The sequence below is a fragment of the Flavobacterium sufflavum genome, from assembly GCF_004016525.1.
Lineage (GTDB): Bacteria > Bacteroidota > Bacteroidia > Flavobacteriales > Flavobacteriaceae > Flavobacterium > Flavobacterium sufflavum.
This window is the reverse complement of sequence record NZ_SACJ01000011.1, coordinates 57,672-115,342: the sequence shown is the minus strand read 5'-3', so window position 1 is coordinate 115,342 and position 57,671 is coordinate 57,672. Positions and strand designations below refer to the sequence as shown.

At 33.5% G+C, this 57,671-nt stretch carries 48 protein-coding genes and 1 riboswitch (2 of these 49 cut by a window edge); of the genes, 7 read left to right on the top strand and 41 right to left on the bottom strand.

Annotated elements, in window-relative coordinates; genetic code table 11:
• The 19 genes from kynU to EOD40_RS14910 form a co-directional block, all read right to left on the bottom strand.
• Window positions 1–70, bottom strand: partial view of a kynureninase gene (gene kynU, locus EOD40_RS15000; protein WP_128196901.1) — the beginning only. Its footprint begins 1,208 nt before the window's first position; the window shows 70 of its 1,278 coding nt (coding positions 1–70); it begins with the start codon at window positions 68–70; its stop codon lies beyond the left edge, outside the window.
• Between the two features lie 200 nt (window positions 71–270).
• Entirely contained in the window at window positions 271–1,320 is a 1,050-nt protein-coding gene (gene queA, locus EOD40_RS14995; RefSeq protein ID WP_128196899.1) for a tRNA preQ1(34) S-adenosylmethionine ribosyltransferase-isomerase QueA, read from the bottom strand.
• A 172-nt stretch (window positions 1,321–1,492) separates the two neighbouring features.
• On the bottom strand, window positions 1,493–2,722 hold the full coding sequence (gene aroA / locus EOD40_RS14990) for a 3-phosphoshikimate 1-carboxyvinyltransferase (RefSeq protein ID WP_128196897.1): 1,230 nt from the start codon (window positions 2,720–2,722) through the stop codon (window positions 1,493–1,495).
• Between the two features lie 113 nt (window positions 2,723–2,835).
• Window positions 2,836–3,162, bottom strand: coding sequence for a nucleotide pyrophosphohydrolase (locus tag EOD40_RS14985; RefSeq protein ID WP_035661076.1), 327 nt, complete (start codon window positions 3,160–3,162; stop codon window positions 2,836–2,838).
• 2 nt (window positions 3,163–3,164) lie between these two features.
• Window positions 3,165–5,165, bottom strand: coding sequence for a DUF3857 domain-containing protein (locus EOD40_RS14980; protein ID WP_128196896.1), 2,001 nt, complete (start codon window positions 5,163–5,165; stop codon window positions 3,165–3,167).
• Between the two features lie 5 nt (window positions 5,166–5,170).
• Window positions 5,171–7,189, bottom strand: a complete 2,019-nt coding sequence (locus EOD40_RS14975) for a DUF3857 domain-containing protein (RefSeq protein WP_128196895.1) — start codon at window positions 7,187–7,189, stop codon at window positions 5,171–5,173.
• Window positions 7,190–7,194: 5 nt separating this feature from the next.
• A complete protein-coding gene (locus EOD40_RS14970; RefSeq protein WP_128196894.1) occupies window positions 7,195–9,105 on the bottom strand; it encodes a DUF3857 domain-containing protein in 1,911 nt (636 codons plus the stop codon).
• Window positions 9,106–9,403: 298 nt separating this feature from the next.
• Window positions 9,404–10,915, bottom strand: coding sequence for an ATP-binding protein (locus EOD40_RS14965; RefSeq protein ID WP_128196893.1), 1,512 nt, complete (start codon window positions 10,913–10,915; stop codon window positions 9,404–9,406).
• A 151-nt stretch (window positions 10,916–11,066) separates the two neighbouring features.
• A complete protein-coding gene (locus EOD40_RS14960; RefSeq protein ID WP_128196892.1) occupies window positions 11,067–11,459 on the bottom strand; it encodes a SpoIIAA family protein in 393 nt (130 codons plus the stop codon).
• Between the two features lie 74 nt (window positions 11,460–11,533).
• Entirely contained in the window at window positions 11,534–11,923 is a 390-nt protein-coding gene (locus EOD40_RS14955; protein ID WP_128196891.1) for a DUF7793 family protein, read from the bottom strand.
• A 2-nt stretch (window positions 11,924–11,925) separates the two neighbouring features.
• Window positions 11,926–12,315, bottom strand: a complete 390-nt coding sequence (locus EOD40_RS14950; RefSeq protein ID WP_128196889.1) for a DUF7793 family protein — start codon at window positions 12,313–12,315, stop codon at window positions 11,926–11,928.
• Between the two features lie 5 nt (window positions 12,316–12,320).
• Window positions 12,321–14,735: an aminotransferase class I/II-fold pyridoxal phosphate-dependent enzyme gene (locus EOD40_RS14945; protein WP_128196887.1), complete on the bottom strand. Its 2,415-nt coding sequence runs from the start codon at window positions 14,733–14,735 to the stop codon at window positions 12,321–12,323.
• A gap of 133 nt (window positions 14,736–14,868) precedes the next feature.
• Window positions 14,869–15,321, bottom strand: coding sequence for a D-aminoacyl-tRNA deacylase (gene dtd / locus EOD40_RS14940; protein WP_128196885.1), 453 nt, complete (start codon window positions 15,319–15,321; stop codon window positions 14,869–14,871).
• Window positions 15,321–16,298 (bottom strand): ribosome small subunit-dependent GTPase A, encoded by a 978-nt coding sequence (gene rsgA / locus EOD40_RS14935; protein ID WP_128196883.1) that lies wholly within the window; start codon window positions 16,296–16,298, stop codon window positions 15,321–15,323. Before rsgA ends, dtd begins: the two co-directional genes overlap by 1 nt.
• Before the next feature lie 126 nt (window positions 16,299–16,424).
• Window positions 16,425–17,507, bottom strand: coding sequence for a bifunctional 3-deoxy-7-phosphoheptulonate synthase/chorismate mutase type II (locus EOD40_RS14930; protein ID WP_128196882.1), 1,083 nt, complete (start codon window positions 17,505–17,507; stop codon window positions 16,425–16,427).
• A 54-nt stretch (window positions 17,508–17,561) separates the two neighbouring features.
• On the bottom strand, window positions 17,562–18,419 hold the full coding sequence (locus tag EOD40_RS14925; protein ID WP_128196880.1) for a prephenate dehydrogenase: 858 nt from the start codon (window positions 18,417–18,419) through the stop codon (window positions 17,562–17,564).
• A gap of 4 nt (window positions 18,420–18,423) precedes the next feature.
• A complete protein-coding gene (locus tag EOD40_RS14920) occupies window positions 18,424–19,569 on the bottom strand; it encodes a pyridoxal phosphate-dependent aminotransferase (RefSeq protein ID WP_128196878.1) in 1,146 nt (381 codons plus the stop codon).
• Between the two features lie 71 nt (window positions 19,570–19,640).
• Window positions 19,641–20,483 (bottom strand): prephenate dehydratase, encoded by an 843-nt coding sequence (locus EOD40_RS14915; RefSeq protein ID WP_128196876.1) that lies wholly within the window; start codon window positions 20,481–20,483, stop codon window positions 19,641–19,643.
• Between the two features lie 355 nt (window positions 20,484–20,838).
• The gene (locus tag EOD40_RS14910; protein ID WP_128196875.1) at window positions 20,839–21,762 is read right to left on the bottom strand and encodes a M20/M25/M40 family metallo-hydrolase; all 924 of its coding nucleotides are present in this window, start codon (window positions 21,760–21,762) and stop codon (window positions 20,839–20,841) included.
• A gap of 160 nt (window positions 21,763–21,922) precedes the next feature.
• On the opposite strand from EOD40_RS14910, the gene gldA reads away from it, so the two are divergent.
• Window positions 21,923–22,819, top strand: a complete 897-nt coding sequence (gldA, locus tag EOD40_RS14905; protein WP_128196873.1) for a gliding motility-associated ABC transporter ATP-binding subunit GldA — start codon at window positions 21,923–21,925, stop codon at window positions 22,817–22,819.
• A gap of 66 nt (window positions 22,820–22,885) precedes the next feature.
• Here gldA and EOD40_RS14900 read toward each other — a convergent pair whose 3' ends face one another.
• The 14 genes from EOD40_RS14900 to EOD40_RS14835 form a co-directional block, all read right to left on the bottom strand.
• Window positions 22,886–25,957 carry a T9SS type B sorting domain-containing protein gene (locus EOD40_RS14900; protein WP_128196871.1) on the bottom strand — a complete coding sequence of 1,024 codons (3,072 nt, stop codon included), beginning with the start codon at window positions 25,955–25,957 and terminating at the stop codon, window positions 22,886–22,888.
• 99 nt (window positions 25,958–26,056) lie between these two features.
• Window positions 26,057–26,893 carry a polysaccharide deacetylase family protein gene (locus tag EOD40_RS14895; protein ID WP_128196870.1) on the bottom strand — a complete coding sequence of 279 codons (837 nt, stop codon included), beginning with the start codon at window positions 26,891–26,893 and terminating at the stop codon, window positions 26,057–26,059.
• Window positions 26,894–26,946: 53 nt separating this feature from the next.
• Complete coding sequence (gene metF / locus EOD40_RS14890) at window positions 26,947–27,900, bottom strand: methylenetetrahydrofolate reductase [NAD(P)H] (RefSeq protein ID WP_128196868.1); 954 nt, start codon at window positions 27,898–27,900, stop codon at window positions 26,947–26,949.
• 87 nt (window positions 27,901–27,987) lie between these two features.
• A complete protein-coding gene (gene metH / locus EOD40_RS14885; RefSeq protein WP_128196866.1) occupies window positions 27,988–30,669 on the bottom strand; it encodes a methionine synthase in 2,682 nt (893 codons plus the stop codon).
• Between the two features lie 287 nt (window positions 30,670–30,956).
• Window positions 30,957–31,754, bottom strand: coding sequence for a hypothetical protein (locus EOD40_RS14880; RefSeq protein ID WP_128196864.1), 798 nt, complete (start codon window positions 31,752–31,754; stop codon window positions 30,957–30,959).
• Window positions 31,755–31,865: 111 nt separating this feature from the next.
• Window positions 31,866–32,594 (bottom strand): hypothetical protein, encoded by a 729-nt coding sequence (locus EOD40_RS14875; protein ID WP_128196862.1) that lies wholly within the window; start codon window positions 32,592–32,594, stop codon window positions 31,866–31,868.
• Window positions 32,594–33,595, bottom strand: a complete 1,002-nt coding sequence (locus EOD40_RS14870; protein WP_128196861.1) for a homocysteine S-methyltransferase family protein — start codon at window positions 33,593–33,595, stop codon at window positions 32,594–32,596. Before EOD40_RS14870 ends, EOD40_RS14875 begins: the two co-directional genes overlap by 1 nt.
• A gap of 280 nt (window positions 33,596–33,875) precedes the next feature.
• Entirely contained in the window at window positions 33,876–34,928 is a 1,053-nt protein-coding gene (locus tag EOD40_RS14865) for an NAD(P)/FAD-dependent oxidoreductase (RefSeq protein ID WP_128196859.1), read from the bottom strand.
• A gap of 102 nt (window positions 34,929–35,030) precedes the next feature.
• A complete protein-coding gene (locus EOD40_RS14860) occupies window positions 35,031–35,651 on the bottom strand; it encodes a precorrin-2 dehydrogenase/sirohydrochlorin ferrochelatase family protein (RefSeq protein ID WP_128196858.1) in 621 nt (206 codons plus the stop codon).
• A gap of 11 nt (window positions 35,652–35,662) precedes the next feature.
• Window positions 35,663–37,753, bottom strand: coding sequence for a HEPN domain-containing protein (locus EOD40_RS14855; protein WP_128196856.1), 2,091 nt, complete (start codon window positions 37,751–37,753; stop codon window positions 35,663–35,665).
• An 81-nt stretch (window positions 37,754–37,834) separates the two neighbouring features.
• Window positions 37,835–39,079: a sulfate adenylyltransferase subunit 1 gene (locus tag EOD40_RS14850; RefSeq protein WP_128196854.1), complete on the bottom strand. Its 1,245-nt coding sequence runs from the start codon at window positions 39,077–39,079 to the stop codon at window positions 37,835–37,837.
• A 93-nt stretch (window positions 39,080–39,172) separates the two neighbouring features.
• A complete protein-coding gene (cysD, locus tag EOD40_RS14845) occupies window positions 39,173–40,072 on the bottom strand; it encodes a sulfate adenylyltransferase subunit CysD (protein ID WP_128196852.1) in 900 nt (299 codons plus the stop codon).
• Between the two features lie 40 nt (window positions 40,073–40,112).
• A complete protein-coding gene (locus EOD40_RS14840; RefSeq protein ID WP_128196851.1) occupies window positions 40,113–40,814 on the bottom strand; it encodes a phosphoadenylyl-sulfate reductase in 702 nt (233 codons plus the stop codon).
• A gap of 54 nt (window positions 40,815–40,868) precedes the next feature.
• Window positions 40,869–41,771: a sulfite exporter TauE/SafE family protein gene (locus tag EOD40_RS14835; protein WP_128196849.1), complete on the bottom strand. Its 903-nt coding sequence runs from the start codon at window positions 41,769–41,771 to the stop codon at window positions 40,869–40,871.
• A 380-nt stretch (window positions 41,772–42,151) separates the two neighbouring features.
• Between EOD40_RS14835 and EOD40_RS14830 the strand changes: the two genes are divergently transcribed.
• On the top strand, window positions 42,152–42,934 hold the full coding sequence (locus EOD40_RS14830) for a sulfite exporter TauE/SafE family protein (RefSeq protein WP_128196847.1): 783 nt from the start codon (window positions 42,152–42,154) through the stop codon (window positions 42,932–42,934).
• A 92-nt stretch (window positions 42,935–43,026) separates the two neighbouring features.
• On the opposite strand, the gene EOD40_RS14825 is transcribed toward EOD40_RS14830, so the two are convergent.
• On the bottom strand, window positions 43,027–43,437 hold the full coding sequence (locus EOD40_RS14825; RefSeq protein WP_128196845.1) for an RrF2 family transcriptional regulator: 411 nt from the start codon (window positions 43,435–43,437) through the stop codon (window positions 43,027–43,029).
• Between the two features lie 271 nt (window positions 43,438–43,708).
• Here EOD40_RS14825 and EOD40_RS14820 point away from each other — a divergent pair, with 271 nt between their 5' ends.
• Window positions 43,709–44,362 carry an outer membrane protein gene (locus tag EOD40_RS14820; RefSeq protein ID WP_128196844.1) on the top strand — a complete coding sequence of 218 codons (654 nt, stop codon included), beginning with the start codon at window positions 43,709–43,711 and terminating at the stop codon, window positions 44,360–44,362.
• Between the two features lie 62 nt (window positions 44,363–44,424).
• On the opposite strand, the gene EOD40_RS14815 is transcribed toward EOD40_RS14820, so the two are convergent.
• The 5 genes from EOD40_RS14815 to EOD40_RS14795 all read right to left on the bottom strand — a co-directional run bounded on the left by EOD40_RS14815 (window position 44,425) and on the right by EOD40_RS14795 (window position 50,163).
• On the bottom strand, window positions 44,425–45,597 hold the full coding sequence (locus EOD40_RS14815) for a trans-sulfuration enzyme family protein (RefSeq protein ID WP_128196842.1): 1,173 nt from the start codon (window positions 45,595–45,597) through the stop codon (window positions 44,425–44,427).
• 118 nt (window positions 45,598–45,715) lie between these two features.
• Complete coding sequence (locus EOD40_RS14810; RefSeq protein WP_128196840.1) at window positions 45,716–46,150, bottom strand: OsmC family protein; 435 nt, start codon at window positions 46,148–46,150, stop codon at window positions 45,716–45,718.
• Between the two features lie 63 nt (window positions 46,151–46,213).
• The gene (gene thrA / locus EOD40_RS14805) at window positions 46,214–48,628 is read right to left on the bottom strand and encodes a bifunctional aspartate kinase/homoserine dehydrogenase I (protein ID WP_128196838.1); all 2,415 of its coding nucleotides are present in this window, start codon (window positions 48,626–48,628) and stop codon (window positions 46,214–46,216) included.
• Between the two features lie 22 nt (window positions 48,629–48,650).
• Window positions 48,651–49,613: an alpha/beta fold hydrolase gene (locus tag EOD40_RS14800; RefSeq protein WP_317127915.1), complete on the bottom strand. Its 963-nt coding sequence runs from the start codon at window positions 49,611–49,613 to the stop codon at window positions 48,651–48,653.
• 66 nt (window positions 49,614–49,679) lie between these two features.
• Window positions 49,680–49,783: riboswitch (SAM riboswitch) on the bottom strand.
• Window positions 49,784–49,956: 173 nt separating this feature from the next.
• Complete coding sequence (locus EOD40_RS14795; RefSeq protein ID WP_128196834.1) at window positions 49,957–50,163, bottom strand: hypothetical protein; 207 nt, start codon at window positions 50,161–50,163, stop codon at window positions 49,957–49,959.
• A 987-nt stretch (window positions 50,164–51,150) separates the two neighbouring features.
• On the opposite strand from EOD40_RS14795, the gene metK reads away from it, so the two are divergent.
• Window positions 51,151–52,401 (top strand): methionine adenosyltransferase, encoded by a 1,251-nt coding sequence (metK, locus tag EOD40_RS14790; RefSeq protein ID WP_128196833.1) that lies wholly within the window; start codon window positions 51,151–51,153, stop codon window positions 52,399–52,401.
• An 86-nt stretch (window positions 52,402–52,487) separates the two neighbouring features.
• Here the strand turns inward: metK and EOD40_RS14785 are convergent, their stop codons facing one another.
• The gene (locus tag EOD40_RS14785) at window positions 52,488–52,823 is read right to left on the bottom strand and encodes a hypothetical protein (RefSeq protein ID WP_231129641.1); all 336 of its coding nucleotides are present in this window, start codon (window positions 52,821–52,823) and stop codon (window positions 52,488–52,490) included.
• Window positions 52,824–52,979: 156 nt separating this feature from the next.
• Between EOD40_RS14785 and ubiE the strand changes: the two genes are divergently transcribed.
• Complete coding sequence (gene ubiE / locus EOD40_RS14780; protein ID WP_128196831.1) at window positions 52,980–53,711, top strand: bifunctional demethylmenaquinone methyltransferase/2-methoxy-6-polyprenyl-1,4-benzoquinol methylase UbiE; 732 nt, start codon at window positions 52,980–52,982, stop codon at window positions 53,709–53,711.
• Window positions 53,712–53,728: 17 nt separating this feature from the next.
• Window positions 53,729–54,430, top strand: coding sequence for a type IX secretion/gliding motility protein PorT/SprT (gene porT, locus EOD40_RS14775; RefSeq protein WP_128196829.1), 702 nt, complete (start codon window positions 53,729–53,731; stop codon window positions 54,428–54,430).
• 6 nt (window positions 54,431–54,436) lie between these two features.
• Here the strand turns inward: porT and EOD40_RS14770 are convergent, their stop codons facing one another.
• Window positions 54,437–55,168 carry a TrmH family RNA methyltransferase gene (locus EOD40_RS14770; protein WP_128196827.1) on the bottom strand — a complete coding sequence of 244 codons (732 nt, stop codon included), beginning with the start codon at window positions 55,166–55,168 and terminating at the stop codon, window positions 54,437–54,439.
• A gap of 37 nt (window positions 55,169–55,205) precedes the next feature.
• On the opposite strand from EOD40_RS14770, the gene tamL reads away from it, so the two are divergent.
• Window positions 55,206–57,671 carry the 5' portion of a translocation and assembly module lipoprotein TamL gene (tamL, locus tag EOD40_RS14765; protein ID WP_128196825.1) on the top strand. It continues 90 nt past the right edge of the window, so only the first 2,466 of its 2,556 coding nucleotides appear in the window; it begins with the start codon at window positions 55,206–55,208; the stop codon falls past the right edge of the window.

Genomic DNA, 57,671 nt, shown 5'->3' with positions numbered 1-57,671 from the left:
CCCTGTATTTATTTAAGCTATCCTGAGAGTCGAGCTGTTGGGCAAAAGCCCTAGTGTTTTCGAAAATCATAATTTGGTTTGGATTTTGTTTTGTAAAAATACTTAAAAAAGAAAAAACTAAATCACAAAGGCTTAGATGAAAATTAAAAACACAGTTATCATAACAAAATCGGGGCATCAACTGAATTAATTACGAACTGATTTCGAACAAAAACAAAAAAACTCGCCATTACTGACGAGTTTCTTTTATTGAATTAACCTTTTGGGTGATTAAAGGATTAACATTGCATCACCGTAAGAATAGAATTTATATTTTTCTTTGATAGCTTCTTCATAAGCTTTTTTCATCAAATCGTGTCCACAGAATGCTGAAATCATCATTAACAAAGTTGATTTTGGCGTATGGAAATTTGTAATCATACAGTTAGCCACACTAAAATCATGTGGAGGGAAGATAAACTTATTAGTCCATCCTTCGTAAGGATTCAATGTATTTGCAGAAGAAACTGAACTTTCAATAGCACGCATAGAAGTAGTTCCTACAGCACAAACACGTTTTCTTTTCCCTTTAGCTTCGTTAACGATATCGCAGGCTTCCTGAGTGATTTTTAATTCCTCAGAATCCATTTTATGTTTAGACAAATCTTCGACCTCAACAGGGTTAAAAGTCCCTAAACCTACGTGAAGAGTAACCTCAGCAAATTTCACTCCTTTTATTTCCAAACGTTTCAATAAATGTTTAGAGAAGTGTAAACCCGCTGTTGGAGCAGCTACAGCACCTTCTTCTTTAGCATAAATAGTCTGGTAACGCTCAGCATCTTCCGGAGTTACCTCTCTATTGATATATTTAGGAATTGGAGTTTCTCCAAGTTCAGTCAGTTTATTTCTGAATTCTTCGTAAGAACCATCGTAAAGGAAACGTAAAGTTCTTCCGCGAGAAGTAGTATTATCAATAACCTCAGCTACTAATGAATCGTCATCACCGAAATATAATTTATTCCCGATTCTGATTTTACGGGCCGGATCAACTAAAACATCCCAAAGACGTTGTTCAGCATTTAATTCTCTAAGCAAAAACACTTCGATTCTTGCTCCGGTTTTTTCTTTATTTCCGTATAAACGAGCAGGAAAAACTTTAGTATTATTTAAAATCATTACATCTCCATCGTCAAAATAATCGATAACATCTTTGAACATTTTGTGTTCGATAGTTTGTTTTTTACGATCAATAACCATTAAACGAGCTTCATCTCTGTTCTCTGCAGGAAATTCTGCAAGAAGTTCTTTAGGTAAATCAAATTGAAAATGTGATAATTTCATATATAGGTATTAAATTGTATGTTTTAGATTTTAGTTTCAAAAACAACTAAAAATCTTTCGGTTGCAAATATACGATTGTGAGATAGGCGTTGTCAAGTGTTTTGCTGTTTAATTTAGAATTAAAACAACAAAACCACAAATAACCAGCACTTTAGGCGTCTAACAAGAACTATTAACCAACTAAATCCGAAACTTTATAGCCTAATTTTTCCATATCATCCCAAAAATCGGGATAAGATTTAGAAACTACATCGGCATTTTCGATAATTATTGGCACTTTTAATGCTAATGGAGCAAAAGCCATTGCCATTCGGTGGTCGTTATAGGTTCCGATTTTTATATTCGAATTAATTTCTGAAGTAGCCACAAGAGTCAGGCTATCATTAGTAACAGAAATATTTGCACCGAGTTTGCTTAATTCAATTCGCAAGGCTTCCAATCTATCAGTTTCTTTAATTTTCAAAGTATGAAGACCTGTAAGATGACAACCAATTCCTAAACCAAGACAAGTAACCACTATGGTTTGAGCAATATCCGGGGTATTATTCAAATCGAAAGTAACATCTGTGTATTTGAATTTTTTAGTTTTAGTTAAGGTAATCGTATCAGCGTTGAATTGGGTTTCAACTCCCATTTCTTTATATATAGAAACTAAAGCTGAATCTCCTTGTAAGCTTGATTGTTTGTAGCTGGTTAATGATATATTAGCCTCATCAGACAATGCAGCTAAACTAAAAAAGTAAGAAGCTGAACTCCAGTCAGACTCTACAGTCATTACTTTAGATTCAACATCTTGTTTTGGCAACACCTTAATTATATTTCCTTCAAAACTGGTTTGGATATCCAAGTCATTCAACAACGCTAAGGTCATTTTGATATAAGGAATTGAAGTGATTTCTCCTTCCAATATCAATTCGATACCGTTTTCTAATTTTGGAGCAACCAATAATAAGGCTGAAATATACTGACTACTCACATTAGCAGCCATGGTTACCTTAGATTCGGTAATTTTTTGTCCTTTAATTCGAATAGGCGGATAACCTTCTTCTTTCAAGAAAGTGATATCTGCTCCTAATTGGCGTAATGCTTCAACTAAAATTTTCACAGGACGTTCCTGCATACGGCTGGATCCGGTTAAAACCACTTCGCGACCTTCTTTTACAGCAAAATAAGCCGTAAGAAAACGCATTGCTGTCCCGGCATGATGAATATCTACCACTTCTTCATTTCCGCTCAATGCCATTTGCATTACTTCGCTATCATCAGAGTTAGAGGTATTAGCCAAAGTAATATTAGGAAACAAAGCCTGCAATAATAACAATCTGTTAGTTTCGCTTTTAGATCCTGTAACCGCTATTTGAGCATTTAAATTAGAATGTGTTGTTTGTAGTAGTAAATTCATTTTTTAAATTATTAGTTGTGAATTATTAGTTATTGCCTATGAGCTTTAACTTAAATAATTTGAGGGCGCAATTTACCACTCACAATTCACAATTCATAATTCACAACTGATAATTATTTTAATTTTTCGTTGTTTTTATGACGGTCTTTATCACGAACTGATTTTAAATCCATTTTTTTATCAAAAGCTGCCTGCAAATCGATTCCTGTTTGATTTGCCAAACACAAAACTACAAAAACCACATCGGCTAGTTCTTCACCTAAATCTTTATTTTTATCACTCTCTTTTTCTGATTGCTCTCCATAACGACGCGCAATAATACGGGCTACCTCTCCTACTTCTTCGGTAAGCTGAGCCATATTTGTCAATTCATTAAAATAACGAACACCATGTTCTTTTATCCAGGTATCTACGTCTAATTGGGCGTTTTTTAAATTCATTATTATATTTTTTTAAGTACTATTTTTTCATGTTGCATTTCAATCATTTTTTGATAGAAGTCTTTTAAACCATCATAAAGATCTGCTGCAGCCATTCCTGTATTTACTTCTTTTGCAACCGTTATTTGAATACGATTTTCATTGACCATACTATTTACTGAAAAAACCAGCGATTTGTCTTCAGTTGCAATCTTCATCGGTTTAGGAATAGATTCCACCTGATAACCTTCAGGAATTTCAAAATTCAAATTGTATTTTTCTTGTCTCGGATAGCCAAAATAAATAGGCATTTTTCTTTTTTCCTGAACAAAAGGATTCTTATTCATCGTAAAAAACAATAGCGGATTTATAAACATCTTACCACCTATAATTTCGCAATGATTATTGCTTGCAAAAGTAAATCTTTCAACGACAGCTTTTGACAAATCGGTATTCTTATTTTCAATAGCATAGTCGCTGATCTCAATCCCGTTAAATTCATTTTCTTTTTTTTCCAGATAGTTCTCATTTTTCATATTCGCCTCTCTTTCCCTAAAAACAAGCGCCTCATAATCTGTTTTTTGCACCAAATATTTACCAGATATATTTCCATCTTTAGCCACAGCAACACTTAAATTATAATTCTCCTTAGATGGTTTACTAGGTACCAGTTTAATTTCTTCAGAAGTCCCGTCTTGTCTAATAAGTCTTCCATTCCAATTCAATACGCTTAGTGGCAAAACATTAGATGTAGTAAATTTATTGGTCGCATCTAATAAGATTTTCTCTCCATTAATTTCAACTGCGGCAATAACATAATTAAAAACGGTTCTGTTTGGAAAAACAGGAACACCATGTTCTCGCGTACTGACTAATACCGGATTAGCCGAAATCCCTGCCAAATTCAACATATTAATTAAATTAAAATTGATTTCGGCTACATTACCTGTCTTATCAAGATAAGCTTGTTTCACTCCCTTTTCGGTATAATAGCCAAAATCTCCGTTCCAATTCATTTTTTGCTGGATAAACTTAAAAACAGTTGTCATTTTATCTAATTCCGAAAGTGTTTTATCTTCTCGATTAAAAATAGCTCTTAAATCTTCTACAAGATATAATCGCTCCTGTAACTCTTTACCGAAACTCTTTTCTTCATAAATAATTTTAGCAACACCATCCCAGGTTTGAGAATAATCTTTCACTGGTTGATTAGGATATCTTGTTGCCTCTAATTCATATTGTAAAGAAGATTTATAATTATTCATATTATCCACATAGCTTTCTTTGACTAACGCAGGCACATCATCCACCTCAAATGTAGATTTTATTTGCTGGTAAATAATTGAATTTGTTTGTCTATACTCATTATCATAAGTTTGTGAAGTCTGCTCTAACTTCGAATTTGATTTCACATTGACATAACCCGTAAGAAGTTGTTTGTAAATAAAATATTCTGGTATTTCACTGCAATATTCTACATGATTTGCAGGAATAGGATATTGAATTTGAAATACGGGAAACTTAGTTAAATTCTCCGATGTAATTGTATATTTAAGTTCTATAACAGATCCTACTTTTACGTTTGGCATCGTTATAGTTGCTTTTTTCCAATTTTCATTCACATTCCCTTTAAAAGTACCTTCACTATTTAATTTAGTTTTTACTATACTTCCATTTTCAATATTATAAGTAATTCCATCAGCAAAGCGAACCGTTTCATCATTCAAATTCTGATATCCAATATAATATGGAATTTCAAAATTAGCCCACTCCAAGCCCTCTTTTTTATAGATTTTAATTCTTATTTTGATTTCATGATTAGCAAAAAAACCTTTCTTAATATCATAATTAAAATAAGTCCTGCCTTTTTTAAACAATACGGCTGCAACAGCTGACGAGTCCTTAGGATGTACTTTCTCCTGAAGTTCAGATATTGATACCTTTCCTAAATCAAACTTTTGAGATTGAACACTTAAAGTAAATATCAAAAAAAGACTGAACGAGATAATTGATTTTAATTTCATAAATTTTAAATTTTCACAATAACAATTTTCTCATTCTGTTTTTCAATCATTTTTTGATAATATGATTTTAAAGCTACATAATCTTGAGAAAGAACTATAGAAGAATTGATTTGATTTGAAACTGAAATCTGAATAGTATTTCCTTGTAAATTAGCCAAATACTTAAACACACCTAAATCCCCATTCATTGTTAATGTTATCGATTGAGGTAAATTCTCCACTTTGAACCCCTCTGGTATTTGAATATTTATTGCATATTTATCCTGAAAAGGAAAACCATAATCTACAGGATATTCTCTATTTTCCTGTTTAAACGGATTTTGTTTTCGGGCAAAAAACAACATTGGATTAATATAAATTTTCCCTCCTATCAACTCGCTTAAATTATTCCCCACAAAAGAATAAGACTCTATCACTGGTAAGTTAAAATCTTTTTCATTTTGCAGAGAATATTCTTTTATCTCAATTTTACTATTGGTATTTTCTAATTTTTCAAGATAAGCATCCTCTTTAATATCTTTAATTTCTCCTCTAAACAACATAGCATTATGGGCTGTCTTTTGATTCCTTAACTTTCCTAAAACTTCACCTTTATCATTAACTGAATAGAGCATTGTTTTAAGTTCTACAGATGCTTTTTTAGGCATTAAATCCACCGGCATAGAAGTTCCGTCTTTACGTATCAATCTTCCTAACCAATTTAAAGTTCTAAAAGGCAAAACATCTGGTGTAGAAAAAGGGTCTGAAGCATCCAACAAAATCACATCATTTCCATTTTCTATTGCTGCAATAACGTAATTAAAAGCGGTTCTGTTAGGAAAAAAAGAAATCCCATTAGATCGTGTACTCACTAAAACCGGATTCGCATTTAAACCTGCGTAACGCAACATTGCAGTAAGCATTAAATTTATTTCAGCAATATTTCCCGTTTTATCCTTATAGGCTTTCCTTACCCCATCATTACAGGAATAACCGTAGTAATCATTCCATTTTACTGTCGATTTTACAAATTTTAAAATGGCATTAATTTTTTCATCCTGAGTGTTTAATCCCGCAATAACAGCTTTCAAATCATCTTCAAAATAACCTGTTTTATTTAATTCAGGACCAAAATCATCATACTCATATATAGTTTTTACTACAGCATCCCAGTCTGTTGAATACATTTTAGGCATAGCATTAGGGAACTTAGTCATTGATAATTCCTGCTCTAAACTGGTAGTATAATTTCTAACATTATTTACAAATGCCTCCTCTTTAATTGCTGGCATATTTTCAGCCAAATAAGTTGTTCTGGTTTCGATGTAATTTATATTATCGCTATTAAAATTAGTAGTTGCAGCCCCCATTCTCGAAACAACTCGTTCTTTAGAATTAATGGTTAACATTTTGTTTGATTTTGCAACCGTTATTTCAGGCCTTATAAATCCTTTTACATTAGTGTTAAAAACAAAATACTCAGGCACATAATTAATATATTCTGAACGATTCACAGGAATATCAGACTGAAAATACCAATCCCTGGGATTTCCAATATTAGGCGAATGCAAAGAATATTCATATTCAATAATCGAACCTTCTTTTACATTAGGCATAGTTATCTTTTTTTGTCCCCAATATTTATTTATCACCTCATCAAACTCTCCATCATTCTTAAGTTTTGTTTTCTCTATTTTACCATCAACCAAATTATACGTTACAGCCTCAGAAAACGAAATCTTTTCTCTCATATTATTAACCAAATAATAACGAAATGCTTTATTAGCCCATTTATAACCTTCTTTTTTATAAATTTTAATTCTTGCTTTAACCACTAATTCTATTTCAAAACCACTCCCTTGATTGTAAATCAATCTATTCTCTGCTTTTTCAAAAAGCACTGCCGCAACTGCTGATGAATCTTTAGGATGTACTTTTTCATTTAATTCTTCGATTGAAACTTTTCCTAATCGAAAATCTTGTGCTTTAGAACTAAAAACTACTGAAAACAGTATAATGGCAGCTATTAAAAATTTGAATCTCATTTGGTTTAGATTTTGGTTAAAATAATTTTGGCATTGTCATTTCTGGAAACTTGTTCCATAAAAAGACGGTATTGGTCATATTCAGTATTAGGATAAAATCCTTTGTGGATATATAAAGTTCTTTTATAAACTAAATGAGTGGCATCTTTTTTTATGATTTCAGTCTTATAATCCCCAAACTTAGAATTCGATTCAAAATTGGATGGAAGAAATTCGATTGCAAAACCAAATGGCAATACAACTTCTACCTCATCAACATCTACGTATCCACGCTGAATCTCGAATGGATTTTTACGGTTTCTAATTCGCTTTACGGAACCCGAAAATTGATTGTAAGCATTAAGAGGAAAAATCATTTTTGCCCCCGAAATAGAGGCATAATTATTCGCATTTACATCTAAACTCTCTACAAAGGCTATTTTTTCTTTATCATTAGAGAAATTAATTTTAGCCAATTTTAAATTATTGATATTACTCCAATATTCTTTATAATGTGTTTCCTTTTCATTAGGCTGACTATTTTCTAAGCTAGCTTTGTTACTGTATTGAGAACCTTCTGAAGCAATTGTTATCCTTCCTGATAAATTGCCTTGCTCATCAATACTATAAGCTCCTTTACTATTTTGCAAATTACCTTTATCCTCATAAATTTTAGTTTGGACTATTTCTCCACCGGTTGGTTTTATAACTAATACAGTCCTATCATCGGTAAATTTACCCTGATACCCAAAAGGATCATCCTGACTTGTACACTCTAACCATATATAATCATTCCCATTAGGTATTGCTAAAATCATGTGATTTCCTTGTATAGAAACAAAATCGGTTTCAATATTCCTTTTATAAGGATCTCCATAAAGAATCGTGTTATAGGAAGGCACACCAACGACATCCAAAAGCGCTCTGGTATAATTTGTTAATGCCTTGCAATCTCCATAACCCAATCGATCAACATCATCGGCCAGCATAGGTTTCCATCCTCCTATACCTACCTGAATACTAACATATCTTGTTTTTTTCTGAACATAGTCATAAATCAACTTAGCTTTTTTTATTGGATCTGTTTCATTTCCTACAAGAGTTTTTATTTTAGCAACTGTTTCAGGAGATAATTGAGTAGTTCCTTTCAAAATTTCGTCATAATACCATTTCCCAAATTCATTCCAAGATTTTGCAGTTCCGTCTTCTCCTTCTAGATTAAAACTTTCTAAGCCCATCAACAATCTGGGGAAAATAACGGAAACAGCGCAATAAGGCTCTTGTTTTTGAGCTAAAATCCCAGTAGCTTTATAACTCAACTGTGTAGAAGTATCAGTTGTTTTCTGAATATTAAAACCCTTAAAATTAAATTCTTTTTTCTTGAAGCCAAGATTATTTGGATAAGTAACATTTAAAATACTCTGTTCCACTCCCACAAGATAATCCTTAACAGGAAACCAACCAGGTATAAAGGCAGTATTTGAATTTTCTACTTCACTGTCATAAATTACAGTAAAAGGATATTGTGTAGGAGTATAATCCAGATAAATATACCTGGCATCCGAAAAAAGAGTGCTGCCGCTTATAGCACTCACATCTTTAAAATCTTTCCTTTTTATTTTCTTAATCTCGTTTCCCAGAGGATCAATTACTCGTACTTCAACATTCTTAACTGAAGTTGTTTTGTCATAATTTTCAAAAGCATCTACAGCAGACAAACCATTTTCATTGAAAACAGTAATAACCCTTTTAGTTTTAACATTCATGCTTCTTTGCGAAGAAATAATGACATCTATTTGGTTCAATCGAACAACAGCATTGGCATTTTCTTTTAAACTGTCAGCAATAAGTGAAACAGGAAATTCATTTTTTTGTGCCTGAAGTTTAAAGCCAAAAAACATTAAAAATATTGCAAATTGAAGAATTCTGATTTTCATAAAAGATTTTGAGAATATTAATAATTACCAAAGTGAGGAAAAGAAAAAACCATAAATATCCACAAGGTATTTATGATACTATTTTTGGTTTTTTAATTATTCTTGGTTCTCAAAAATAAAACAAATCATACAAAATACAAATAAAAATTTATATTTTTTTTAACAAGAAATACTCATTAAGAGATAATCAAAAGGACTGGAGAAAACAGCTATCATCATACTATTTTCAAAAAAGAAAAAAATTATAACAGCTGTAGATTAATTAAGTATTAAACAGAAATCAGATAACAAAAACTGATTAATTATTCTTTGCAACTAACTCCATAATTGCTTCATACAACTCTTCAGACTCAAAAGGCTTAGAAATGTATCTATCTATTCCCACAGCTTTACATGCTTCGGTAACAGAGCCAGTTACCACGGCTGACAATGCAATAATGGGAATATTTTTTTTAGTATGATCTTTCAAACTTCGAATTGCAGAAGTAGCTTCGTAACCATTCATGATTGGCATCATCAAATCCATTACAACCACATCAAAATCTTCCTGAATAACCTTCTCAACAGCTAACTTTCCATTGTCAACCGCCACACAATCAAAATTAAAATTGGACAATATTTTTTGCACTAAAAGTTGATTGATGCGATTATCTTCAGCCAATAATACTTTAATTGTTTTGTCTACATCAACTGCGGCAACATTCTTGTTTTCTTTTTCAAGAAAGGATTTTGATGCCGAAAAATTATAATCATTTTTAGGAAAAGGGAGCGTTATAGTAAATTTAGTCCCAACATTTAATTTGCTTTTAACATCAATCTCTCCATTCATAATATTGACAATCTTCTTAATAATGGTCAATCCTAATCCTGTACCACCATATTTTCTAGAAGTGTCATTACTAACCTGAACAAAAGGATTAAAAATACCTTTTAATTTATCAGGCGGAATTCCTATCCCTGAATCCTTTACTATAATTTTAATGATATAAAATTCATCTTCCTCTTCCTGAAATTTAATTTTCAATCTAATCTTCCCTTTGGCAGGAGTAAATTTGACTGAATTACTAATTAAATTAAAAAATATCTGAGAAATTCTAACTGAATCACCATTTAAAACCAAAGGCACTTTTTTATCAATATCAATTTTAAAATCAATTTCCTGTTCTTCTATTTTAATCAAAAAAGTATCATGTACTAACCGGGTAAGCTGAACTAAATTAAAAGGTTTATTAGATAAGGTAAATTGTCCCGATTCTATTTTTGCTAAGTCTAAAATATCATTGATAATTACGCGTAAAATATCCCCGGACATCTTAATGTATTCTAATTGTTTAGTCCTTTCCGGATCCAAAGACGAATCCTTCAACAACAAATCAGTAAACCCTAAAATCCCATTAAGAGGCGTGCGAATTTCATGACTCATATTTGACAAGAATTGATCTCTTGCTATAGCCAATTGCTCTGAACGATCTTTCTCTTCTACTAATTTTTCATTGATAGTTTCTACTAATTTCTTAGAAACCATAGCCGATTTCAATTCTTCAATATAAGTATTGAAACCCATACAAAAAACATCTAATTCGTCATTAGCTTCTGAAATAGGCAGATAGTTAAAAAAATCTCCCGCAAAACAATTAGATATATGTTCGACAATAATTCCTGTTCTTTTCTTTTTAGACTCAATTTTTTCGGCTAAAAACAGTAATTCTTCATAAACATCATCTAAACTATCTCCATGAGTTAATTGCTCCTGAAACTCATCTTGGTTTATAGAACGCACTAAGGCTAATATTTTTTCTAGTTTAGACATTTGATTCTTTTAGGTTCAAATTGAATGGTATTAACTTTTTCTCTAACTTAACGAAAAAGTAAAACAATTATTACGTATTAAAAAATAAATATAAGAAATATCTTTTAAAAACAAATTGAGTTATTGTTAAATTAAAAAATTATTCCTACACTTATTTCATATCTTTTTCTTTTATCTCTAACAGCCATTCTAAAGCTTTCTCTTTATTGGTAAAAACCAGAAAAGGCATAATGGGCTTTTTTAATTTAATATAAGTATTATAAATATACTTTGTTATATGCGAATTCACCAATACAGCAACCGATTTCAAATAATTTTGACCGTATTTATCGGCATAATCGCGAGCTTCTTTAGTAATGTATTTCACATTTCCTAAATCATATAACCAATATTGATTTTCTCCACCTGAAATTTCTTCTCTAAGACTGACCACTCCTTTCATCCTTTCAATATCAATTTCCACCCCCTCCTGAAATCTTGAAAACAAAATTCCATTCTCTAACCAAAACTCTATATAGTAGTTTCTAACCGAATTTACTTTCATATGTTGCTATCCATTATTTTTTTCTGTCAATTAAATTAGTATGATTTCATTCATTATAACTAAATTCAGATTGATTAAAGCTGTTCGTTTTTTCTCTTTAATTCGTTTAGCCAATTAACCGCATCTTCTTTTTTAGTAAAACCTTTTAAAGGAACTACGGGATTTTTCAACATCATAAATGTATTGAGAATAAATTTAGTTATATGAGAATTTAAAACTACCGCACAGACATATAAATAATCCTGCCCATATTGATCAGCATAATCGCGGGCATCCTTCTCATAGGATTTAATTCCATTAAAATCATAACACCAATACTGCTTCTTACCATCGGATATCTCATGGCGTAAATCAATTATGGCCTTTATGTTCTCTAAATTACCATTAGTTATTTTTTTAAATTGAGAAAACAGAATACCATCTTCTATCCAAAATTTAATAAAATCATTTTCCACTTCTTTCATATTCATTTATTTTTATTTTTTGACTTTATTTCCAACAACCATTCTACTGCTTTTTCTCTATCGGTAAATACCTGAAAAGGAAAACCAGGTGATTTTAATTTCACATACATATTAAATATAAACTTTGTAACATGTGAATTCACCATCATTGCATTAGCATAAATAAAATCTTGACCATATTTTTCCGCATAATCTCTTGCTTCTTTATTGAGGGAAACTATTTTTGTACCATCCATACACCAATATTGATTCTTATTATTCGAAATTTCATGCCTTAATTCTATTAATTTAGACATAATTTTTAAATCAATTTCAATAGGTTCTTTAAGCTCATTAATTAACACTCCATTTTCAAACCAAAATCGCGCATATTCATTTTCCACCATTTCCATTTTTTTTAAATATTTGAATACGATTCAATTAATTCCAGATTATAGGTTTCATCTACTTTTAGATAAGCCCATGTAGGAATTGTCAAAGCTAAATATTTTTGCTTTTCAAAATCAGCTGTCAAGCCTAAATAAGTAACTTTTTTATTTAGATCGTTTCCTCTTTTCACCATTTGAAACATGGCTTGCTTATATATATGATGCGTATCAATATAATCATAATCCAATCCAACGATTAAAGGACAATAGTGATCATCACCAATATGACCAAAGATAACGGCAACTACCTGATTATTTTCTTTTAGGCTAATTTCAATAAATTCCCATTCTTCGTATTTAGAAAGAACTTTGGCCATTTTTTGGGGATATTGAAAAAAGTTAAATGAGTAATTGGCATTTTTGACGTTTTCAAACAAATCAAAATATTGAGTTGCCTCCTCATCTGTTATTTGATTTTTAATTTTAATATCAAACTTATCCAGATGCCTGATAGCATGTTGCTTAATATTATCTCGTTTTTTTCTGGATTTTATTAATTCCATTAATTCATCGGTGGTTTCCCACTTAGGATTCTTGATAACATTAGTGTTTGGCATTCGAATTTTCGCATAACCTTCATCCTCTATGATTTGGCTTAACGCATTTCCCTCTTCAAAATCTCTAAAAATAACTACTGTTGCATTGATATCTTTTTTTACTTTGGAAACATAATCAAATAGATGATTTACCGAATTTCTCCATTCAGGATGTTCAACGTCCAGATAAATAAAATCACCCTCACAAAACAGAGAACCCATCGCCAATGTTTTTGAACATAAATAATAAGGAATGCTTTTACGCACTTCTTCTATTTGTTTTGATACATTTTCTTGTGCCAACATATCATCCTTATAAATGGCTCCTGTAAAAAATGTTGCCAATACTATTTTACCAACTTTGTCTTTTACTATAATATAATGAAAACTCCAGTTCTCTTCCGGTTTTTCATTATTGGAAAATATTTCTTCCATAGCCTGCATTCCAGAATGGGTGATGTTTCCTCTATCCTTAAACATCAAATCCCAATCCGCAGCATTTATGTCATGTATTGTTGTATATTCTTCGACAACTAAGTTCGAATTATTTGTTGATTCAACTAATGAATTATTTTCATTTTTTTGGAAATGATATCCAAACTCCGCATACACTCTTTCAACACTATCTCCTTCTTCTTCAATAGCCTTGGGTAAATGATAAGCCATTGCATCGGTAAATAAGTCAATATCGGCTTTGGTATTGTGACACGTCAATGTAAATCGCAAGCCTGATTTATCGTTAGGAACCACAGGAAATGTAGCCGTGTTTACATAAATCCCTTCTTCTAGAATTCGATGAACAAAATTACGGGTTACCTTATTCAAACCACTTCCAATAAAATAAATAGGGGAATCAGGCGATGAAATATTCGTGAGATTTTTTTCTTTCAATCTCATATTCATATAATTCATCAATTCTTTTAATTCTGATTGATATTTATAAATATCATTAGAAAGATGAATTTTTGCAGAAGCTATTGCTGCTCCTACATTAGCCGGAGACAATGGATGAGAATAACTTAATGGCCCTCCAAAGATATCTGTTCTTCGATACATTTCGGGATCCGCAAAAATGGCCGTTCCTCCAACACAGCCAAAACCTTTGGCAAGTGTTGATATTATAACAATACGCTCACTAACTCCCAATCGATTATAGATATAACCTGCTCCATTTTTTCCATCCCAACCCATTCCATGTGCGTCATCAAAATACAAATGTAACTTTGGGTATTTATCAAGCAATTTTTTTAAAATAGTGGTATCCGGTAAATCACCATGCATCGAATAAACACCATCCGCCATATACCAAATACGCTTGTATTTATTGTAGTTTTCGCGAATCATTTCCTCTAACATTTCATAATTAGAATGCCTGACCATTTTTACTTCTGTCCCTTGTAATTTCATGTTTTTACAAGGAAATTGCACGCTAAAGTGGACTTGTTGATCTAGTATTATTAAATCATCCGATTTAATAATTGTAGCGATAACAGAAATATGAGCATTTGAAGTTGAAGTATAACAGATAACTTTATTGCCATCAAATATTTGAGACATCAACTCCTCTAACTCCTGAATGTAAGTGGGACGAATGTATGCCCTGGACATGGATAATTGCGTACCAAATTTCTTGGTCAATTCCATTGAATTGAATATTAAATCAGGATGCATTTCTAAGCCCAAATAACCACAGGTTCCAAAATTGATTAAATCTCTGCCTTTGATAATAAATTTTTCACCATTAAAACTTTGTTCTTCAGAATTAATATGCATAATCCCTTTTTCTTTCGCAGAAGTCCATACATTATCAACAACATCTAAGTAATTATTGTGGTTTATTTTTGCCAAAATTCGTGGTTTGTTGAGTTATCAAAACTTGTAGGAATCATTAATATCAGTATCCTCAAATTTAGAAAATAAAACAGAATAAAAAAATCGACAACACTATATGTTCTAAGAAACAAAATAATATTAAAAAAAACTATTCTTTGCTTTTGCTATCCATCACTATCGTTACAGGACCATCATTAAGCAGTGCTACTTTCATATCGGCACCAAATTCACCGGTTTGAACTTTTTTACCAATTTCTGTTTCTAATTTTCGAACAAAATTTTCATAAAGTGGAATAGCAATTTCAGGTTTGGACGCTTTTATGTACGAAGGTCTGTTTCCTTTTTTAGTGCCAGCATGAAGTGTAAACTGACTCACTACAATAATATCGCCATCAATATCTTGAACCGATAAATTCATAACATTATTTTCATCACCAAAAATGCGGATTTTAGCAATTTTAGCAACTAACCAATCAATATCTTCTTGCATATCGGCATCTTCAATACCAACAAGAACCAATAAACCTTTTTCTATTGAAGCTACTATTATATTATCTATAGTAACCGATGCCGACGAAACTCTTTGAATTACAACTCTCATTAACCTCTCGATTTATCGCTATTCTTTCTATCATCATCATAAATATCGGTGCGATAGTGTTCATCATCACCCTCTAATAATTTAAGATAACTATTATAACGAGACCATGAAATTTCTTCTTTTTCCAAAGCTTCTTTTATGGCACATTTAGGTTCTTCCTTGTGCAGGCAATTATTAAACTTACATTTATCTTTCAACTTAAAGAACTCCGGAAAATAACCGCTAATTTCTTCTTTTTCCATATCTACCACACCAAAACCACGAATTCCGGGTGTATCAATAATTTTGGCTCCAAAAGAAAGATCAAACATTTCGGCAAAAGTAGTAGTATGTTGTCCTTGCGAATGAGAATCAGATATTTGTTTCGTTTTTAAATTTAAAGTTGGTTCAATAGCATTAACCAAAGTCGATTTTCCAACTCCGGAATGCCCCGAAAACATACTTACCTTATCTTTCATCAAATCAGTCAGTTTATCCAAACCTTTACGCTCTTGTGCAGAAACACGCAAACATTGGTAACCAATTTTTTCATAAGTATATTGCAGGAACAACTGCTCGTCTAAGGCAGCTTCATCAAAAGTATCGATTTTATTAAAGACCAAAATTGCTTCAATTCCATAAGCCTCGGCAGTCACTAAAAAACGATCAATAAAACTTGTGGTAGTTGGAGGATTGTTAATGGTAACCAACAAAAAAACAATATCAATATTAGAAGCGATAATATGGGTTTGTTTCGAAAGATTAACCGATTTTCGAACAATATAATTTTTCCTGTCCTGAATGGTATTAATTACACCCGTTACTTGAGCATTTGATTCTTCTAATTCAAAATCAACGCGGTCGCCTACAGCAATAGGATTGGTACTTTTAATACCTTTCATCCTAAACTTTCCTTTTATTCTGCAGTCCACAAAATTTCCTTCATCGGATTTTACCGTGTACCAGCTCCCTGTTGATTTATAAACGATTCCTGTCATGGGGCAAAGATAAAATTTTGTTTCAAGTTCAAAGTGTAAAGTTTGAGGTTTTTAATATTCGCAGTAAATAAAAAATCCCTTTAACTAAAAAAGTCAAAGGGATTTCCATTTTATATTTCAAGTCAATTATCCGTTGATAATTTTCTCTTGGTGCTCAATACTTTCTTGGTGAATTGATTTGAATAATTTAGTGATAAATTCTTCAGACAATCCTTTTTTACCACCTTCAGCAACCATTTTCTCTTGGATTTCATTCCAACGGTTGTGTTGCAACACAGCTACATTGTTTTCTTTTTTCACTTGACCAATTTCGTCAGCTACTTTCATTCTTTTTCCTAAAAGCTCTAATAAATTAGCATCTAAAACATCGATATTAGCTCTTAATTTAGACATTTTATTTTCAAAATCAGGAGTATCTCCGCTTACTTTTCTAATTTTCAAGTCTTTCAAGATTTGTTTCAACGCATCTGGAGTAACTTGTTGAGCAGCATCAGACCAAGCATTATCCGGATCAATATGCGTTTCGATAATCATACCATCATAGTTCAAATCTAAAGCTTCTTGAGTTACTTCAAGAATCATGTTACGATTTCCTGTAATGTGAGATGGATCGATGATTAATGGTAAATCAGGGAATTTATTTTGCAATTCGATAGCAATTTGCCATTCTGGAATATTTCTGTATTTAGTTTTCTCGTAAGTAGAGAAACCTCTGTGAATTACTCCTAAATTCTTGATACCAGCCATGTGTAAACGTTCCACACCACCTAACCATAAAGCCATATCAGGGTTTACCGGGTTTTTAACCAATACAATTTTATCAGTTCCAGCCAATGTATCAGCAATTTCCTGAACTGCAAATGGATTAGCTGTTGTACGAGCTCCAACCCATAATACATCAATATCATATTCTAAAGCTAATTTACAGTGAGCAGCAGTAGCAACCTCAGTTCCCATCAACAATCCTGTTTCTTCTTTAGCTTTTTTCAACCATTTTAGTCCTATTTCTCCAATTCCTTCAAATCCTCCCGGACGAGTTCTTGGTTTCCAAATTCCTGCTCTAAATACGCTTACATCTGAATTTTTCAATTCGTGAGCAATTTTCAATACTTGCTCTTCAGTTTCAGCACTACAAGGTCCTGCTATCACAAATGGATGATCTAATTTGAATGCATCCAACCAATTTCTCATTTCTTTTGCGTTTTCCATCTTTTAAAATTTATTTCTTTTTATTTGTGTTGTATATAATTATTCTTTTTTACTCTATTTTTTAACGCTTATTCCGTTTAATATTTCCCTGATTTTATTCACACTCGCCATTTCCTCATATATTGCATTGTAATCATCCTGCGCCAATAAATTCCTAAACTGGGTCAAATTAGAAATATATTCTTCTAATGATTCCAATACCTGAGCTTTATTTTGCTCGAAAATAGGCGTCCACATCGCTGGTGAACTTTTAGCTAAACGCACCGTGCTTTCAAAACCGGAACCTGCCATATCAAAAATATCCTGCTCGTCTTTTTCTTTATTTATCACCGTTTTCCCTAACATAAAGGAACTGATGTGCGATAAATGCGAAACATAAGCAATGTGTTTATCATGCGATTTAGGATCCATATAACGAATACGCATTCCCATAGCTTTAAACACTTCCAATGCCTTTTCCTGTAATTTAAAAGCCGTTTTCTCCACTTCGCAAATGATATTTGTTTTATCTCTAAACAAATCTCTCAATGCTGCCGAAGGTCCTGAAAATTCCGTTCCTGCAATAGGATGAGTTGCAATAAAATTTCTTCTTTTAGGATGATTCGCTATCGCTTTACAAATTGGGTTCTTAGTAGAACCTACTTCTAAAACAATAGCATTTTCTCCAACCAAATCCAGTACTTTAGGCAATAAACTAATGGCAACATTTACAGGAACCGACACAATTACAAAATCAGCATCAGCCAAATCTTCCATTGTAGCCGCAACATCAATAACACCTAACTCCAATGCTTGCTGCAAGTGTTTTTCGTTATTGTCTATTCCGTAAATGGTAGCCTCCGGATAAAGTGCTTTGATGTCCAAAACCATCGAACCACCTATTAAACCTATGCCTATTACAAATACTTTCATTTTGTTAAAATCTATCTATTGCTTCCTGTACTTTTTCTTCCTTTACACATAATGCAAATCGAATATATCCTTCACCATTAGAACCGAAAATAGTTCCCGGCGCAATAAAAATATATTTTTCGTGCAATATCTGATCAATAAACTTTTCTGCTGATTGTATTCCCTCAGGCAATTTAGCCCAAACAAATAAACCTACTCCTTCTTTATAAACTTTACAACCTAATTTTTCGGCTAATTGCTCCGTTAAAACGCGGCGTCTTTTATATATTTCATTCATGGAATCAAACCATGACTGATCACTTTTTAATGCTTCGATAGCTCCTTTTTGAATTCCAAAAAACATTCCGCTATCCATATTACTTTTTACTCTTAAAACAGCATCGATAAGGTCAGCATTTCCTGAAACCATTCCTACTCGCCATCCTGCCATGTTAAAAGTCTTACTCAATGAATTCAACTCTAAAGCCACATCTTTAGCTCCTTCCACCTGCAACAAACTCATCGGATTGTCATTCAAAACAAAACTGTATGGATTATCATTCACTAACAGTATTTGGTGTTTTTTGGCGAAAGCCACTAAATTTTCAAATAACTCTAAACTTCCTCTGGCTCCTGTTGGCATGTGCGGATAACCTATCCACATTAATTTTACTTTAGATAAATCTAATTTTTCTAAAGCTGCAAAATCAGGTTCCCAATTATTGGCTTCTGCCAAATCATAATAAACAGCTTCTGCTCCTACTAAATTCGTAACCGAAGTATAGGTTGGATATCCCGGATTAGGAATTAAAACCTGATCTCCTTCGTTCAAAAATGCCAATGAAATGTGCATGATTCCTTCTTTCGAACCCATCAATGGTAAAATCTCCGTATTTGGATTTAATTCTACCTGAAAATTATTCTTATAGAAAGCAGCCATACTACTTCTCAATTCCGGCAATCCCTGATAACTTTGATATCCATGTGCATTTTCGTCTTGAATAGCCAATGCAACAGCATCAATAACAGCTTTCGATGGTGCCAAATCAGGGCTTCCAATTCCCATATTAATGATAGGTTTTCCCTCTGATGCCAATTGTCTCACTTCTCTCAATTTTGACGAAAAGTAGTATTCTTCAACTGTATTTAATCTATTTGCTGTTGTAATCATTTTATTCTTTGCTTTTGAACTATTCTCGACTTTGCTCGAATTGACAATCTGCTTATATTTTTTACTCTTTTTTAATCTTCATTTATTAAAGGCTTGGTATTTCTATATTCTCCCAATACTTTAAAATATTCTGCCATAATCTCTAATAACGATTTTGCTTTGGCGTAATCTTCATATTTTTCGAAAGTAACATCCACGAAAAAAGAATATTTCCAAGGTGTTTCAATTTTTGGCAATGATTGAATTTTGGTCAAATTCATTTTACAATCGCTCATTACATTCAAAACCGCTGCTAAACTTCCACGTTTATGGTCTAATTCAAATTTTAAAGAAGCTCTGTTTATTTCGTTTTCCGGAACAAATGAATTCTCTTTATTAATAATAACAAAACGAGTCATGTTATTTTTAATCGTTTGAATTTCGGGAGCCAAAATCTCTAAACCATACATTTCAGCAGCCACTTTACTGGCAATTGCCGCAACTCCTTTTAATTGATTTTCCTGAATTCTACGAGCCGTTTCAGCCGTATCCTTGTCTTCAACCAATTTGATGTGCGGATATTGTTTCAAGAAATCCATACACTGCAACAATGCCATTGGATGCGAATAAACTTCTTTTATATCGGCAATACTTTGTCCTTTTAATGCCATCAAATTTTGATGGATTCTCAAATAATGCTCCCCGATAATATGTAAATCATTCTTATCAATTAACGCATAGTTTGGGATAATAGGACCTGCAATAGAATTTTCGATAGCCATCACTGCCTGACTTGATTTCCCTGACAAAAGACTATCTACCAATTCGTCAAAAGACAAACACTCATCTACAACCACATCCTGATCATAATATTCCTGAGCCACCTGATGATGAAAAGAACCTACTATACCTTGTATCGCAATTTTTGTTTCCATTTATTCAAAAAAAAAATCCTGATTTTCATCAGGATTGTATATTAGTTTTATTTGTTTATCTTATATTTTCAAATTACCATAGCACAATCCTTATCTCTCGCTAAAGAAATAAAAAGTATTGCTAAAATAGAAACGGTTATTTGACATCTTAATATAGAATTATCTGTAAATATTTTTTTTTACTTTGCAAATGTAGAATATATTTTTAATTCCGCAAAAAATATTTTGCATTTTGTACAAAAAAAATATTCTATAATAAAATTAGTTTTTTTAAACACGAAACAATCAAAAATCAAATTTAAAACAATAGAAACCAAATAAATAATTCACTAGGTTTTCTATCAAAAATAAGAACTTATTCAATCACTCTTGAAGGTGTGTCTAATCCATTAATAATGGTTCCCGAACTAATGGCAATCGCTTTTATTATTTCAGTCATATTACTTAAATCCAAAGTCTCTATCTCATCGGATAATTCATGATAATTAGGTTCCACATCCATTTTAGAAGTCGATATTGTATGCGCTGGCACCCCTAAAGCAGCTAACCTAGCATTATCAGAACGATAAAATAGTTGTTGACTAGGATATGGATCTGGATAGAAATTAAAATTAGAGTTTTTTAAGTTCTGCTGTAAAATCTTTCCAAAATCAGATTTTTCAAACCCCGTAATATAAGCTGCATCTTTACCCCACTTACTTTCTGTACCAATCATTTCAATGTTAAACATAGCAACTACCTGCTTCGCATTAATACTATTTGAAAAAAATTTTGACCCATACCCGCCAACTTCTTCTCCTGTAAAAGCGACAAAAAGAATCGTTCTTTCGTTTTGATTATTCTCTTTAAAATATTTAGCTAATGCTATTACTGCAGTAGTTCCCGATGCATCATCATTAGCCCCATTATACACTTTATCTTTCCCATTTTTTTTCAAACCCAAATGATCATAATGAGCAGAAAAAACAACATACTCATCTGGTTTCGAACGACCTAAAAGTACCCCAACGACATTATTTGCCTTTTTCCCTTTTACATCAAACTCTTGTCGATAACTCTGTAAGTCTCCATAAAAAGAAAGCCCAATATTTTTAAACTCATTTTCAATAAAAGCAGAAGCTTTTTCTACACCAGGAGTAAAAATAGCTCTTCCTTCCATTTCATCTGAAGCCAATACTGTTTCTATCCTAACAATATTTTCTTTTTCAATAACTATCTTATCTTGTGCTTTAGAGAAAAGCACAAAAAAGAAAAACACCAAAGCAGCATTTTTTTTCATGTACAAAGTTTTATTTGTAATTTATTAATAATTATCAAATATACAAATACAACTAACAAATCTTACAAATTTTGAAATATAAATTTCAATCCCCCTCATTGCCATATTAAAATAATAAATCAAACTAATTTCTGTTTACTTTTGCAACAAATAAAAGAATATGTCAATAGAGGTAAAAAATATATCTAAAAGTTATGGTGACCAAAAGGCATTGGACAACATATCATTTTCTATCCAAAAAGGAGAAATAGTTGGTTTTTTAGGGCCAAATGGAGCCGGAAAATCAACCTTGATGAAAATATTGACAACCTACCTTTCTGCCGATGAAGGTACAGCATTGGTTAACAAAAAAGATGTAAACTCTAATCCAAAGGCAGTTCAACTTTCTATTGGCTATTTGCCAGAGCATAATCCTTTGTATTTGGATTTATACGTTAGAGAATACCTTGCTTTTAATGCCGATGTTTACAAAGTACCCAAATCCCGCATTGAAGAAGTAATTCAATTAACGGCTTTAAATACCGAAAGTCATAAAAAAATAAGCCAACTCTCTAAAGGCTACCGCCAACGTGTAGGACTAGCTAACGCGCTTCTTCATAATCCTGATGTATTGATTCTGGATGAACCTACCACTGGATTAGATCCAAATCAATTACTAGAAATACGTAACGTAATTAAAAATGCAGGAAAAGACAAAACTGTTTTTCTTTCTACACATATCATGCAGGAAGTAGAAGCTATTTGCGATCGCGTGATTATAATCAACAACGGAAAAATAGTTGCCGATAAAAAATTAGACCATCTTATTTCTGAAGAAAAAGAACAAATTATAGAAGTCGAATTTGATTACAAAATCGAGGAACAGGCTATAGCTAAAATCGAAAATTTAATCTCTTTTAAAAACACGCATGACATGACCTGGGAACTTGTTTTTAAAACCGACAAAGACATGCGTTCTGTTGTTTTTGACTTTGCCAATGCTAATGGACTAAAAACACTACAACTCAATCAAAAGAATAAAAATCTGGAAGCTATATTTAGGGAGATTACTAAATAAGTCGGCAGATTTCAGATAGCAGTCAAAAAAAGCTCGTTTAAAATAATTTTAAACGATGCTTTTTTATTATCTCTTCATCGCAAAATGGCCTCTGTAAATTTTATTATTCCCTCTAAAAACTTCAAACCAATAATCGTCTGACGGCAGTTGGTGACCATTATAGGTTCCATCCCATGAAGAAGTATTAGCAAACTCTTTAAGAAACTTACCGTATCTGTCGAATATTCTTGTTTTCAAACCGGCCTCCGTCTCCGAAAGCTTAACCGCCCAGGTATCATTAAACCCATCTCCATTGGGAGTAAAGAATTTTGGATAATTCAAAATATACACTACTTGACTTACTTCACCACATCCGTTTTTATCACGAACACGAACTGTGTAAGTCCCACTTAACAAACCATAAAAAACATTAGAATCCTGATAGCTAAATCCATCTAATGAATACTCATATCCCCCCAAACTACTTGATGCTAAATTTACTGTAATTGCATTTTGATTATCCGTCCAATCGACAATATCAATACCACTAATAACAGCAACATTAGACAAAGCAACCACAAAGTCTTTAGTTACAGAACAAGCTACAGCACCATTATTTTTAGTAACTGTTACCGAATAACCTCCCTCTTTTGAAACATTTATGGATTGTGTTGTTTCGATAGTTGACCACAAATAAGTATCAAAGCCAGCTCCTGCATCAATAATGACATTTGAATTTTCACAGAGTGTTACCTCATCTCCAATTGAAATTACAGGCTCCGAAAACAAAGTTAACACTACTTTTACCACCTGATAACATTTATCATTCGAATCAACTCTGGCATAAAGAGTCGTTACACCCGTTAGCAAATTATAGCTGTTTGCTGCGAGAATTTCTGCTGCATTATTTTGATTTTGAGCATCGGCAAGAGAAGGATAAAAACGAATTTGAGTTGATGTATCTAAAGTAATCGCTCTGTCATAAGACACTAAATCTACTATTTCAACCCCATCATTCAAATCATCACAAAAAGAAGCAGCAACATCATTCACAATTACCGTCGGCGTACTTATAGAAACAGTAACAGCAAGCCTGTTGACACTTTCACATCCATTCAGAGTTTGTGTAGCATAATATTTTGCCCCATCAATCAATGGAGTTGAAGCAGCTAGAACAGTACCATTGGCAGCCAAATCATACCAAACTATGCCTGTTCCAGTAGCTCCTAAATCTCCAATTGTAGCATTCTGCGTAGAACAAAAATTCTGAACCGAATTCCCTGTCGGCGCAGCTATAGCTTGAATAACAACAAGAACAGGAATTCTTTCGCTTTCGCAAATGGAAATTGTTTGCGAAGCATAATACGTTTTATTAGTCAAAACTGTGGTTCCACTTAGCAAATTCCCAGAACTGGGAGTATCATACCATTTGATATTCGTACCTGAAATTGCAATATCATTAAGTTTTTTATTGTCTTGAACGCAAAAAAGCTGAGGAGAACTAACTGCAGGAAGCGGTTCTATATTCACATACGGATGTATCACGACTTCATTAGCAACAAGTGAACTACAACCCAGATTATTTTTTATCAAAACCTGGTAAGTCCCCGCAACTAAATTACTTTTAGAATTCACCGTCCCCCAAGTAACTCCTCCATCAAAACTATAAGCCGTAGCACTATCTGAAATCGTAATCGTTCCAGTAGTAACAATGCAATTGGGTTGTACAACAGTAACAGTAGGCGTAGGCGGATAACCGGGTGGCACAATAATTTCTACTGATGCAGCAGCAGTTTCACACAAAGAGCTATTTCGGGTCTTAACTAAATAATCTCCCGGAACCAATCCCGTTTTTACATTAGTATTTTGCCAAGTCTGTCCATTATCAAAACTGTATTCTGCATTCAAACTCGTTACAGTAATCGTTCCATAAGGATTAGTACAAATTACCGGTTGAATTATCGAATAGGTTGGCACAGCACTCGAAGTGGCAACACTATTAATATGCGCCACAACCGGACTCGAAGCACAACCCGAATTTAATTTTGCCGTCACATTATAATCACCACCTGCCAAATCTGAAAAAACACCCGATGCCTGATAATTTACTCCATCAATACTGTAAGTTGTATTGGCAGCTGTAGCAATACTAATAGTTCCCGAAGGCAAATCACAAGTTGGTTGAACCGTTGTAAAATTTGGCGCTACAGAACCCGATTTCACTACGATGGTGATTTCGTTTGAAAAAATCCGGCAATTTGAAGAAGAAATATTCGAAATATCAGCAGTTGCCAGTCTGTATTTAAAAGTACCCGATGCTCCCGAAACAAAAGTGTAATCAGCCGAATTAGCCCCTGAAATATCAGTCCAGCTTACTCCATTATCACCACTGCTTTGCCATTGATAACCTATAGTTGTATAAGCCGAAGATGAAACCGACCCCGACAATGTAATTTGTCTTGATTCGCCCTCACAAACCTCTAAATTAGTTGTCGATTCATTTTGGATTGCAGAAATCACAGTTGGCCCACAGGCCCTAAAAGTAATATCATCCAAAGCAATATCGTTCCCGGGTGCAGCACCAGCCTTATTGTTTCGCATTCGAATAACAACATTTGAAACTCCAGACGGTGTAGTAAAATAAAAACCATACTGTTTCCATACAGCACTTGATGACAAACCTATATTTCCCGTATTGTAAGTTCCTAAAATAGTTCCACTCGTATCTTCAATCGTAAAAGTGATATTAGGCGGACTATTATCCTGACTTCTTAGCAGATTCATAATCCAGGCAGCAAATTCATAAGTAGTTCCGGGACACAAGCCTGTAACGGTATTTTTGTAGAAATAATCGGTTGTTGAAAAACTCGCATTCACCACCATCATATAGCCTCCACCTGTATGATCCGTAGTTGTCCACCAGGTTCCGGCAGTATTTGTGGTTTTCTCAATTGTATAAGAACCATCACTCGGAAAATCCGCAGTGGTATAAGTATAACTTGTAATTCCCGACCCCAAAGCACTTCCATGCGAAGCTGTTCCTGATCCAAAATCTAATTTTACTACAGGATCTCCTAAACTCCCCGTACATAACTGGGCTTGAATTTGAACTGAAAACAGCACAAAAAACAATATAAAAACGGAATGATTAACCTTCAAAATGTCGCTGATTTAATTTTGTAAAACTAAAACATACGAACATTAATATTCAAAAATTGAGGTCAATTAAAGGAAAGAAGCGGTAAAAAGAACCTAATCTCAGTTTTTATTAATCTCTTTTTGATACAATTCAGAAACCGTATAGAATTTCATATTGTGTTCTTTAATGTATCTACAGATTTCTATTAAAGTTTTATACTCTGTTTCATATTTTTTATTTGCTTTTAAAACAGGCTTGTGTGCATAGAAAATCACAATTTTATTATTCTTTTTAGCATAATCCAGTAATGACAAAAAATATGGAATACTATATTGGGAATAACTATTATCAATACCTAAACCAAATAGAACCCTACTAGTATTATCAAAATAACATCTTTGTTCACTAGCTGGCTCACTACCATAAGTTGTCCCCCTTATAATATTAAATTCATGTAACAAAATAGTATCTGTAATAGCATCCCTTGATCCATAAGGATAGGCAAAAGAATGTACTGCCAACGATTTCTCATTCATTGACCTTATCATCGGGAAAATTTCATCATCTAAGTAGTTTATTTCCCCATTCTTTTTTTCAAAAGGAGCTGCTTTTAAATGAATCCAACCATGTCCTCCTATTTCGTTGCCTTGTTTTTTCAGCAACTTTAATTTATTTAATTCTTCATACGAAAGTGAATTAAATTGAGAAACAAAAAAAGTTGCTTTCCAATTATACGGTTTAAGAATTTGATCTACCGCATACCATTGATCAATATAATTATCATCAAAAGTGATTGCCACACCTGCTTGTGAATTTACTGTGAAAGGAATATCCAATTCTTCTTCATACTTTCTACAAGATGACAAAACCAATAAATTACAAACAAAAACAGCGCACCAAATAGTGCGCTGTTTTGAAAAATATCGAAAACGAATGATTTTTTTTATACTTATCATGACAAAACATTCAACTATAAATCTATGATTTCAAACTTTTGTGAACAAAAAAATTAAAAAACCTGACTCGCTATATTGTAAATATTGTCCGATTTACCCATCGAATAATAATGCACACAAGGCACTCCAAACTCAATCAACTCTTTAGACTGTTGAACAGCAAACTCTACTCCAATCTGACGAACCGCCGCATTATCTTTTGCATTTTCAATCGAGCTAATTAAACTTTCAGGCATGTCTAACCAAAAAACTTGTGGTAACAATTGCAAATGACGCTTTACCGCCACCGGTTTGATTCCCGGAATAATTGGCACCGTAATTCCTATAGCACGGGCAGCTTCAACAAATTTAAAATAACGTTGATTGTCAAAAAACATTTGCGTTACAATATAATCGGCACCGGCATCTACTTTTTCTTTCAGTCTTTTCAAATCAGCTTCTAAGCTTGGTGCTTCAATATGCTTTTCAGGATATCCAGCCACACCCACACAAAAATCAGGTGCATTTGCAATTGGTAATTCACCATGCAAAAACCTCCCTCCATTCATCGCTTTAATTTGCTTTACCAAATCAACCGCATAATGATTCCCACCAACAGTAGGTTCAAAATACTTTTCCCCTTTCATTGGGTCACCACGAAGCGCAACTAAATTATCAATATTCAAATACTGACAATCTACCAACAAATATTCGGTTTCTTCCTTAGTGAAACCACCACACAACACATGCGGAATAGCATCTATACCATATTTATGCTGGATTGAAGCACAAATCCCAACTGTTCCCGGGCGCATACGCGTAATACGACGGTCAAAAAGTCCATCTTTTTCGATATACACATACTCTTCTCTCGAAGTCGTTACATCTATAAATGGCGGTTTGAATTCCATTAATGGATCAATATTTACGTATAATTCATTGATATTACTCCCTTTTTGAGGCGGGACAATTTCGAAGGAAAACAATGGTTTCCCTTTGGCGTTTGCTATATGCTGTGTTACCTTCATGTTTATTGTTTATCGTTTATTGTTTGTTGTTATTCGTTTGGTTCCAAAACCATAAACGCTAAACCAACAACCATAAACTATTTTTTTTTAATCTGCTATATTAGGACTCAACCATCTCATGGCTTTGTCTGTTGAAATACTTCTTCGTTTAGCGTAATCAATTACCTGGTCTTCTTTTATTTTTCCAAGTCCGAAATACCTACTTTCAGGATTGGCAAAATAATAACCCGATACTGCCGCTGCCGGCCACATTGCCATACTTTCGGTCAAAGTTACTCCAATTTCTTCTTCTACTTTTAACAATTTCCAAATGGTTGGTTTTTCTAAATGGTCAGGACAAGCTGGATATCCTGGCGCAGGACGAATCCCGGCATACACCTCTTCAATCATCGCTTCAGTTGTTAAAGCTTCATCCGGAGCATAACCCCAAATTTCTTTACGGATTTGCTCGTGTAAATATTCAGCAAAAGCCTCAGCCAAACGATCTCCTAAAGCCTTAACCATAATCGAGTTATAATCATCTAAATTATCTCTGTATTCATCTGCCCATTCATCTACTCCAAAACCTGTTGTCACACAAAAAGCTCCCATATAATCAGTTACTCCATTGTCTTTTGGCGCAATAAAATCAGCCAATGCAATATTTGGTGCTCCTTTAGTCTTTTGTGCCTGCTGACGCAAAGTCAAGAATTTCTCTAATTCTTTTCCGTTCTCATCATACAACTGAATATCATCATCGTTCACTTGGTTCGCAGGAAAGATTCCGTAGATTCCTTTAGCAGTGAATTTCTTTTCTTTCAAAATCACTTCCAACATTTCTTTTGCATCCGCAAAAACCGAAGTCGCTTGTTCGCCCACCACTTCATCGGTCAAAATTGCCGGATATTTTCCAAACAATTCCCAGGTTCTAAAAAACGGTGTCCAGTCGATATACGGTACCAAAACATCCAAATCTACTTCGAAACTTTTTGTTCCGATGAAATTAGGTTTCTTTGGCGTATAGTTTGCCCAATCCAACTGCAATTTATTCTTACGGGCATCTTCAATCGTTAAGAAATTTTTATCTCTCGAACGATTCAAAAACGATTCTCTAAAAGCATCGTATTCTTCACGAATTCCAGCCATATAGGCTTCCTTGTTCTGATCTAATAAATTTCCAGCTACAGTTACTGCTCTCGAAGCATCATTAACATGTATAGCAGTAGCGCGATATTGTGGTGCAATTTTCACGGCAGTGTGCGCACGCGAAGTGGTTGCTCCACCAATCATTACAGGAATTTTCAGATTTCTTCTATCCAATTCTTTGGCCAAAAACACCATTTCGTCCAGCGAAGGCGTAATCAAACCACTCAAACCAATAATATCTACCTCGTGTTCCAATGCTGCCGCAATAATTTTCTCTGGAGGAACCATCACCCCAAGGTCAATGATTTCATAATTATTACAAGCCAACACCACCGAAACAATATTTTTTCCAATATCATGCACATCACCTTTTACGGTTGCCATCAATATTTTCCCGTTTCCTTCTTTGTCTCCTACCTGTTTAGCCGCTTCAATAAATGGCAACAAATAAGCCACGGCTTTTTTCATTACACGTGCTGATTTTACCACCTGCGGCAAAAACATTTTACCTGAACCAAACAAATCCCCAACGACATTCATTCCAGTCATCAAGTTGATTTCGATAACCTCAATTGGTTTGGCAGCAGCTAATCTGGCTTCTTCCACATCTTCTTCAATAAAAGCATCTACTCCTTTTACTAATGAATGCGTGATTCTTTCTTGTACGGTTCCAAAACGCCATTCCTGTACTTCTTTTTCATTGGTTTTTGGCCCGCCTTTTACATTCTCGGCAAAATCCAACAAACGCTCAGTAGCATCATCACGTCTGTCTAAGATTACATCTTCTACATGCTCTAATAAATCCTTCGGAATATCGTCATAAATTGTCAACATCTCTGGATTTACAATCCCCATTGTCATTCCAGCTTTAATAGCATGATACAAGAAAACCGAGTGCATCGCCTCTCTTACTGTATCATTTCCACGGAAAGAAAACGAAACGTTACTCACCCCACCACTAATGTGGGCGTGCGGTAAATTTTCTCTCACCCATTTAGTCCCTCTAAAGAAATCTAAAGCATTCAGGCGGTGTTCTTCCATACCGGTTGCCACTGGAAATATATTCAAATCGAAAATAATATCCTGAGGTGGGAAACCTACTTTATTCACCAAAATATCATACGAACGCTGGCAAATTTCTACTCTACGATCGTAATTATCTGCCTGACCTACTTCGTCAAAAGCCATGATAATTGCAGCAGCTCCGTAACGTTTGATTAATTTAGCGTGATGGATAAACTGCTCTTCGCCTTCTTTTAACGAAATCGAGTTTACCACACATTTTCCTTGTGCTACTTTCAATCCCGCTTCGATAATATGCCATTTCGAACTGTCAATCATGATTGGCACACGGGCAATATCCGGTTCGGCAGCAATCAGGTTCAGGAATTTCACCATCGCATATTCGCCATCCAGCATTCCCTCATCCATATTAATATCGATGATTTGCGCTCCTCCTTCTACCTGCTCTTTAGCAATACTCAACGCTTCATCGTATTTCTCCTCTTTGATTAATCGAAGAAATTTTCTAGATCCCGTAACATTAGTACGCTCTCCAATGTTTACAAAAACGCTTTCGGGCGTAATAATCAAAGGTTCTAATCCCGATAAAACTAAATTTCTTCTTGGTTCTACTGCTGCCATTTTATTATTTTATTTTTTTTCAACGGATTGAAATCCGTTGCTACAAATATTTCGTTTTCCTCCAACGGAATAAATTCCGTTGCTACAAAATGAGTCGTTCCTACGGAACTCTACCTCTTCACCTAGTTTGTCATTCCAACGAAGGAGGAATCTCATCATGTTATATCCGTTATGTGATTCCTCGTACCTCGGAATGACAAAACTAGACTATTATATTTTTATTCTCTTTGCGGGCACGGATTGCAAATCCGCGCTATCTGTTGAAAACCCGTCCTGAACTATATATTCTAGATATTATTTATATTTTCGTTCCTTTTCAGATTCTCTTTCTCTTTTAATTGTTTAATATTTTGTTCTTTTAATTTAGAATCCTTGATATCTTCATCAATTTTAACTAATAAAGAATCTATATAATCTTTTTCAAAATAATCGATTTTTATTTTTATACCAAAAGTAATTTTTGGATCAGATGAAAGACGAGTAAACATTGAGTTATCCGATTTACCCTTTCTACCCATTTTTCTATTTAATTCATCCAATTCTTTTTGTCTTTCGGTTTCATTTCCAATTCTATTAACTATAAGTTTATAACCGAAAAGAATGTATTTATCTTCGTCTTTGTATAGTGTATATTTTAAATTCCCTAATGGATAAAAACCACCTAATGGAATCTGTTTGTCATTTTTGATATACTTTTTGTCATAAACAGGTTTAATATCGTTTAATATTTGTTCATATTTGTTATTAAGAACATCTGACCGTTCATAACTAAGAGAACTAAATAACACCTCTTCATTTTTAGAATACGAAAGAGATATTGAATGTTTGTATTTATCAACATTAAAAAAATAATTTTTATTATTTAATCTTAGGACAAACTTTCCTTTTTCTAATTTATTGTTTTGATTTAATTTTTCAGATTCATTATAAAATTGATTATCTGACATATAAGGCGAAAGTGTCAAAAAAAGCGTGGGGTGAAATTCATCTTTCTTTGACTTCTCTTCAACTTTATTATTACAACTTAGTATCATTGAACAAAACAACAAACTAATTAGTGAGAAATACAAAAATTTTAATTTCATTAACATATTTTAAAAGCTTAATAAATAATAAATCAAAAGGTCTAAACTCCCTAAGATTGTGCGAGAATCTTGCTCGTAAATACAATCAAAATCACAACCTTATTAAAAAAATTAATTCCACCAAAAAGGAATATCTTCTTTCTTACTATAATTTGCAGTTTCAAAAATAATATCCATTTTCTTTAAGAGATTTTTCCTAAATTCAATGTTATTTATAAAATTTGCACTCATATCGTTTTTTACTTTTTCATAAATCTTCTTATAAAAATTATTTCGATATAAAATCTTTTCTTCGGGATTTGAAATATCAAAAATCAAGTCTTTGTCACTCTGCTCTCTTATAATCCAATAACCACTTGTACAGGCATCGTGTAAAAGTGCACATCTCACACAACTATAAAACTCTCTAGCAACTGTATCATAATCTTCCGAATAAGTAGGATTATCTTTAAAACTAGTATTTAACTCCTTTAAAAAATCAATAAACTCATTACGACCTGCTCCTCCATAGTAATGTATACAACCCTCACTATCAAGTATTGGGTATTTTACTTTAAATTCCTCTTCATACGATATTCGATGGAATTTTCCATCAATTGTAGATTGTAAAAATTCTATTAAAGAACACAAAATTGCAACCATAGAAAACCCATATCCATCAATACTGTCATCGTGGCTTTTCAATAATTCGATCGGTTTGAAATATCTATTTTCAATTCTTTCAAAATAAATACTGTAAACCTCTTCTATACCTAAAACAGAACCTTCAGATAAGTCTTTCTTTACATCGACCCACCTTTTCTTTAATTCTCTATGAGTATTATTTTTTGTCCTTGTCATTACAAACTAGCCGTTGAAACTCTCGGCTTATATTTTGCCGCTGCTTCTGCAATCATACGGATATGATCCGGGGTTGTTCCGCAACAACCACCAATAATGTTTACTAAATTGTCGTCTAAATATTCTATAATAAAAGCCTGCATTTGCTCTGGTGTTTCATCATATTCTCCAAAGGCATTTGGCAATCCGGCATTAGGATGCGCTGAAATATTGAAAGAAGTATTATGAGACAAAGTCTGTAAATACGGTTTCAATAAATCGGCTCCTAAAGCACAATTGAATCCTACACTCAACAACGGGATATGCGATACCGAAATCAAGAACGCTTCCACCGTTTGTCCCGAAAGGGTTCTTCCAGAAGCATCAGTAATTGTTCCTGAAACCATGATTGGAATATCAATATTGCGTTCGTCTTTTACTTCCTCAATAGCAAAAAGTGCTGCTTTAGCATTTAGCGTATCAAAAATAGTTTCCACTAAAAGTAAATCACAACCACCATCCATTAAAGCTTCTACCTGTTGTTTGTAAGCAATGCGCAAATCATCAAAAGTTACGGCTCTGTATCCCGGATCATTCACATCAGGAGACATACTTGCTGTTCTGTTTGTTGGCCCGATAGACCCCGCAACAAAACGCGGTTTCTCTGGATTTTTGGCTGTGAATTCATCGGCTACCTGACGGGCAATTTTTGCCGATTCGTAGTTCAATTCATAAACCAAATCCTCCATGTGATAATCGGCCATACCGATGGTTGTTCCTGAGAACGTATTGGTTTCCACAATATCAGCTCCTGCCTCAAAATAAGCGGCATGCACTTCGGCAATGGCTTTAGGTTGGGTCAGTGACAACAAATCGTTATTTCCTTTTAGAGAATGAGGAAAATCCTTGAAGCGTTCGCCTCTAAAATCTTCTTCCGAAAAATTATAACGTTGCAACATGGTTCCCATGGCTCCATCGAGAACGAGTATTCTTTTTTTGATTTCTTCTTGAATGCTTGGCATAACTTATTTTTTTGCCGCTAAGGCACTAAGGCACTAGCTTTTGTTTTTTATTTGTTTCCTTAAAATCACTACTGTAACTCTCTAGCCCCGACAGTAGCGACATCCTTGTGGGGCGGGCGTTTATGCCCCACAAGATACAGCGAATGGCGGGAACTAATTCCTTTAAAAACACCTAATGCTGTGCTCCTGATATTTTATATTTTAGGAAATGCAAAGTAAAGCAATAGCCTTACCACTTGCAAGTGATAAGGCTATTTATAATTGTAAACAACTGAGTGTTTTAGTTTATCGCTTTTACGACTGCTTTTGGTGCTTCTTTACGAGTTCCGTCAAATCCGTCAACACCTGATACAGTTGTGTATTTCAACACATAACGTTTTCCTGGATTGATGATTTGGTAAGCCGCCTGACACATCAAAGTCGCTTCGTGGAAACCACAAAGAATCAACTTTAATTTTCCTGGATAAGTATTGATATCTCCAATAGCAAAGATTCCAGGAATGTTAGTTTGGTAATCCAAAGCATTATTTACTTTGATAGCGTTTTTCTCGATTTCTAATCCCCAGTTTCCGATAGGTCCTAATTTTGGTGTCAAACCAAAAAGTGGAATGAAATAATCACAAGGAATATTACGGTGCGCTCCGTTTTCATCTAAATCAATAGATTCTACGTGCTCAGCTCCATTGATTCCAACTACCTCAGCAGGAGTAATCATGTGGATTTTTCCGGCATCTTTTAATTCCTGTACTTTTTCTACAGAATCCAAAGCTCCACGGAATTCATTACGACGGTGTACCAAAGTCACTTCAGAAGCAACATTAGACAAGAAAATACTCCAGTCTAAAGCTGAATCTCCTCCACCTGCAATAACTACACGCTTGTCTCTAAATTCTTCCGGGTTTTTAATGAAATATTTTACTCCTTTATTTTCGTAAAACTCGATATCCTCGATTAAAGGTTTTCTAGGTTCGAAACTTCCTAATCCACCAGCAATAGCAATTACTTTAGCATGAAATTCAGTTCCTTCGTTAGAAGTAACAATAAAAGTTCCATCTTCTTGCTTAACGATAGTTTCAGCACGCTCACCAAGTGTAAATCCTGGCTCGAATTGTTTAATTTGCTCCATCAGGTTATCTACTAAATCCCCTGCCAATACTTCTGGAAACCCTGGAATATCATAGATAGGTTTCTTTGGATACAATTCGGCTAATTGTCCACCCGGCTGAGGCAAAGCATCTAAGATGTGACATTTTAATTTCAATAAACCTGCTTCAAAAACGGCAAATAAACCAGTTGGACCGGCTCCTATTATAAGGATATCTGTTTCTATCATTTTTTATTTATTTATAATCATTCTTAATAATTGCAAAGAAACGAAAAAAATCAAAAGTAAAATATGATTTAAATCATTCGTTTTTTTACGAATTACATTTTTCTATTTATTTTTTAATGATTGAGTGATCTCATTCATCTTTTTAACTTTATCTTCAAAATCCCCTTTTAAAGTATCGCGATAATCGTTTAAGTTCTGCACCATCTGATTGATATCTTCCGGTATTACTTCCTCAAAAAACTCTCTCAATCGCTTAGCTGTTGTAGGTGATTTTCCATTGGTCGAAATAGCAATTTTGACATTTCCTTTGGTCACAATTCCACCTAAATAGTAATCGCATAAATCAGGTGTGTCGGCAATATTGCATATCAAATATCTCTTTCGGGACAATTCGTATACGCGCTTATTTACCTTAAAATCATCTGTACAGGCGATTACCATATTGCGCTTTTTCAGCATTTTTTTTCTGAATTTCTTATTAGTCAATTTCACAGAAGAATGTTTTTCTGCCAAGGCGACTAATTCATCATTAAAACGCGGCGCAACAACCTCAACTTTTGCATTAGGGCTCGATTTGAGCAAAAAAGATAGCTTTTCCAATCCCACATTTCCTCCACCTACAATAAGCACGCTAAGGTTATGCAGTTTTAAAAATATTGGATACAATTCGTTACGCTCTTCGCTATTTGAATCGTTGCCAGCTGTATCTTTAATTTCACTCATCTTTTTTTGAATTATGCTTTAGCTAAATCTTGCTCTCTGTATGCTTCTAATTTGGCAAAAAACGAAACAGCTTCCTGAATGTATTGTTTTGCAAAAGCTTCAGAAGGCTCATTTTTATTGATTTGGTATACTAACTCTCTAAAAGTAGTTCCTAATTCAATTTTGTTTCCTTCAACAAAAACAGTATCGAAAGAATCGATGATTCCTGCGTGTGTATTTGTTTTTTCTTTCTCAGCCAATAACAATGCTTTAGCACCATTAACAAATCCTGCGTAAGCTAAGTAAATAGCATCTGACCATTTTTGCTCTTCCAATAATTCCTGAGCAGAAGTTATTTTGTCTTTAGCTTCGAATAACAAAGTAGCTACTAAGTCAATTACCACACCAGCACATTCTCCAACACCTACTGCTTTCACATAGTTGTCAGCGTTACCCCAGTCTACAAAATCAGCTTCAGTAAGATTAGTAACATCAGCTAATGGTTTTAAGAATTCGTAGAAATATTTCTCTCCGTTAGCATCATAGTAATCCAAGAATTTAGCTCCGTTAGCATTTGCTTCAAAATCATTTAAGATTAAACGCAAAGCTTCAGGTCCACGACGGCTAGGGATTTTGATAACTTTATCGGCAAAACGACCATTTCCGTTTCCTAAAATTCCACCACCTAACAATACTTGTAATGCAGGAGCTACTAATTTTCCTGAATTGATTGACATTCCCTGGAAACCAATTTCTGCCATATTGTGTTGTCCACAAGCATTCATACAACCACTAATTTTGATTGCAATTTCTTTATTGTCGGCAAATTGTGGGTATTCTGCTTTTAATACTCTTTCAAGTTCGTCAGCAATACCTGTACTACTTGCGATACCTAAGTTACAAGTATCAGTACCAGGACAAGCCGTGATATCTCCAATAGTATCGTAACCTAAACTAACCATTTCTAATTTAGATAACTCCTGGTAGAAGAATGGTAAATTTTCTTCTTTAATGTTACGAATTACAATGTTTTGACGTAATGAAAAACGTAATTCATTAGCTCCGTAATTTTTAATTAAATCAGCTAATAACCTAGCTTTATCAGTATAAAAATCTCCTAAAAGAACTTTTACTCCAATAGCTACATAACCTGCTTGTTTTTGAGCAATAACATTTGATTTTTTCCAGGCTTCATAAGCAGCAACATCTTCGATAGTAACAGTTGGCACTTCTAATAAAGGTTCAGTAATTGCACCTTCAAAATCAGTAGTATCAATTTCATAACTATGGAAAGGCAATGCTTTTTTCTCTTCGTCAACTAAACGCAAGAATTCATCACGACCTAAATCTTTAATTAAGAATTTCAAACGCGCTTTTAAACGTTTAGCTCTTTCACCGTAACGGTCAAAAATTCTGATTACTCCTTCGGCTGTTGGAATAATTTGGTTAACCGGAATAAATTCTGAAAGCAATTCGGCGTGAGAAGGCTGAGAACCTAATCCACCACCTAACATTACTTTGAAACCTTTTTGTCCATCAACAATTTTAGGAATAAATCCTAAATCGTGTAAATAACTCAAAGCAGAATCTTTCTCTGATGAAGAGAATGAAATTTTGAATTTACGTCCCATTTCCTGACAGATTGGGTTACGCAAAAGATATTGAAACAATCCGTGAGCATAAGGAGTTACATCAAATGGCTCATCAACATCAACACCTGCTAATTCACTTCCAGTAATATTACGCACAGTATTACCACAAGCTTCTCTTAAAGTAATATCGTCTTTAGCCAAATCAGCCCAAAGTTCAGGGGTTCTATCTAAACTCACATAGTGAATTTGGATATCCTGACGTGTTGTAATATGTAAACGTCCAGTTGAATATTTATCTGAAACTTCAGTAATTCTTTTCAATTGCTCGCTGGTCACTTTACCATAAGGTAATTTGATACGAATCATCTGAACACCTTCCTGACGTTGACCGTAAATACCACGTGCTAAACGAAGACTACGAAAACGCTCATCGTCAATTTTTCCACCACGGAATGCGTGTATCTTTTTTTCTAAATCGATAATCTCTTTTTGGACAATCGGATCCTCTATTTCTGTTCTAAAACTTTGCATATCTTCTGTTTTGTGTTTATTGTTTATCGTTTGTTGTTAGCTCTAACTACAAACCATTAACCACAAACTATTAACTTTTAACTATCTAATAAACCCTACTCCTGCCGTTGTATTTGTTGAAGCATCAATTAAAATAAACGCTCCGTTTGATTTGTTATCATTGTAAGCATCAAAATACAATGGCTTACTCAATTTGATAGTTACTTCTCCTATTTCATTAATTGCTAATTGAGATGCCGGAGTTGTTCCTGAATAATCAGTTGCAATAACATTTTTAACACTATCCACTTTTGCCAACACTCTGTTAGTATTGTGTTGGATTAAATATTTAGTTCCGGCAACTAATTTTTTACTATCCATCCAACAAACTGTAGTAGTGATATCTTTCTCAACTTTAGGCAATTCATTCGATTTTACAATCATATCTCCTCTGGTTACATTGATGTCATTTTCTAACTCAATTGTAATTGAAGAACCTGCTGCTGCTTCATCAAATTGTTCATCAAAAAAGTGAATCTTAGTCACTACAGATTCAGTCAAAGAAGGAAGAACTGTTACAGCATCTCCTACTTTAATATTGTTCCCGTATAATTTCCCTGCATAACCTCTGAAGTCATGGTATTCTTCGGTTTTTGGACGAATTACAGTTTGAACCGGGAAACGCGCTTTTCCAGTGTCATAAATATCTTTTGACTCTAAAGCTTCTAAATGCTGTAAGATAGTTTGCCCGCTATACCAAGGCATTTTCCCTAATGATTCCACAACATTATCTCCTGTTAAGGCACTCAATGGAATATAACTTACGTTTTGTTCTTTATATGAACTCTTAGCATTCAATGCCTGGAAATCAGCTTTGATTTTATTGAAAACTTCTTCTGAATAATCAACTAAGTCCATTTTGTTAATTGCTACAATCACATCTTTTACTCTCAATAAATTATTGATAAAAAAGTGACGGTATGTTTGCTCAATTACTCCTTTACGAGCGTCAATCAAGATGATAGACACCTGAGAAGTGGATGCTCCTGTAACCATGTTACGAGTATACTCTACGTGTCCCGGAGTATCGGCAATAATATAACTTTTCTTAGCAGTAGAAAAATAAATATGAGCCACATCAATGGTGATTCCCTGCTCACGCTCTGCAACTAATCCGTCAGTAGCCAAAGAGAAATCTAAATAATCATATCCTTTTTGTTTACTACTTTTTTCAATTGCTTCTAATTTATCTGTAGTCAATGATTGTGTATCATACAATAATCTTCCAATTAATGTACTCTTTCCGTCATCTACACTTCCTGCTGTTGCTATTTTTAAAACTTCCATTCTATATTTCCTGTTTATTGTTTGTAGTTTGTTGTTTGTAGTTTATAGCAAATGAAACTCTTCCATAAACTATAAACGAAAAACCATAAACTATTAAAAGTATCCTTGTTGTTTTCTTTTCTCCATTGCTGCTTCCGAACGTTTGTCGTCAATACGTGCACCACGCTCAGAAATAGTAGAAGCTCTGATTTCGCCTACTACCTCAGCAATTGTTCCTGCATAAGATTCTACCGCTGCAGTACAACTCATATCTCCAACAGTTCTAAAACGAACAATTCTTTCTTCAACCTCTTCATCTTCATCTTGGTAAACAAAAGGAGAATGTGACCAAATCATACCATCTCTAACAAAAACTTTACGTTTGTGAGAGAAATAAATAGATGGAATTTCAATTTGTTCTTGTTCGATATAACTCCAAACATCTAATTCTGTCCAGTTTGAAATTGGGAACACACGTACGTTTTGCCCATTTTCAATTTTTCCATTCAATAAATCAAATAACTCAGGACGTTGGTTTTTCTCATCCCATTGACCAAAATCATCACGAACTGAAAAAATACGTTCCTTAGCTCTTGCTTTTTCCTCATCTCTACGCGCTCCACCAATACAAGCATCAAATTTGAATTCGTCAATAGCATCTAAAAGCGTAGTAGTTTGCAAACTATTTCTACTAGAATACTTACCTGTTTCTTCAACTACTTTTCCTTCATCAATAGCATCCTGTACATTACGAACGATTAACTCTAAACCTAATTCAGCAACTAATTTATCTCTAAATTCGATAGTCTCAGGAAAGTTATGTCCTGTATCTACGTGCAACAATGGAAAAGGAATCTTAGCAGGGAAAAACGCTTTCTGCGCTAATCTCACCAAAGTAATCGAATCTTTACCACCTGAAAAAAGCAACACAGGCTTATCAAATTGAGAAATAACTTCTCTGAATATGTAAATCGCTTCGCTCTCTAAAGCATTTGTTTTTAAAACTGAACTCATTTTTTTTATTTAAATCTATTGAATTAACTTTTTTTCTTAATTATTTCCCGTGTAAACCACATTCTTTATGGCTTTGTTCCCAATACCATCTTCCTGCTCTAATATCTTCTCCTTCTACAATGGCTCTGGTACAAGGGGCACAACCAATACTTACGAATCCTTTTTTGTGCAAACTGTTTTGTGGCACATTATGATCGTCAATATATTTTTGTACTTCTTCCAATGTCCATCTCAACAACGGATTGAATTTTACGATGTCAAAATTAGCATCATATTCAAACAAATGCAAATCGCTTCTGTTTTCTGATTGCTCAGCTCTCAAACCTGTTATCCAAATTTTATTCCCGGCCAATGCTTTTTTAAGAGGCACTACCTTACGAATAAAACAACATTCTTTTCTGTTTTCAACCGACTCAAAGAAACTATTAGGTCCTTTTTTCTCCAATAATTCCTCCACAGCTTTTGCTTCAGGGAAATATACTTTTATAGCTGTTTTATATTTCTTTTGTGTTCTATGAAAAACATCATAGGTTTCCTGAAACAAACGCCCTGTATCCAATGTAAATATGGTTACAGCCGCATTGCTCTTATTAATTAAATCAGTAATCACCTGATCTTCCTGACCAAATGACGTAGAAAAAACTACTTTATCTTTGTATTCATCAGCCAAAAAAAACAAAGTTTCCTCAATCGAGAACCCGGCTGTTTTGTCTAATAAAGTTTTTACTATTGCTTCACTCATTATTCTATTTTTAACTAAACTTTCCCAAAAAAGGAAAGTATTTCTTTTATCATTTTACAAAAACTTCCACAAAGTTTTCAAACTCAATATTATGATTAGAATTCCAACAAAAATCATCATTGGTTTTCTTCTAATTTTATTAACCAAATAAGCGGCAATTGGCGCAGCAATTACACCTCCTAAAATCAACCCGATTATAACCTGCCAGCCTTGTACTCCGCCAAAAATCATAAAGGTGATTCCACTGGCAAACGAAACTGCAAATTCAGCTGCATTTACCGACCCAATAGTGTAACGGGGATTCCTTCCTCGGCCTAATAATGTTGACGTTACAATTGGTCCCCAACCGCCACCGCCAACAGAATCCATAAAGCCGCCAAAGGTAGCTAAAAATCCCAACTTTTTTGTCTTCTTTTTTGTTATATTCTTCCTTAATGCTTTTGCGATAATAACAAATGCCAAAACCATCATATAGACCGAAATAAAAGGCTTAATCACATCACCATCAATCACATCCGACAACAAATAAGCTCCAGTAACAGAACCTATAACTCCCGGTATTAAAAGATTTTTCAATAATTTTTTATTAATATTTCCAAATCTATGATGCGAAATAGCCGATGCACCTGTTGTAAACATTTCAGCTACGTGTACTCCGGCACTACTTATTGCCGGTGGAATTCCGTAGGCTAATAGAAAAGAACTGGATGTTGCCCCATATCCCATTCCTAAAGTTCCATCCACTAATTGTGCAAAGATACCAATTGCAAAAAAGACTAAAAACTCCCGGTCAAAACCTCCAATAAATCCATCCCAAGAAAACTCATCGTGATGTCTGTAAACCAAAACACAAACAAGCATAAACAGCAAAGCGACCGGAATAACAACCCATAATCGCTCTTTAAAACTAAACTCCGACTTTACAGCCACACCATTTTCTTTTAAAACTGTACTCATATTTTATTCTTTTTAGCTTTTAAATTAATCCCTCTATCTCACAAAAGAACCATCCTTTTAAAAAACAAAATCCATTACCCTATCGGTTTAGTAGATTACTATGCAAAAGTAATACTTATTTCTAAATTTCAAAACTTATTTCATTGTTTTTATATCTAAAAAAAGGAAAACCAAACTACTAAACATCTAAAAATCAGTAAAAAACTACTTAAAATCAGATTTCGAAAACTCCAAGGGTTATTTTACCCAACATTTTACCTTTTTGTAAAGCCCCCTAAATCAATCCTTATTAGAAAGAAAAAATGAATTCAAAAATAAATTCTACTACATCCATAGGATTATTATAAAATAATTATACCTTTGCGCAAAAAAAATATTTTATGGATTTCGAAATTGGACTTATAGTCGCAGGTTTATTTGTAGGTTTCATAGTTGGTATGACTGGTGTAGGTGGAGGTTCGCTGATGACACCTATTTTATTATATTTTGGTATCCCCCCAACAAAAGCTGTTGGTACCGATTTATTATACGCTGCTTTCACAAAAACAGGTGGTATCCTTGTACATCATAAAAAAAGCAACATCAATTGGACTATAACAGGCTGGCTTTCTCTGGGAAGCGTTCCTGCAGCTTTGATAACTTTATGGATATTACACAACTTAAAAGCTGATGTTACAGCTATCAATGCCGTAATCAAATACAGTTTAGGCTGGGCATTATTATTTACTTCGGTAGCCATTTTGTTCAAAAAGAAATTACTTGACTTTTCTCAAAAACATGCTGGAGATAAATTCCATAGCCAAAGTAAAACTCAAAATATGCTAACCATAGCCATTGGAGTTTTACTGGGAGCTACTGTAACACTTACTTCGATAGGTGCCGGAGCCTTAGGAACAGTAACATTATTCTTTCTTTATCCACTTTTACCAACTCCAAGACTGGTAGGAACCGAAATTGCTCATGCAGTTCCATTGACACTTGTAGCAGGATTAGGACATGCTTCAATGGGTAATCTAGATTTAGTTTTACTAGGCCAGTTATTAATGGGATCTCTTCCTGGAATTTATATCGGAAGTATGTTGAGCGGAAAAGTACCTGATTTATTCCTTAGAAATGCCATTGCAGTAATGTTGTTTTTTGTTGGATACAAACTAGTCTTCTAAATTTTCATAATAGACATTTCACATATTAAAAAGCCCCTTTCGTTGGATTAACAACGAAAGGGGCTTTTTAATTTCAATAATTCTTCAAAGCACTAGAAAGCAATATCAGCTAAAGAGTTATTTTCCAAAACCATCAAGGTATTATCCCTAATCTCAGTCATCAAACGGCGTGCAGCACAAGTTGCTTCGTCTTCGCAATCATCGCATTTTTCATAAAAATTATGACTCGCACAAGGCAGCAAAGCAATTGGTCCTTCGAGAATACGATACACTTTAGCCATACTAATCTCTTTAGGATCTTTAATCAGATAATAACCGCCGCCTTTTCCTTTTTTGGCACCTAAAAACCCTGAATTGCGAAGCAACAACAAAATACTTTCCAGAAACTTAATCGAAATATTTTCGCTTTTAGCAATATCAGCAATAGCAACTGGCGTTTGATCTTCTTGGCGAGCCAAAAAAGTCAAAGCTTTAATTCCGTATTTTGTTTTCTTTGAAAGCACTTTTAATGATTTTAAATTATTGAATTAAGTATAACTAAATTAATTATTCTCAACTTGACAACTTGATTAACAAAAACAAATCTACAATCAAAAATTGTTAATCAAAAATATTCTTCTACAATATCAATCCCTTAAGCCGAAATAACCAGAATAAATTCAATATTTAGTCACAACTGATAAAAATCAAAAAAATCATACTATTTTCTTACTTTTATTTTGAAGCTAAAAATAATCTTACATATATTTACCTTGAACTTATAACCATACCAAAATGAAAAAAATATTTTTAACAATATCTCTTGCCTTTTTTGGCATAATCTCAGCTCAAACTGAAAAAGGCTCATTTATAATCAGTGGTCAAACGAATTTAGGGTTCACTTCCAATACGACAAAATATAAATCCGACAGACAAACTACTGACGGACCAAAAACAAACACATTCAGCATCTCACCTAGTGTTGGCTATTTTATCGTGAATAATCTAGCTCTTGGATTAGCCTTTGATTACAAATCAACAATAACCAAACAACAAATAGAAATATTTGACCCTAATAATACGGGAGGATATACTACGGGAAACATAAAAGAGACACAAACAACACTTTCTATAGTACCAAATGCAACTTATTTCTTTTCCAAAGGAAAAACAAGACCTTATTTTGGTGCTGGTTTAGGACTAGCAAATACAAAATACAAAAGCAATTACACAAGCGATTCATCTTCTGGAGATCAATTTTCTTACTCTGAAAACAAAAACACAGGTCTTGTTTGGACAGCTAATGGCGGCTTACTTTTCTTGATTACACCAGCTGTAAGCATCGATTTAGGACTGGGTTATGCTAATTACTCATTCAAAGATAATGGCTTAAAAACAAACTCCAGTGCTTTTGGCGCAAATGCAGGTATAAGTGTATTTTTAAATTAAAAAAATCAAACAAAAAAGGGCTAGCCTTTTTGCTAACCCTTTATATCTATAATGCAATCTTACTAAGAAAGCGCCTGCTCTAAATCGGCAATAACATCTTTTACAGTTTCTAAACCTACAGAAACACGTACTAAACCTTCAGTAATACCAACTGCCAGTTTCTCCTCAACAGACAATTTACTGTGTGTTGTCGAAGCCGGATGCGTCACAATAGTTTTGGCATCTCCAATATTAGCAGAAAGCGAACATAATTTTATTTTATCCAAGAAAGCACGACCAGCATCAATACCTCCTTTAATTTCAAAAGCAATAATATTACCTCCTAAAAGCATTTGCTTTTTAGCTACTTCATATTTAGGATGCGATTTCAGAAAAGGATATTTCACACTGTTTACATTAGGGTGACTTTCTAAAAATTCAGCTACTTTCAGTGCATTTTCACAATGTCTTTCCACGCGAATCGCTAAAGTCTCGATACTTTTAGACAATACCCAGGCATTAAATGGAGACAAAGCCGGACCTGTATTTCTTGAGAAAAGGTAGATTTGGCGAATTAAATCAGCCTGACCTACAGCAACTCCACCTAAAACACGTCCTTGACCATCCATTAATTTTGTTGCCGAGTGGATAACGATATGCGCTCCATACTTAATAGGCTGTTGAATGTAAGGCGTTGCAAAACAGTTATCGATTATCAAAATCAGATTGTGTTTTTTAGCAATTTGGCCTAACAATTCCAAATCTACTACATCAACACCAGGATTTGTTGGTGTTTCAGCATACAAGATTTTAGTATTTGGTTTGATAAAACTTTCAATCGTTTCCGGCTGATTAATATCAAAATAAGAAGTGGTAATATTCCATTTTGGAAAATAAGTCATAAACAACGCATGTGTAGAACCAAAAACACTTCCAGCTGAAACAATATGATCACCTGAGCTCAACAAAGCCGCAAAAGTAGAATAGATTGCCGCCATTCCTGTAGCAAAAGCATAACCTGCCTGAGCACCTTCCATAGCACAAACCTTATCTACAAATTCAGTCGTGTTAGGATTAGAAAAACGACTGTAAATATTGCGTTCTTTTTCCTCAGTAAAAGAAGCTCTCATATCCTCGGCATCTTCAAAAACAAAGCTTGAAGATAAAAACAAAGGCGTTGAATGTTCTTGATAATGTGTTCTATCTATATGTGTACGTATGGCTTGAGTTTCAAAACCAAATTCTTGTTCGTCCATTTTGTATTATTTTTTTAAAGTCATTTCACTAAGATTCGCAAAGAAAACACAGAGATTCTCAAAGTTATTTTCCTAACTTTTGTAGTCAATATGACTTAATTATTTTAAGTTATTCTTTTTAGTTTTTAGCTAATTCTACTCCGTTCAAAATCACTTTATAGTGAATTGTAGCTGTAGGCTCCACTGTTTTAGAAACCGAGCAATATTTTTCGAATGACAATTGTGCCGCTTTAGCCGCTTTATCTTCTTTGATATTTCCTTCCAAAGAAAAAACCACATGAATATCTTTAAATGGTTTTGCTTCTCCTACTTGCACACGCTCTCCTTCAACCTCAGCTTTGAAAGAAGTGATTTCCTGACGTTGTTTTTTTAAAATCGAAATCATATCAATTCCGCTGCAACCTGCAACACCCATCAATACTAATTCCATTGGGCTTGGCCCCATATCATTTCCTCCAAAATCAGGACGCGCATCAACATTTACTATATGTCCTCTTTCATTTTTTAATTGAAAGTGAAAGTTTTCGTTTACTCTGTCTAATGTTATTTTCATTTTAATGTCTTTTATTTATTATTCAATCTGAAATCTAAATTCTAAAATCTGTAATCTTAGACCCTATCCTTTATCCGACAATCTCAAAATATCTCCAAAAACCCCTCTTGCCGTTACCGCTGATCCAGCTCCAGCTCCTTGAATTACAATTGGTCTGTCTCCGTAAGATTCCGTGTAAATTTCGAAGAAAGAATCAGAACCTTTTAATCCGCCTAAAGCTGTATCTGAAGGGACAGAAACTAATTTTACTTCTAATATTCCTTTATCATTTTGTAAATCACCGGACAATTCACCTATGTAACGCAAAACGTGATTTGCCTGTTGCTCGTTCTTTATCTTATCATAAATTGGATCGAACTCTTTTAATTTAGTCAAGAAATCAGCAGCATTTCCTTCACGCAAATGCTCCGGAATTAAATTCTGAATTGCAATTTCTTCAAATTCATTTTGCAAATCCAATTCTCTTGCCAAAATCAATAATTTTCTACCTACATCATTTCCGCATAAATCCTCTCTTGGATCTGGTTCGGTATATCCATTATCAATCGCTTCTTTCAAAATGTCACTAAACGGAACATCTTTAGCAGAAAAATTATTGAATAAATAACTCAAAGTTCCTGAGAAAACTCCCTTAATCTTAGTGATATTTTCACCCGAAAGATGCAATAATTTTATCGTATCAATTAATGGTAAACCTGCACCAACATTGGTTTCATACAAATAACTTTTTTGATTTTCGGCCAATACACTACGCAATTGTTTGTAAAAACCATAACTCAAAGTATTGGCTACTTTATTCGAAGAAATTAAATCAAAACCATTTTCAACCAAAGGAATATAATTCTCAACAAATGTCGCACTTGCCGTATTATCCACAGCAATTAAATTCTCTAAATGATGCTCATTTGCGTAAGCAATAATATCATCAATAGTATAAGAGAATCCGTTAGTTTGAATTTCGTTAATCCAGTTTGGCGTTACTCCGTCTTTATTCAGTAAAACACTTTTAGAATTTGCAATAGCAAAAACATTCAATTTGATGTCTTTTCTTTTCTCAATAGCAACGGCCGATTCTAAAATTTGATTAATCAAAGTTCCTCCTACTAATCCATGACCAAAAACGGCAATGTTGATTTTTTTAGAAACTCCAAAAATCTCCCCATGAATAACATTTAATGCTTTATTCAGCTCTGATTTTTTAACAACCAAACTCACATTTTTTCCAGTAACCGTATTATTGAAAAGAATAGGAACAATTTTGTTTTTAATCAAAGCCGTGTAAGGCTTATAAAAAGTACTTAAATCCTGTCCAATAATCGAAATTACCGAAACATCATCAGTCACCGAAATTTTATTAACGTCTTTAGAATAGAAATCATTTTCGAATTCTTTTTCTAATTCAATCATGGCTTTTGTAGCCTGAGATTCCGCAACTACTAATCCGATTCCTCTTTCAGAAGAACCTTGCGAAATAATACTCACACTAATATTATTATCACCCATTACTTTAAAAATACGGGCATCAACTCCAGTTTTCCCAAGTAAACCTCTACCTTCAAGATTCACTAAAGCTACATCTTCTAAAACCGAAAGTGTTTTAATTCCTGCATTTTTAGAAGTTGCCGTAATTAAAGTTCCTTCGTTTTCATGATTGAAAGTATTCAATATTCGCAATGGAATATTTTTCTCTAACAAAGGAATTATTGTTTTAGCATGCAAAATAGTTGCTCCAAAATTAGCCAACTCATTCGCCTCATTAAAAGTCAAATGATCTATTTTTTTAGCATCGGCAACCAACTCCGGATTAGCAGTATAAATACCATCGACATGAGTATAATTCTGAAGTTCTTTAGCATTCAAATAATTAGCCAATAAAGAAGCGGTATAATTACTTCCGTTACGACCTAAAGTAGTGGTAACATTATTATTGTTAGAACCAATAAAACCCGTTACAACATTAACTACTGAGCCTGCATTTTCTTTAAAATACTGAATTACATTTTTCTTCGAAATTTGCTCCAACGGTTGTGCATCTCCAAATTTCGAATCCGTTTTCAAGAAAATTCTCGAATCAGCAAATCGGGCGTTGATTCCTTTTTCGATTAAAATTGCCGTTAATAATTTAGCCGAAAGCAATTCTCCGATAGAAAGAATCTGATCTTTAATTTTAGAACTATAATCGCCTATCAGGCTCACCCCTTCGAATAATTTATCCAAAACAGCAAATTCCTCAGACAAATCTACCGACGAATATACATCTTGCTGATATTTCTTAAATTCTTCAAGTAAAGTTTTATAATCGGCATTTTTAGAGGCAGCCACTAATATTTCTTCTAATTCATCAGTAGCATTCCCACGTGCCGAAACAACGATAGCGATTTCTTCTCCTTGGTTTACTTTATCTGCAATAATAGAAACAACTTTATTGATTCCTTCACCATTCGATAAAGACTTTCCTCCAAATTTTAATATTTTCATTTAATTCTATTTTGTGTTGCTACTAAAAAACAGGAGCAAGCAAGTTGTTTAATTGTTCATATTCTATCAGGAAAGCATCGTGTCCGTGAATGGATTCTATTTCGTTATAAAAAACATTGACATTATACTTTTTTAACTCCTGGTAGGTTTCTTTATTCTCTCTTGCGGTAAAAAACAAATCTGAATTTATACCTATGATGTGTATTGTAGCTTGTATTTTAGAGGCAAAAACTTCAAAAGAATCACTGTTTCGGGTTACGTCAATCGTTTTAAGCAATTGATTCATCATTTTATAAGAAGCCAACTGAAAGCGTTTTTGTAATTTCTTACCATGATGCAATAACCAACTCTCAATATTAAATATAGCTAATTCTTCATTAATGGTTCTATCAAATTTCATCTTGAAAGATTCCGGAGTTCTATAACACAACATGGCGTGAATTCTGGCATCTTCAATTGGATTAGACGAATTTTTTAAAATTTGCTCTTGCAGAAAACAATTTGCAATCAACCAATCAGTCGATTTCCAATCGGTCGCAATAGGAATTAAATGCAATGCCAACTTAGGCTCTAAAGCAAGCATCTCCCAGGCAATTCCGCCACCTACAGAACCTCCAATAACAGCATATAATTGTTGAATTTTAAGAAAATTAACTCCCTCGATAAAAAGTTTTGCAATATCTCTGGCATTAAAATCCAAATAGTTTTCTACAATGGCACCATCATATCCATTTCCGGGAACATTAAAAGCTAAAATGCTGTATTTATTGGTATCAATAGTTTTATTTTCTCCAATTAAATCATTCCACCATCCGGTTGAACCAATAACCTGAGAATTTCCAGTCAATGCGTGATTAACCAAAACAACAGGAGCTGTATTCAATTCAGCACCAAAAAGCTGGTAACTTAAATTTAAAACAGGGTAAAATGCACCACTTTCGGTAGTGAAATTTTGAATTATAATGTGATTGGGTTTATTTTCCAATTTCAAATCTTTAATTAGGATTGATTATGGAAACATTAAAAAGAAAGCTAGAAGTAAACTTTATTGTTGTTATCTTTTCCGCCTGACGGATAGAATGTAGCACCTTCTTCGTTTGCAAAGGGTTGCTAAGCTTTCATCGGGTCTATTCCCTCGAGCTTTCTTTATAACATTTCAATACGTTTATGAACTTTAAAGGCACAAAGTAACTACTATTTTTTCAAACAAACAAATTTTGCTGATTCAGATTTAAATCAGCAACTACATAATAAACAAACGCAAGTCATCACTGAACACAAAATCCAGAAATCACCTGCGTTTGAAACCGATATTTACAAAACTATACTTAGATGAACAGTGTTTCATTTTCTTTAGAATACATCATAAACGTTAATGAATCAGCGGCTTTCTTTTGATCTTTGAAATTTGCATCCAAATTAATCCCAAATCTGGCGTTTGTTAATTCTACTCTATTCTCTTTTTCTTCAATGTTGTTTGTCCTTATATCCCTTATAAGTTCCAATGCTCTGGTAATCATTCTTTTTGTGTTCATGATGTTTAAATTTAATTTGACTTATTGTTTGTTGTTTGTTATTATAAAAATTATGCTTTCTGAATAAAAAAAACCCTTTTGGAGTATTTACCAAAAGGGTTTATATTATATAAACGATACTTTTGGATATCAACAGACTAGTAACTTTGCGCAAGACATAGAGACTGTAAAATGTTTATTCTGTTTATTTTTAATATTAATCATTGTAATCTTTGTATTTTGAAATTTTAATTATTTGTTTTCTAACAAAAAAGCCTCCCGATTTCTCAGGAGGCTTTTGCTATATTTTAGTCTTATTTGAATAAAAAAATTAAGCTACCGCACTCCTGCCGATTTCTTTTGCTTGGACCATTGATTTCTTACAAATAATAAAATTCATTTTCTTTTTTATTTAGAGTCACAAATATATAAATTAATATTTACAACCCATTATTATTTTTGAAAAAATTTCCGCTAACAGCATTAATTAACAGTTAATTATGCTTTTTAACATTATTTTTAAACTTACAACTAAAAAACAAATCAAATAAGAGCCTTTTCTCCAAGATAATTTAAAAAATTAACTCCATTCCGCTCTTTTGATTTGATGATACAAAGATACAACCGAAACCCAAATCCAATGTTAACTGTACTTTAAATTAAAGTCATTATAATGTATCGTAAAAATCATCTCGAATGCAAACACAACTGCCTTTGCATTTTTTATACTTCACTGACAAATTCTCGATCCTCCCAATTCAAATAATCACTTTTATTTTTAATTAAAAAATTAGTTGATATTAATTTACAATTCAAAAATGGTTTCATACCTTTGCAGCTCAAAATACAAGAGGAAAAATTTGAACTGATTGCAACCTCTTCATGATGAAAAAACTTCATTATGAATACTGAGAACTTCTCAGTAGAAAAAAAATGCTAAAGCAGAAACTCTCCTTTAGTCCTTTTTTGCAGTTATTTTTCCTCGCTTAATTTTATAAATTATATATTATGGCTTATTTATTTACGTCAGAATCTGTGAGTGAAGGACATCCAGACAAAATTGCAGATCAAATTTCAGACGCATTAATTGATAACTTCCTGGCATTTGATGCTGACTCAAAAGTAGCTTGCGAAACTTTAGTAACTACCGGTCAGGTTATTTTAGCCGGAGAAGTAAAATCGAATACTTATTTAGATGTTCAACAAATTGCTCGTGATGTAATCCGAAAAATTGGATACACTAAAAGCGAATACATGTTTGAAGCTAATTCTTGTGGAATTCTTTCTGCTATTCACGAACAATCAGCCGATATCAATCAAGGTGTTGACAGAAAAAGCCCTGAAGAACAAGGAGCAGGAGATCAGGGAATGATGTTCGGTTATGCTACTAATGAAACTGAAAATTATATGCCATTGGCACTTGATTTATCACATAGCCTTTTAAGAGAATTAGCTGCTTTAAGACGTGAAAACAAAGAAATCACTTATTTACGCCCAGATGCTAAATCTCAAGTTACTTTAGAATACAGCGATGACAACACACCAATACGTATTGACGCGATTGTAATTTCTACACAACATGATGATTTTGACGAAGAAGCTGCAATGCTTGCTAAAATCAAAAAGGATATTGTTGAAATTTTGATTCCGAGAATTATTGCTAAAAACCCAGAGCACGCTCACTTGTTCAATGATAAAATTAACTACCACATCAACCCTACAGGGAAATTTGTAATTGGTGGACCTCACGGTGATACCGGACTTACTGGTAGAAAAATTATTGTTGATACTTACGGAGGAAAAGGAGCTCACGGTGGTGGTGCTTTCTCAGGAAAAGATCCAAGTAAAGTAGACAGAAGTGCCGCTTATGCTACTCGTCATATTGCTAAAAACTTAGTTGCAGCCGGTGTTGCTGACGAAATTTTAGTTCAGGTTTCTTATGCAATTGGTGTTGCTGAACCGATGGGTATCTTTATTGAAACTTATGGAACTTCAAAAGTAAACTTAACAAATGGTGAAATCGCTAAAAAAGTAGAAGCTATTTTTGATATGCGTCCTTACTTTATCGAACAACGTTTAAAACTAAGAAATCCTATTTACAGCGAAACTGCTGCTTACGGACATATGGGACGTACACCTGAAGTTGTTACCAAAACTTTCTCGGCTCCGGGAGGTGACGAAAAAACAGTAACTGTAGAATTATTTACATGGGAGAAATTAGACTATGTTGACCAAATTAAAACAGCATTTGGATTATAATTATCCATCTCATTATAAACTAAAAAGCCATTCGCAAAACGAATGGCTTTTTTAATGTCTTTAATTGCAATAATCAGGAAATAGTTCTAGTCTTGAAAAATAATTTGACATACCAACACCAAATTTACAAATAGCAAACTCACTCCCGAAACGAAAATGATCACATTTGCTATCTTTCGAGAGAACATCTCGAAAAAACCTTTAATACCAAATACCACGAAGGTAGTAAAGGAAATGAAAATTAAAATTTCCAAAAACAAATTTAATCCTAAGAACGTATTTTGCGCTTTGACTACAGCACTGTTTCTAAACAAAACAGCTCCATCAAAATAAATCACAAGAACAAATGATAATGCCAACGCAAAAAACAACCATCTGATCTGAACTACTAATTCCTTACTATTCATTGCAAATAAATTCATCTGGTAAATTTCAGGATAATTATCCTACATCACAATACCCACTTTTAGTGATTTTTGTAAAAAAATTACAACGAAGAATAACACCTAATTATAATTGAAAATCAATTTCAGTTTCAACTTAAACACCATTATAGTATATTTGTCAAAATTTAAAAAATGTCAAAAAATATCACCCCTTATAAAGACTCTGAATTAGGTAAAAAAGAACAAGTAGCAAAGATGTTTGATACTATTTCCGGAAACTACGACAATCTGAACCGCGTTATTTCTTTTGGCATTGACGTTAAATGGAGAAAGAAAGTTTTAAAAATAGTTACCAACACAAATCCTGAAACCATATTAGACATTGCAACAGGAACAGGGGATTTAGCTATTTTAATGGCAAATACCAGCGCTAAAAAAATTACCGGGCTAGACATCTCGGCAGGAATGCTGGAAGTGGGAGTAAAAAAGATTGCACAAAAAAATCTATCTAACAGGATAGAAATGATTTTAGGTGACTCTGAGAACATCCCTTTTGAAGACAATTATTTTGATGCCATCACAGTTGCTTTTGGGGTTCGAAATTTTGAAAACCTGGAAAAAGGATTAGCCGAAATATTGCGCGTACTAAAACCAAACGGAACCTTTGTTATTTTAGAAACTTCGGTACCAGACAAAACACCTTACAAACAAGGTTATCATTTTTACAGCAACAACATCCTTCCTATTATAGGCAAATTATTCTCGAAAGACAATGTTGCTTACGGCTATTTGTCTGAATCAGCAGCAGCCTTTCCTTATGGAGAAGCACTAAACAATATTTTAAGAAAAATTGGGTTTATAGATGTAAAAGCTATGCCACAAACTTTTGGGGTAGCCACCATTTATGTTGCATCAAAAAAATAACCTAAGTCCACTCTAAAATGAAAAAAATAGTCTTCTTTATTTTACTACTACTGTGTTTCAAAGGTCATTCACAGTCTAAAAGTATGTTCAGTAAAGACCCTATTATCAATTTAGAGAATTTTCAAAAACAACGCGTGTATTTTGGATACTATTTAGGTTTTAACTCATTCGATTTCAAAATAGATTATAAAACCGTAGGCCCTGACATTCAGGTAAAAAAATCTACAGGTTTTAATGTGGGAGTGGTTGCCGATTTAAAACTTCAGGAATACATTAACCTTCGTTTTGAACCGGGTTTATATTACACTAAAAGAACACTGAATTATCCTAATTTCACCAGAGAAATTGATGCCGTCAGAGACGTAAACAGCACTTACATCCATTTTCCTTTACTATTAAAATTCTCCTCATTGCGCACCGGAAATATTCGCCCTTATCTTGTAGGTGGATTATCAACTACCTTAAATTTATCGGGGAATTCAAAATCAATAGACGATAATGTGCAACAAAAATTCAGGGTAAAACCATGGAGTACGAGTTATGAATTAGGATTTGGAATTGATTTTTTCTCCGAATATTTCATATTCTCACCATCCATAAGAGGTTGTTTTAGCCTTAAAGACGAACTCATTAGAGACAACGATCCTAATAGTCCATGGACTAGCAATATTGAATCACTTAAAAGCAGAGCTGTCTTTATTAACTTTACTTTTCATTAAAATATTTTAGGACAGATTTCGTTTAAATTCGCTCAAAATAATTGCTGTTGCAGTAGCCACATTCAGACTTTCTGTTTTTTGCAAATCGCCAAAACGAGGAATCGAAATTCTATTTTTGATTAAATTTTCAATTCCTTCCGAAATACCATTGGCTTCATTTCCCATAACAATCACACCTTCCTGAGACAAACTGCTTTTATACACATTTTCGCCATCCATAAAAGTTCCGAAAACAGGCAATTTAGTTTGAGAAATATATTCCTCCAAATTAACATAAGCTACACAAACCCTGGTAATAGACCCCATAGTTGCCTGAACCACTTTTGGATTATATATATCAACCGTTTCTTTAGAACAAACTACTTGTTTGATTCCAAACCAATCACACAAACGCAAAATAGTCCCCAGATTACCCGGATCCCTTATATCATCTAATGCGATAATCAAACCTGAATTTATAATTTCTTTTTCTTGGGGAATTTTAAAAACAGCCAAACAACTGTTAGGAGTTGCCAATGCGCTAATTTTTTTCAAATCATTCTCATGGATTAATGATTTTTTGACACTTGAAACCTCTTCAAAATCAAATTGTGTCGTGTACAAATGTTCTAATTCAAAATTAGATTGTAAAAGTTCCTGAATCACTTTTACACCTTCGGCAAAAAATAATTGATTGCTAATTCTATACTTTTTTTGCTGTAAACTAGTTATAAGTTTTATTTGGTTTTTACTAACCATAAAAATATGTACTTTTGAATTAAATATTTTAAACCTCTTGAAAAAAATTTCAGCAAAAATATCACTATTTATTCTAATAGGAATAATTATATCTGCCTGTAACGCCGAAAAAAGAGTTCCGGACGGCAAACAACTCCTTATTAAAAATCAAATTTTGGTAAATGGTAAAAAAATCAATAACGAAGACGTTCATAATCAATTGTACCAAAAGCCAAACAGCAGCATATTAGGCTACCGTTTAAGACTGAATTTATACAATTTAGCCAATCTAAATCCCGATTCAACATATCAGGCTAAATTCACCAAGCATCCGGGAAAATATGAACGACAGGCAAAATGGCTTTCTGCTAAACAAGTGGACAGGCTGGGACAATCTTTTTTGTATCATGGAATTCATGATTTCTTAAAAAAAACAGGAGAACCCCCAGTTATTATTGATTCTGTTAAAACACAAAAATCACTTTCAAGACTTAAATATTATTATTTCAACAACGGTTTTTTCAATGTAGAAGCCGACTATGAACACGATTCTGTAAGTTTAAAAAGAGGAAAAATAAAATACAATATCACCACTCATAATGCTTATTTTTTAGATTCGATAAAAGCCACTATTAGCTCTCCTGCCTTAGATTCTTTGTATAATATCAGCAAGGAAAACTCACTAATTAAATCAGGAAAACAATACAAAACAATAGATTTCTCAGACGAAAAAAATCGTATTGCAAGCTATTTTAGAAATCACGGAGCTTATTTTTTCCAGCCCACATCTATTGTTTTTGATATAGATACCATTGAAAAAAAACACAAAGCCAATGTAAATGTAAACATTAGCGATTACAGCTATCAGGACAAAGATTCTACAAAAACCGAAACATTTAAATTATATAAAATTAGCAGTGTAGACATTTACACTGATTACGCACCTAATACCAGTAAACAAAACATCACCGACAGTATTTCCTATCAAAACTTCAATATCTATAGTAGAGAGAAATTGAAATACAGACCGCAAGCGATAACTGATGCCATTTTTATTTCTAAAGGTTCAGTATTTGCCGATTACAAAACTGTGTTGACTTCAAGATACCTTAGTAACCTTAAAATATTCAATCCACCAAGCATTCAATATGAAATAGATAAAAAGGATACGCTCAACAATTCTCTAATTGCTAAAATTTATCTGACACCAAGAAAAAAGTACAGTTTTCAGGCATCTTTTGACCTTACTCACTCTAACATTCAAGATATTGGAATTTCTTTCACTCCTTCGTTAACTATTCGAAATATTTTCAATGGAGCCGAAACATTAGAAATATCTACCCGTGCTAACATTGGTTCTTCCAAAGATTTAGCCAACCCTAACAACCAATTTTTCAACGTATCAGAATATGGAGTCGATTTCAAACTGAACTTCCCTAGAATATTTTTGCCTTTTTCTACCGAAAAAATCATCCCAAAAAGTATGATTCCATCTACCTTAATAGGTATTGGTTATGCTACGCAAAAAAACATTGGATTGGACAAAGAAAATTTCACAGGAACTTTTTCGTATAATTGGAATCCTAAAAGAAACAACACCGCGCGTTTTGACCTTTTAAACATTCAATTTGTACGTAACTTAAATTCTGAAAACTATTTCAATGTTTACGGTTCGTCATACAATGCGCTAAACGCAATTGGAAAAACATACATTACCAATCCGGATTATTTTAACGACAATAACGATTTAATAATAGAATCAGGGACCAGTGGTTTCATCAAAGATGCATTGGCCAGAAACACCGCTCCAACAATATCTGAAAAAGACTATGATGCGGTAAAAAGTATCGAAGAAAGAAGAGTCCGATTGACTGAAAACGATTTTATTCTGGCCACCAACTTTACTTTTAGCAAAACCACCAAAACCGATTTGGCCGACAATACTTTTTATCTTTTTAAAACCAAAATAGAATCGGCAGGTTCAGTATTATCTTTAATTTCGAATGCAACTAATCAAAAAACAAATCAAAACGGACACCATGAATTCTTTAATTTAGAATATTCTGAATATATCAAAACCGAATTTGATTATATCAAACATTGGGATTTAAACCACGAAAAAGTCTTAGCAGTACGAACGTTTTTTGGTATCGCAATTCCTTTTGGCAATTCTGATTACATTCCTTTTTCCCGAAGTTATTTCTCAGGTGGTTCTAATGACAATCGTGCCTGGCAACCCTATAGCCTGGGACCGGGAAGTAGCGGCGCCACCAATGACTTTAACGAAGCCAACATGAAAATTGCCCTTAGCTCTGAATACAGATTTAAAATTTTAGGCGATTTAAAAGGAGCCATATTTGCCGATGCCGGAAACATCTGGAATGTTTTTGATAATGTAACCGATGAAAAATCAACATTTAAAAATTTTTCCAGTTTAAAAGATATCGCTTTAGGTTCTGGTTTTGGTCTTAGATATGATTTAAACTTCTTTGTAGTTCGCTTTGATTTTGGTTTTAAAACCTAT

Coding starts and splice junctions, on each gene's coding strand:
- EOD40_RS14965 (WP_128196893.1), bottom strand. CDS start 10,915: ATGTCTAAACTAGAAAAAATATTAGCCTTAGTGCGTTCTATAAACCAA.
- EOD40_RS14770 (WP_128196827.1), bottom strand. CDS start 55,168: ATGGTTAGTAAAAACCAAATAAAACTTATAACTAGTTTACAGCAAAAA.
- metF (WP_128196868.1), bottom strand. CDS start 27,900: ATGAAGGTAACACAGCATATAGCAAACGCCAAAGGGAAACCATTGTTT.
- EOD40_RS14915 (WP_128196876.1), bottom strand. CDS start 20,483: ATGGAAACAAAAATTGCGATACAAGGTATAGTAGGTTCTTTTCATCAT.
- EOD40_RS14820 (WP_128196844.1), top strand. CDS start 43,709: ATGAAAAAAATATTTTTAACAATATCTCTTGCCTTTTTTGGCATAATC.
- EOD40_RS14840 (WP_128196851.1), bottom strand. CDS start 40,814: ATGAGTGAAGCAATAGTAAAAACTTTATTAGACAAAACAGCCGGGTTC.
- EOD40_RS14880 (WP_128196864.1), bottom strand. CDS start 31,754: ATGAAATTAAAATTTTTGTATTTCTCACTAATTAGTTTGTTGTTTTGT.
- EOD40_RS14835 (WP_128196849.1), bottom strand. CDS start 41,771: ATGAGTACAGTTTTAAAAGAAAATGGTGTGGCTGTAAAGTCGGAGTTT.
- aroA (WP_128196897.1), bottom strand. CDS start 2,722: ATGAATTTACTACTACAAACAACACATTCTAATTTAAATGCTCAAATA.
- EOD40_RS14925 (WP_128196880.1), bottom strand. CDS start 18,419: ATGAAAGTATTTGTAATAGGCATAGGTTTAATAGGTGGTTCGATGGTT.
- cysD (WP_128196852.1), bottom strand. CDS start 40,072: ATGAGTTCAGTTTTAAAAACAAATGCTTTAGAGAGCGAAGCGATTTAC.
- EOD40_RS14895 (WP_128196870.1), bottom strand. CDS start 26,893: ATGATAAGTATAAAAAAAATCATTCGTTTTCGATATTTTTCAAAACAG.
- EOD40_RS14955 (WP_128196891.1), bottom strand. CDS start 11,923: ATGAAAGAAGTGGAAAATGATTTTATTAAATTTTGGATAGAAGATGGT.
- EOD40_RS14850 (WP_128196854.1), bottom strand. CDS start 39,079: ATGGAAGTTTTAAAAATAGCAACAGCAGGAAGTGTAGATGACGGAAAG.
- gldA (WP_128196873.1), top strand. CDS start 21,923: ATGTCAATAGAGGTAAAAAATATATCTAAAAGTTATGGTGACCAAAAG.
- EOD40_RS14975 (WP_128196895.1), bottom strand. CDS start 7,189: ATGAGATTCAAATTTTTAATAGCTGCCATTATACTGTTTTCAGTAGTT.
- EOD40_RS14910 (WP_128196875.1), bottom strand. CDS start 21,762: ATGAAAAAAAATGCTGCTTTGGTGTTTTTCTTTTTTGTGCTTTTCTCT.
- EOD40_RS14815 (WP_128196842.1), bottom strand. CDS start 45,597: ATGGACGAACAAGAATTTGGTTTTGAAACTCAAGCCATACGTACACAT.
- EOD40_RS14985 (WP_035661076.1), bottom strand. CDS start 3,162: ATGAATTTAAAAAACGCCCAATTAGACGTAGATACCTGGATAAAAGAA.
- EOD40_RS14980 (WP_128196896.1), bottom strand. CDS start 5,165: ATGAAATTAAAATCAATTATCTCGTTCAGTCTTTTTTTGATATTTACT.
- rsgA (WP_128196883.1), bottom strand. CDS start 16,298: ATGACAGGAATCGTTTATAAATCAACAGGGAGCTGGTACACGGTAAAA.
- EOD40_RS14920 (WP_128196878.1), bottom strand. CDS start 19,569: ATGATTACAACAGCAAATAGATTAAATACAGTTGAAGAATACTACTTT.
- thrA (WP_128196838.1), bottom strand. CDS start 48,628: ATGAAAATATTAAAATTTGGAGGAAAGTCTTTATCGAATGGTGAAGGA.
- porT (WP_128196829.1), top strand. CDS start 53,729: ATGAAAAAAATAGTCTTCTTTATTTTACTACTACTGTGTTTCAAAGGT.
- EOD40_RS14865 (WP_128196859.1), bottom strand. CDS start 34,928: ATGATAGAAACAGATATCCTTATAATAGGAGCCGGTCCAACTGGTTTA.
- EOD40_RS14795 (WP_128196834.1), bottom strand. CDS start 50,163: ATGAACACAAAAAGAATGATTACCAGAGCATTGGAACTTATAAGGGAT.
- EOD40_RS14960 (WP_128196892.1), bottom strand. CDS start 11,459: ATGAAAGTAAATTCGGTTAGAAACTACTATATAGAGTTTTGGTTAGAG.
- EOD40_RS14950 (WP_128196889.1), bottom strand. CDS start 12,315: ATGGAAATGGTGGAAAATGAATATGCGCGATTTTGGTTTGAAAATGGA.
- EOD40_RS14785 (WP_231129641.1), bottom strand. CDS start 52,823: ATGAATTTATTTGCAATGAATAGTAAGGAATTAGTAGTTCAGATCAGA.
- dtd (WP_128196885.1), bottom strand. CDS start 15,321: ATGAGAGTTGTAATTCAAAGAGTTTCGTCGGCATCGGTTACTATAGAT.
- EOD40_RS14855 (WP_128196856.1), bottom strand. CDS start 37,753: ATGCAAAGTTTTAGAACAGAAATAGAGGATCCGATTGTCCAAAAAGAG.
- EOD40_RS14875 (WP_128196862.1), bottom strand. CDS start 32,594: ATGACAAGGACAAAAAATAATACTCATAGAGAATTAAAGAAAAGGTGG.
- metH (WP_128196866.1), bottom strand. CDS start 30,669: ATGGCAGCAGTAGAACCAAGAAGAAATTTAGTTTTATCGGGATTAGAA.
- EOD40_RS14870 (WP_128196861.1), bottom strand. CDS start 33,595: ATGCCAAGCATTCAAGAAGAAATCAAAAAAAGAATACTCGTTCTCGAT.
- EOD40_RS14970 (WP_128196894.1), bottom strand. CDS start 9,105: ATGAAAATCAGAATTCTTCAATTTGCAATATTTTTAATGTTTTTTGGC.
- ubiE (WP_128196831.1), top strand. CDS start 52,980: ATGTCAAAAAATATCACCCCTTATAAAGACTCTGAATTAGGTAAAAAA.
- EOD40_RS14810 (WP_128196840.1), bottom strand. CDS start 46,150: ATGAAAATAACATTAGACAGAGTAAACGAAAACTTTCACTTTCAATTA.
- metK (WP_128196833.1), top strand. CDS start 51,151: ATGGCTTATTTATTTACGTCAGAATCTGTGAGTGAAGGACATCCAGAC.
- EOD40_RS14830 (WP_128196847.1), top strand. CDS start 42,152: ATGGATTTCGAAATTGGACTTATAGTCGCAGGTTTATTTGTAGGTTTC.
- EOD40_RS14860 (WP_128196858.1), bottom strand. CDS start 35,651: ATGAGTGAAATTAAAGATACAGCTGGCAACGATTCAAATAGCGAAGAG.
- EOD40_RS14930 (WP_128196882.1), bottom strand. CDS start 17,507: ATGGAAAACGCAAAAGAAATGAGAAATTGGTTGGATGCATTCAAATTA.
- queA (WP_128196899.1), bottom strand. CDS start 1,320: ATGAAATTATCACATTTTCAATTTGATTTACCTAAAGAACTTCTTGCA.